Genomic DNA, 47075 nt, shown 5'->3' with positions numbered 1-47075 from the left:
GCCGCGCTGGCGGCGGCCCCCGCAGCCGCCCAGGACACGCCCACGGGCTTCGCGTCGCTGGAAATGGGCCCGGGAGCCCGCGCCCAGGCCATGGGCTCGGCCTTCACCTCGCTGGCCGACGACGCCACCGCCTCCTTCTGGAATCCCGCGGGGCTCTCGCGGCTGGACAAGCTGCAGATCTCGGCCACCCACCACCAGAGCTTCGAGGGCATCCGACAGGAATATGTGAGCGCGGTGAAGCGGTTCAAGGAAGGCACCTTCGGACTGAGCTTCGGCGCGGTCTACAACAGCGACCCGCTGCTGGGCACCGACGTGAGCGGTGATTCGGTGGGCACCTTCGGCTACTACGACCTGGTCACCACCGCGGCGTTCGGCTTCCGCGCCACGGACAAGCTGGACCTGGGCGTGGGGCTGGAGTACCTCGCCACCAAGATGGACGCCTACAACAGCACCGGATTCGCGCTCAACCTCGGCGCGCGGTACTTCCCCGGCATACCCAACCTGAGCGTGGGGGCGGCCGTGCGTCACCTGGGCCAGGGCATGACCCTCGACACGAAGCGGACCGCGCTGCCCACCACCGTGCAGGGCGGGGTCTCCTACATCCTGCCCGCCGGCGGGGGCGAGTTGACGCTGGCCGCCGACCTGGCCAGGACCCGCGGCGACGACCGCACGCATGCCCTCTTCGGCGCGGAGTTCACCCAGCGCGGGTTCCTCTCGGTCCAGGGTGGCTATCGCACCGGATACGACTCGGAAGGCTTCAGCTTCGGGCTGGGCGTGCGCGGCCGGGGCTTCCAGCTGCAATACGCCATGGTGCCCTACCGCAACGATTTCGGCTCCAGCTCCCGCATCGCGATCACCTACCTGGGGCGCTGACCCCGCCGGGCGGGCCTTCCGGTCCGCCCTGGAGGCACTGCGGGCCGTCCTCGGTCCAGCGCCACATCCGGAATACCCCGCCCTCCAGCGTCGCGTACGTGAAGTGCGTCATCCAGTCCCCCAGGACGACCATTTCGCGGCCCGGCTCGCGGTGGTGGTAGGGAAGATGGAAGTGGCCGAGGATCACCGCGTCGTGGCCGGCCGCCAGGCGGGGCGTGGCCACCTCGCGGTAGATCGCTTCGCCGGTGGGGGGCGGGTGGTGGTGGTGATTGCGGTAGGAGAGGCTGGATACGGCCTTGGCCAGCGGGATTCCCAGGTCCGGGTGCAGCCAGCGGTACAGGCCGATGTTGAACGGGTTGCGCAGGATGGCCCTGAGCGCGTGGTAGCCGCGGTCTCCGGGCATCATCCCGTCGCCGTGGGCCACGTACAGTTTCCGGCCCTGGATCTCCCGGGCGATGGGCTCGAGCGCCACCTCCATCCCCACCTCGCGGGCCAGGAAATCCCCCAGCCAGAAGTCGTGATTGCCTCCGACATAGGTGATGGCCGCCCCGGCGCGGCGGGTCTCGATCAGCGCCGACAGCACCTCGAAGTGGCCCCGCGGCACCGCGTGGCGGTATTCGAACCAGAAATCGAACAGGTCCCCGACCACGTAGACCGGCCCGGGGCGGGTCCGCACGTGGGCAAGGAACTGCTGCAGGTAGTGGCGCTTGCGGGCCTCTCCCGAGGCATCCCGCTGGCCCAGGTGGGCGTCAGAAAAGAAGTAGGCGCAACCGTCAACCATGGGCGGCAGTATAGCCCTGCGGGGCAGGCGGGACTATCCGGGAGTTATGCCGGGAGTCATGCCAGTGGTCTGCGGGCGGACCGGTGGATCGCCCGCGACGCAGGATCGGCTGTCGCGCTGCACCGCGGGGGATCCGGGGTCGCCTTGACCGGGCAGGCGCGAGTTTCCTACTGTCCTTTCGAGGGTTCCGCCCCGCGCGGGGGGCGCCCCGGGCGCATCGCCCGACGGGCGAGGTTCATCCAACCCACAAGATGGAATGCACCGGGCCGGGCCCGGGCGGGGGGCTTCCCCGCCCGCGCCGCTCCCCGGACGCAACAGTGCGGGCCCGGCCTGGCCGGGGTCGGCTTTCAAGGAGCCACCGATGTCACCGAATCGCATTCGAAACCTGGCCATTGGCGGGCTGCTGCTGGGAGGCGGCATCGCCGTGGGCCTGACGCTCTCGAGCAACCTCAACCTCCAATCGGTGTCCCGGGCCCAGGAGACGTCGCTGCGCGGCGGCTCGCTGGAGAGTCCGTTTGTGGGGGTGGCGAGCAAGGTCCAGCCCGCGGTGGTGAGCGTCGAAGTGAAACGCCGCGTCAACACCGGCGAGGCCACTCCCTATGGCGACCTGTTCCACCGCTTCTTCCCCGAGGACTCGCCGCGGCGGCGCAGCATCGAGCTGCCGTCCAGCGGCTCGGGCTTCATCATCGACAAGGAAGGCCACATCCTCACCAACAACCACGTGGTGCAGGGGGCCAACGACATCACCATTCGCCTCCTCGACCACCGCACCTTCAAGGCGAAGCTGCTCGGGCGCGACCCGTTCACCGACCTGGCCATGGTGAAGATCGAGGGCGCCAACCTCCCGGTGGCCGAGCTGGGCAACTCCGACGAAATGCGCGTGGGTGACTGGGCCATCGCCATCGGCAACCCCTTGGGCGAGCTCGAGGGCAGCCTCACCGTGGGCGTGGTCAGCGCCAAGGGCCGCGCCGGGCTGGTCATCGGCGACTCCCCCAACGAGGGGCCCGGCTACCAGGACTTCATCCAGACCGATGCCGCCATCAACCGCGGCAACAGCGGCGGCCCGCTGTGCAACATCAAGGGCCAGGTGATCGGCATCAACACCGCCATCAACCCCGCCGGCCAGGGAATCGGCTTCGCCATCCCGGTGAATATCGCGCTGAAGTTGCGGGACCAGCTGGCCTCCGGCAAGCCGGTCACCCACGGCTTCCTGGGCGTGGGCCCGCAGGAGTTGGACGAGACGCTGGCCGAGGGCCTGGGCCTCAAGGGTGGCAGTGGGGTCGTGATTTCGGCCGTCACCGAGGGCAGCCCCGCGCTCAAGGCCGGGCTGGAAAAGGGAGATGTGATCACCGAATTCGACCGTCAGAAGATCACCTCCGTCGGCCAGTTCCGGCGCATCGTGGCGGACACCCCGGTGGGCCACAGGGTCCCGGTGGTGGTGGTGCGCGACGGGCGGCAGCAGGAGATGCAGGTCACCCTGGCCTCCCGCAACGACGAGGAAGTGAAGGCCGCCCCGGAGGTCAGCCCCTCGAAGGACTGGCTGGGGCTCAAGGTGGAGGGCCAGCAGGGCGTCTCCCGCGCGCTGCGCGGCCGCGTCGCGGGTGGGGAGGAGCAGCCGGGGGTGATGGTGACCGCCGTGGACGACGGCAGCCCGGCGGACCAGGCCGGGATCCAGGAGGGCGACCTGATCCAGGAGGTCAACGGCGCGGCCATCCTGACGACGGCGGATTTCTCCACTGCAATGAAGAAGGCCCGCGGGGCCGGCAAGCCCATCGTGATGCTGCTCAACCGGCAGGGTGCGGCGCAGTACATCGCCGTCAAGCCGAAGCAGTGACCGGCGCCGCCCCAGGTCGCCGGTATCCGGGAGGGCAGGGCGTGGCAGGGATGCCGCGTGGAAGGACCGGGATGCGACGGGACCCCCGCGCATCCGGGATCGGCATGCTCGTGGCGGCGCTGGCGCTCCTGTGCGCGGCGCCGTCCGCGCACGCGGCCCGTCCCCTGCGGGTGACCGGGGTGCGCCACTGGACCGGCCCCGACGTCACCCGGCTGGTGCTCGATGTTTCCGACGCCGCCGACTTCTCCGTGGAACGCTCCGACGATTCCACCCAGGTCACCGTGCGCGTGGCCGGCGTCGCGCTGATCGCCAATCTCTCCGAGGTCTCGGTCCGCGACAGCGCCGTCGAGGATGTGACGTTGCGGTCCATGACCGGCGGGGGAGTGAAGGCCACCATCCGGCTCACGCGGCCCACGGCGGTGCGGGTGTTCGCGCTGTCGCAGGTGCCCGGGCGTCCGCACCGCGTGGTGGTGGACGTGACCCGCTACGTGGCGCCCGAGCAGGTGGTGGAGCGCGAGAAGGCCATCCAGACGGTGCTGGAATCCCGCGCCCGCGTGGTGGTGATCGACCCCGGGCACGGCGGCGACGCTCCGGGAGCCGTGGGCCCCGGCGGGCTTTGCGAGAAGGACGTCACGCTGCCCATCGGCAGGAAGGTCGCCGATCGCCTGAACGCCCGGCCCGGGATCCGCGCGGTGCTCACCCGCGACGGCGACTACGACCTGCCGCTCCGGCGCCGCTTCCTGATCGCGGAGCGCTACCAGGCCGACCTGTTCGTGAGCATCCACTGCAATTCCTCGCGCGACCGCGACGCCCGCGGCACCGAGGTGTATTTCCTCTCGCTCACCGGCGCCACCGACGAGGCCTCCCGTGAGCTGGCCGAGGCGGAGAACTCCGCCGACCAGCTGTATGGCCAGCTCCCCGCGGGCAACGACGACGTGAAGTCGATCCTGTTCGACCTGCGGCAGAACGACACGCTGAAGAAGAGCTCGGAGCTCGCGGACGTGGTGCTGCAGTCCCTCGCGGGACGGGAGGACCTGGTGTTCCGGGGGGTGAAGCAGGCGGGCTTCGCGGTGCTCAAGTCTCCGCAGGTGCCATCCATCCTGGTGGAGACGGCCTTCATCAGCAACCGCCGGGAGGCGGCGCGGCTGCGCTCCGAGTCCTTCCAGGACGACCTGGCGGATCTCATCGCCCGGGGCGTGGGGGAGTACCTGGAGCGTCACCCCAGCCAGAAGCGGGGCCCGGCCCGCCTGCTTCCGTAGCCTGCCGGGGCCGTTCTTCCCGCCGGCGCCCCGGGTTCCTCAGAAAACGGTAGAACCCCACCTCGGCGGGCGCGTAGAATCTCGCAGTCACCTTGCCCGTGCTCCCGTGGCCCGCCCTGCCGCATGGGTGGCCACCGGCGCCGGCGCCCGCGACGCGGGCGGGACCACCCCAGTCTCGAAGCCCATCCGGGGGCGAAGGACCATGATCGCACTGAAACGCGCCGCATCGCGAGTGAAGCGAACGGCTGCGCCGGTGAAACGGCCGGCGGGGAAGGGCCCTGCCGGCGCCGCGGGCTCGAAGGGGCTCTCCGTGGCGCGCCGCGAACGCATCGTGGGGCTTCTGCGCCGGGCCACCGAGATCGCGGGACTGCCGGGGCACGAGACCGATCTCACGCAGTGGTTCGAGAAGGAGGCCCGCGGCCTCGGGGCCCAGGTCCGCCACGATCGCGTCGGCAGTTGCGTGGCCCTGCTGCCCGGCCAGGGCAAGGTCCGCGGCGCCCGGCGCCGGCTGATGCTGGCGGCCCACGCCGACGCCATCGGCCTGGTGGTCACCGAGGTGCGCAAGGACGGCTTCCTGCGCGTGCACCCCATGGGCGGGGTGGAGCCGCGGCTGCTGCCGGCGCAGGACGTCTGGGTGCACGGACGCGAGCGCCTTCCCGGCGTGTTCGGGAGCGTCCCTCCGCACCTGCAGGCGCCCAACGACGCGAAGAAACCCTACACCTTCGACGAGCTGTTCGTGGACACCGGCCAGCCGGCTGCGGCCGTGCGCCGTGCCGTGCGCGTGGGCGACCTGGTGAGCTTCCGCGCGCCCCTGGTGGAATTGCTCGGCGGCCGCGTGGCGGGCCGGGCGTTCGACAACCGCGCCTGCGTGGTGGCGATGCTGCTGGCGCTGGAGGAACTCTCCCGGCGGCCGCACGCGCTGGACGTGTTTGGCGTGGCCACGGTGCAGGAGGAGGTGGGCCGCGTGTGCCTGGGGGCGATGACCAGCGCCTACGCGGTGCGCCCCGACGTGGCCGTGGCGCTGGACGTCACCCACGGCGAGGGGCCCGGAGCGGACGACTGGCGCACCTTCAAGCTGGGAGGCGGGCCGCCGATCGCGCTGGGGCCCAACGTCCACCCCGCGGTGTTCCGCGGCCTGGTGGAGGCGGCCGAGGCGGCGAAGATCCCCCACCAGGTGGAGCCCGCTCCGCGCGACACCGGCACCGACGCCCGGGACATCTACACGGTCGGCGAGGGCGTGCCCACCGGACTGGTGAGCGTGCCGCTGCGCTACATGCACAGCGCCGTGGAGACGCTCGACCTCGTGGACCTGGACCGCGTCGCGCGGCTGCTGGCGATCTACGCGGTCCGCCTCGAGAAGGGCCTCCCGGGGAGGAGCGACTGATGGTCGCGCGCAGGGGCTTCCCGTGGGAGCTGTTCGAAGCGCTCTCCAACGCGCGGGGCGTGACCGGCGACGAGGCGCCGGTGCGCCGCATCCTCAAGGACTACCTCAGGCCCCACGTGGACCGCCTGGAAGTGGACTCCATGGGCTCGCTGCTGGTCGAGAAGCGGGGCCGCCGGGACGGCGTCCGCCTGCTGCTGGGCGCGCACATGGACGAGGTCGGCTTCATGGTGGTGCGCATCGAGAAGTCCGGCATGCTGCGCCTGCAGAAGGTGGGCGGTCTCGACGACCGGTTGCTCTCCGGCAAGCGCGTGCGGGTGGGCGAGAAGGCCATCCAGGGCGTGCTGGGGGCCAAGCCGCCGCACCTCGCCAAGGGCGAGGAGGCCTCGCGCACCGTGATGCTCGACGACATGGTCGCCGACATCGGCGCCGCCGACGACAAGGAGGCGAAGAAGCACGTGAAGGTGGGCGACACCGTCACCTTCGACGCCACCTTCGAGTCCTGGGCCGGCGGGCTGGTCCGGGGCAAGGCGTTCGACGACCGCGCCGGCTGCGCGCTGCTGGCCGCACTGGTGGCCTCAGCCTCGCCGGTCAGCTTCGTGGCCGCGTTCACCACCCAGGAGGAAATCGGCATGCGCGGCGGTCGCGTGGCCGCCCAGCGCTTCCAGCCCGCCGTGGCCGTGGCGCTCGAAGGCACCGCCGCCGCCGACACCCCCAGCAAGCGGGGGGAGGCGCTGGGCGCCTACCCGCTCCTGGGCGGGGGGCCGGTGCTCACGCGCCGCGACGGGGCGACCATCAGCGACCGGACCGTGTTCGGAGTGTTCGAGAGAGCGGCCGTGGCCGCGGGCGTGAAGTGGCAGGAGAAGCGCCCGGGCATCGGCGGCACCGACGCGGGCGAATACCACCGCGCCGGGGGCGGGGCGCGTTCCATCAGCGTCTCGGTGCCGTGCCGCTACATCCATGCGCCCTCGGCCCTGGCGGCCCGGGCCGACATCGAAGCCACACTGGAACTGGTGCGCGCGGCCCTGCCTGGGCTGGCCGCCCTCAAGCGGCCCGCCGGGCCGCGCGGGGAGAAGTCATGATCGAACTGCTGAGCGAGCTTTCGCGCGCCTTCGGGCCCTCCGGCGAGGAGGAGCGGGTGGCCGCGCTGGTGCGACGTCGAGTCCGGGCGCACGTGGATTCGGTTGCCCCGGACATCATGGGCAACCTGGTGGCGCGCCGGCCGGGCAAGGGCGCCCGGGTGATGATCGCGGCCCACATGGACGAGATCGGGCTGGTGTTGAGCCACGTGGACGCCCGGGGCTTCGCGCGCTTCTCCAATATCGGGGGCCTGCGCGTGGACAACCTGGCCACCCAGCGTGTGCGGCTGGCCGACGGCCGCGTGGGCGTGGTGATGGAGGAGGAGCGCGGCAACAAGGACGACCGGAAGATCGACCGCATGTACGTGGATTTCGGCTTCGCCACCGCCGCCGAGGCGCGCAAGCACGTGAAGGTGGGCGACGTGGCCTGCTTCGACCGCGAACCGGTGGAACTGGGCGGTCGCTTCATCGGCAAGGCCATGGACGACCGTGTCTCGTGCGCGGTGCTGATCGAGGCCGCCCGGCGGCTCAAGAAGTCGCCCAACGACGTGGCCTTCGTGTTCACGGTGCAGGAGGAAGTCGGTTGCCGCGGGGCGCAGCCGGCGGCCTTCGCGCTGGACCCCGACGTGGCGCTCTCGGTGGATGTGACGCTGACCGGGGACCTGCCCGAGTGCCGTCCCATGTCGGTGGAGCTGGGCGGCGGTGCGGCCATCAAGGTGAAGGACGGCGGGCACATCGGCCACCCGAAGGTCCGCGACCTCATGGTGCGCCTCGCGCGGCGCGAGAAGATCCGCCACCAGATGGAGGTGCTGGCGCTGGAGGGGGCCTCCACCGATGCCTCCAGCATCCACCGGGTGCGCGAGGGCGTGCCTTCCGGCTGCCTCAGCATCCCGTGCCGCTACGTGCACACGGTCAACGAAATGGTGGACCTCAAGGACGTCGAGGCGGCGGTGAGGCTGCTGGTGGCGTTCCTCGAGACCGACCTGCGCAAGGAAGGGTTCTAGGGCCGGGGAGTCTTCCCCGGCCGGGCACGTCGCCGGCCGCCCCGCGTCGCGGAGCCTGCCGCGGACAGGAGCCCCGTGAAGTTCGCAGAGACGCTCGGGCTGCACGCCCCGCTCTTCGAGATCATCCTGCGCTGCGTCATCGTGTACGTGGTGATCCTGGCCGGCATGCGCCTCACCGGTCGCCGCCAGCTGGGCCAGATGACGCCCTTCGACCTGGTCCTGATCCTGCTCATTTCCAACGCCGTCCAGAACGCCATGGTGGGCCCCGAGACCTCCGTGCTCGCGGGCCTGGTGGCCGCCGGTACGCTCCTGGCGCTCAACTACGGGACCGGGATGCTGACCCGCAACCACCGCACCATCCGCAGGGTGCTGGAGGGTGAACCGGTGGTGCTGGTGATGAACGGGAAGTTCATCCCCGCGAACATGGCCGAAGCGGAACTGACCGAGGAGCTGGTGCTGCAGGCCATCCGCGAGCACGGCTTCGAGAGCATCGGGAAGGTGCACACCGCCATCCTGGAAATCGACGGCACCATCAGCGTGCTGCCCAGCGAGGATCACTACCTGCGCCGCACGCGCCGCCGCGTGCGCGCCATCCGCCCCGGAGGAAACTGATGCCCGAGAACGACCCGCGCTATCCCATCGGCCGCTATCAGCGCCCCGCGGAGATCCCGCCCGCGCTGCGAGCCGAATGGCTCCGGCAGGTGGCCGAAGCCCCGGCCGGGCTGCGCGCGGTGGTGACCGGCCTCACCGAGGCCCAACTGGACACGCCCTACCGGGACGGCGGCTGGACCGTGCGGCAGGTGGTGCACCACGTGCCCGACAGCCACCTCAACGCCTACACCCGCTTTCGCCTGGCGCTCACCGAGGAGGCGCCCACGGTCAAGACTTACGAGGAAGCCCGCTGGGCCGGGCTGCCCGACGCCCGGACCGCCCCGGTGGAGATGTCGCTGGCGCTCCTGGACGCCCTGCACGCCCGCTGGATGCTGCTGCTCGAGGCCATGGGCGACGCCGAGTTCCACCGCACCTTCCGTCACCCCGACCTGGGTTTGATGGCCCTGGATACGACCCTGGGCCTGTACGCCTGGCACGGCCGCCACCACGCCGCGCAGATCCGCTCGCTGCGCGAGCGGAAGGGCTGGTAGGCCGGCCCCGTTCGAGTTCCCGATCCCGGAGGTCCCCACCATGAGGGCCCTGCTGTTCTGCGCCGCGTTCGCGGCGGCACTCGTGCCGGGCGGCGCCGTGGGTGCCGCGGATCCTCTTCCGACGCTGTCGGGCGGCCCACCCCTGAGGTGCATTCCCGCGTGATCCTGAGCACCGCGAGGCTGGAACTCGTGCCCGCCACCGCGGCCACGATCCGCGCGGAGCTGCAGACCCCGTCCGCGCTCGCCGGCCTTCTCCACGCGCGCATTCCCGAAGGATGGCCCCCCGGAGGGATGGCCGACGCCCCTGGCCACCGAAATGGCCCGAGGCCTGGCCGGCTAGGCCCTGGCCCAGCCGGGTGTGGAGGTCGTGGTGGCGCACGTCGCCGAGGACAACGCCGCCTCGAGGGCGGTGCTGCGCAAGATGGGTTTCCACGAGACCGGAGAGCGGGACGACGAGGGTCACCCGAGGTACGAGCGCGCACGAACGTAGGTCAGGCGAAATCGAAGGATGAACCGGGCGGCGTCACCCGATCGCGCCGCCGTACTGCAGCTGGACCAGCCGGGCGTAGATCCCTTCGCGCGCGATGAGTTCCGAATGCGTCCCCGCCTCCCGCAGCTTCCCCCGGTGGAACACCAGGATCCGGTCCGCCGACTGGATCGTGGACAGCCGGTGCGCGATCACGATGGACGTGCGCCCGCGCAGCAGCCGCTCCAGCGCCTCCTGGATGCGGTGCTCCGTCTCCGGGTCCACGCTGGAGGTGGCCTCGTCCAGCACCAGCACCTCGGGGTCGTAGGCCAGCGCACGGGCGAACGCCAGCAGCTGCCGCTCGCCCGTGGAGAGCGAGGTGCCGCGCTCGTTCACCGCCGTGTCCATCCCCGCCGGCAGGCGGTCAATGAAGACGCCCGCCTGCACCTCGCGTGCCGCGTCCTCCACCCGCCCAGGCGAGATTTCCGCGTTGCGCAGACCGATGTTGTCGCGGATGTTCCCCGAGAACAGGAACACATCCTGCTGCACGAAGCCGATCCTCCGCCGCAGCTGGTCGGTGCTGAGCTCGCGGATGTCCACGCCGTCCCACGTGATCCGCCCGCGAGTCACTTCGTAGAAACGCGCCAGCAGGTGCACCAGGGTCGTCTTGCCCGAGCCCGTCGCACCCACCACCGCGATCTTCTCGCCCGGACGGATGGCCAGGTTCACGTCGCGCAGCACGAAGTCCTCGCCGTTGTAGGCGAACCACACGTCCTCGAAGCGGATCGCCTGCTTCAGCGGGCCGGCCGGCTTCGGGTCGGCGGCGGGCTTCAGCGCGGGCTCGGTGTCCAGCAGGTCGAATACCCGCTCGGCGGAGGCCATCGCCGACTGCAGGATGGTGTACTTTTCGGCCAGGTCGTTGATGGGCCGGAAGAAGCGCTGCGCGTACTGGAAGAAGGCCACCAGCGCCCCCAGCGTGAGCGCGCCGTCCAGTACCTGGCGCCCTCCGAACCACACCAGCAGCGCCAGCGCCAGGGCGCCCAGGAAGTCCATCACCGGGAAGAACACCGCGCAGTAGCAGACGTTCTCCACGTTGGCGTCGCGGTGCGCCTCGTTGATGGCGGCGAACTTGTGCCGGCGGTTCTCCTCGCGGCCCAGCATCTGGACCGTCACCATCCCGGAGATGTTCTCCTGCAGGAAGCTGTTGATGCGCGACATCAGCGTGCGGATCTTGCGGTACGAGTCACGCACCCTGGTGCGGAACACCACCGTGCACACGAAGATCAGGGGCAGCACCGAGAAGGTGAGCAGCGCCAGGCGGGCGTTCCAGCTGAACAGGACCCACAGGATCCCCAGCAGCATGAACACGTCCCCGATCACCGTGACCATGCCGGAGGTGAACAATTCGTTGAGCACGTCCACGTCGTTGATGACGCGCGTCATCAGCCTGCCGACCGGCTGGCGGTCGAAGAAGGAGAGGGGTTGAGTCTGGAGGTGCGTGAACAGCTGGCGGCGCAGGTCCCACATGATGCGCTGCCCGGTGCGCTGGAGCACCACCGTCTGGGCGTACTGCACCAGGAATCCGCCCAGCAGCAGCGCCACCAGCGTGATGCCGAAGCGGTCCACCAGCGGGCCGTTGTGGGCGCCGAGCGCCCGGTCGATGGTGGCCCGCCACAGGGCCGGCACCGCCAGCTGCACCGCCACGTCCAGCAGCATCAGCGCCAGCGCCGCGGCCACCCACCTCCGGTAGGGCACCAGGTAACGCACCAGGCGGCGCATCAGGCGGCCGTCATAGGCCTTGCCGAAGACTTCCTCTTCGCCGTGCAGCTCGCTCATGTCCGCGGTCCGTGTCCCGGGTACGCGCCGGCGCGGCGGGCCCCGGCGGTCACGCCTCGGTCTCCAGCTCTTCGAGCAGCCGCTGGCGGCGGGCCAGGCCGGCGTACAGTCCGTCCATCTGCAGCAGCTCGTCGTGATGGCCCTGCTCCACGATCCGGCCGCGGTCCAGCACCACGATGTGGTCCGCGTGGCGCACCGTGGACACGCGGTGCGAGACGATCAGCGTGGTGCGCCCGGCCATGAATGGCACCAGCTTGCGCAGGATGGCCTCCTCGGTGCTGGTGTCCACCGCCGAGAACGCGTCGTCCAATACCAGGATGGTCGGGCGCCGGGCCACCGCGCGGGCCAGCGCGGTGCGCTGCTTCTGCCCGCCGGAGAGGGTGATGCCGCGCTCGCCGATCACCGTTTCGAGACCCTTGGGGAAGGACTCGAGGTCCTGGCCCAGGTGCGCGCGGTCGGCGGCCTCCTCGGCGGTGTGGTCCTCTCCGCCCAGGCGGATGTTCTCGCGCAGCGTCTCGGAGAACAGGAACGTATCCTGCGGCACCCAGCCGAACGCGCCCCGCAGGCTCTTGAGCGGCAGGTCGCGCACGTCCACCCCGTCCAGCAGCACCCGGCCCTCGGTGGCCTCGCGGAGCCTGGGCAGCAGCGTCAGCAGCGTGCTCTTGCCCGAGCCGGTGGGCCCCACGATGGCCACGGTCCGGCCCGCGGGGATCTCGAGATCAACGTCGCGCAGCGCCCACGCGGCGTCGGGGGAATAGCGGAAGGAGAGCTTCTCCAGCCGGATGGCGCCGGTGAGCGGGTGCTCCGGGGCGCCCTCGCGGTCCACGAACTCGGGTTCCTGGTCCATCACCGCGGCCATGCGCCCCATGGAGGCGGTGCCCCGCTGGAACAGGTTCACCACCCAGCCCAGGGCCATCATGGGCCACACCAGCATCATGAGGTAGGAGTTGAAGGCCACGAACGAGCCGATGCTGAGCTTGCCCGCGATCACCTGGTGGCCGCCGAACCACAGCACCACCGCGCCCCCGGCGCCCGAGAGCAGTCCGAAGAGCGGGTAGAAGAAGCCGATCAGACGAATCAGGCCCATGTTGCGGCGCACGTAGTCCTCGTTGAGCTTCTCGAAGGAGGCGATCTCGTCGCTCTCGCGCACGTAGGCCTTCACCACGCGCACGCCGGCCAGGTTCTCCTGCACCCGCGTGCTCATGCGCCCCAGGTGCTCCTGGATCTCCTCGAACTTGTCGTGGATCACCCCGCCCACGCGGCTCATCACCAGCGAGAGCAGCGGCAGCGGGATCAGCGCCAGCAGCGTGAGCTTCCAGTCAATGCGCATCATCAGCGCCAGGGCGACCACGAACGTCACCACCGTCTGCAGGCCCTGCATCACGCCGGGGCCCCACAGCATGCGCACCGCGGACAGGTCGTTGGTGGCGCGGCTCATCAGGTCGCCCACGCGGGTCTTCTGGTAGTAGCCGGGAGAGAGGCGCAGCAGGTGCGCGAAGTAGTCGGCGCGCAGGTCGCGCTCGCACTCGCGGGAGACGGTGATCATGAGGTAGCGCATGGCGAAGCGGCACAGGCCGCCGGCCACGGCCAGGCCCAGGATCCAGCCCGCGTCGGCCAGCAGCGCGGCGCCGGCGCCCGCGGAGAGGTGCAGCTTCGGTCCGGCCCCCGGAGTCCAGCGGGCGACGCTGTCCACCGCGTGGCGCAGGACCCAGGGTTGCAGCAGGGACAGCAGGTTCGCGCCGGTCAGCGCCACGGCCCCCGCGAGCAGGCGGCCCCGGTAGGGGACGAGATAGGCGAAGGCGCGGCGGGCGGGCGAGGCGGGGCTTCCGGCCAAGGACTAGGCCGCTCCCTGGCGCGCGGCCCGCACCACGTCCACGATCTGCTCGTAGCGACCGAAGGAGGGCATGAGGTACACGCCGTCGAGGGCGCCGCGGGCCTCCAGCAGCAGGGATGTCGCCAGCCGCGCCCCCTCGGCCAGCCCGTCGGCGCCGGCGGCGCCCATGCGTGCGCGCACGGAATCCGGGACCGAGATGCCCGGCACCTCGTGGTGCAGGAACTCGGCATGCCGCGAGCTGTGCAGCGGCAGCACCCCCATCAGGATCGGGATCCGGACCTCGCCCAGGCGGTCCCGGAAGCGCAGCCAGTCGGAGAGCTGGTAGAGCGGCTGGGTCATGGCGAACTCGGCGCCGGCGTCCATCTTGCGGCGGAAGCGCACGATCTCGCCGTCCAGGTCCTCGCAGGCGGGATTCACCGCGCAGCCCAGCCGGAAACGCGCCTTCGAGCCGATGGAGGTGCCGTTGACGTCGAAGCCGTCGTTCATCCGGCGGATGATCCCGAGCAGGCCCACCGAGTCCACGTCGAAGACCGCGGTGGCCTGCGCGTAGTCGCCCACCGAGGGCGGGTCCCCGGTCAGGGCCAGGATGTTGCGGATGCCCGCGGCGTGCGCGCCGATCAGGTCGCTCTGCAACCCCATGAGGTTCCGGTCGCGGCAGGTGAAGTGCAGGATGGTCTCGATCCCGACGCGCGACTGGATCAGGTAGGCCAGCGCCAGCGCGCTCATGCGCACCCGCGCCATCGGGCTGTCGGCGATGTTCACCGCGTCCACGCCCTCCTCGCGCATCAGGTGGGCCGCCTGGATCAGCCGGGCGGGGTTGAGCCCGCGCGGGGGATCCAGTTCCACGCTGACCACGAAGTGCCGGCCCAGCTTGTCCGCGAAGCTCTCCCCGGCGGTGGGCTCGCCGGCCTCGGGCTCGGGCGCGGCCTCCACCACGGTCACCGCGGGGTGCCCGCGGCGTGCCTCGGGGTGCTTCTCGTCGAGAGTGCGGCGCATGGCCGCCACGTGCGCGGGGGTGGTGCCGCAACAGCCGCCGATCAGGCGCGCTCCGGCTTCCACGAAACGCACCGCGTACTCGGCGAAGTAGTCCGGGCTGGCGATGTAGACCACGCGTCCGTCCATGATGCGCGGCAGGCCGGCGTTGGGCTGGGCCGAGAGCGGCAGCTGCGTGACCGAGGCCATCCGCTCCAGCACTTCCAGGATGCCGTGCGGGCCCACCGAGCAGTTGGCGCCGATCACGTCCGCGCCGGCATCCTCCAGCAGGCGCGCCACGTCCTCGGGGGTCATGTCGCGCAGCGTGGTGAGTTCCTCGGTGAAGGTCATCTGCGCCACCAGCGGCAGCGAACACGCCGCGCGCGCGGCGCGGATGGCCGCCAGGGCCTGGTCCATGTCCCAGAAGGTCTCGATTACCAGCAGGTCGGCGCCGCCCTCCAGCAGGCCTTCGACCTGCTCGCGGAACAGACCCTCCATGCGCGCGGGGGTGAGCCCCGTGGGCCCGTCGGAGGCCTTCCCGAGGGGGCCCACCGAGCCGGCCACCCACACGTCGCGTCCGGAGATCTCGCGGGCCTCGCGCGCCAGCCTCACGGCCCGGCGGTTGAGGTCCACCACGCGCTCGCCCAGCCCGTGACGTTCCAGCTTGATCCGGTTGGCGCCAAAGGTGTTGGTCTCCAGCACCTCCGCGCCGGCCGCGATGTAGTCGCGGTGCACGGCCTGCACCAGCTCCGGGCGGGAAATGGTGAGCTCGTCGAGGCAGGCGTCGTAGGGCGCCCCGCGGAGAAAGAGCAGGGTGCCCATGGCCCCGTCGCCCAGCAGGGGACGGGCCCGGAGTTGTTCGAGGAACGTGGAAGCCAAAGTCCGCTCGCGGGTTCGGGTTTCAGGCAGGCCGTGTTGCCGCCGGGGGAACCCGGCGCAGGTTCGGATTGTACCAGACACGGGGGAGTTTGGGGGGCAACCCTCCCGGCTGGGGCCCGCGGAAGCGTCCGTGCCGGCCCCGCCGGGATTCCCCACGCCCGGGCCGGCCAGGCCCCGGCGGGATTTCCCATGCCCCGGGGCCCCACCGGCCTCCGGAACCCCTTGACCGGCATGCCACACAGGGCCAAGCTGGTGATGATGTGCAGCCCCTGGTGACCCTCCCGGGCTGCGGCGGCCGTTCCCCACAGGAGGGTTTGAGATGAAGTCGAACCACCCCGTAGTCTCCGCGCGCGGGCTTCGCGCCCGCATGTCTCTGTGCGCCCTGGTCGCCGTCCTGGCTTGGGCCGCATTCGCCATGCCCGCCGCCGCCCAGGTCACAGGGCCCGCTCCCGGCGACACCGGGATCATCGGGCCGCCCGCCCCGCCGCCGCCGCCGCTGCCCTATGTCCTCGGGATCTACATGGATCCGCCCCAGCCGTGCGCCGGCCGCCCCACGCGCCTGGTGCTCCTGGGCGAGTTCCCGGACCAGTGCGGCCGAGTGGTGTCCGCAAGTCCGCCGGGGGCCATGCCGCTGACCGTGACCGTCTCGGTGGCCCCGTTCGGGGATTCGGCGGGCTGCGCCACCATGATGAAGTCATGGCGCCAGGGGTTCGACCTTCCTACCATGAACGCCGGCACGTTCACTGTGAAGCTGGTCGAGGTGGTGCTCGACGGCCCGAGGCAGGGCACCTACGAGACGATGCACACCTTCTTCGTGTCCCCGGCCTGCGATTCCACCATCCCGCCGCCCCCGGTGCCCACGCCGGGCCCGCTGCCGTTCGTGGAGAACGTGCGGATCGGCTGGCCCAGCCCGGTGGATCCCACCGTGCCCACGGTATGCCCCGGGGATTCGTTCCCGGTGTACGTGGATGGTCACTTCAATGACGGCTGCTGGAGTCTCGAGCGGATCGAGCTGCAGACGGTCCTCTGCTTTGCCGCGCCTTGCTTGCCGATCGTGCGCGTGATCGTGCGCCGCGACCAGGGTGGCGCCTGCCCGCTGTGGCTCAAGCCCTTCGCCGGACAGGTGTTCTTCCCCGGCCTGCCACCCGGGCGCTACCAGCTGCCGATGCAGCTGGTCATGCGTTTCCCGTCCGCGGCGGGGGTGGTGGAGAGCGTGTTCACCGCCGGCTTCGCCTTCGCGGTGAGCAAGTCGTGCGATTCCACGGTGGTGCCAACGCCGCCGCCGTCCGGTCCGCTGCCCTACGTGGACCAGGTCGTGATCGGTCCGGAGTTCACGGACTACATGAACGCCGGCTGCGTCGCCGCCGGTGACAGCATCCCGGTGCTCATCCGGGGCACGTTCCCGCACAGTTGCATCTCGCTGCGGCGCGTGGATGTGATCCCGTCGGCGAGCATGGGCCCGCTGCCCTGGCCGCCGACGCTGCGGATCGTGATCAACGACGGGGACTGCACCCGGGTGCCCTGCCTCATGCAGGCCCGGCCATGGGAGGCGCGGGTGATGCTCCCGGCCCTCCCGGCGCTCCGCTATTCCCTGGAGGTCGTTGAACAGCAGCTCCGCTGCGGGGACCCTGACAACCTGCCCCCCCAGTACCGCGCGACGTTCCCATTCCAGGTGTCCAACGACTGCCCCGGATCCAAATGCCTGACCGGCGGATGGGTCCACACCTCCAGCAACGTGCTGTGCGACGCTCACGCCGCGCCCGGCCGCACCGTGGAGGCCGGCTTCACCGCCCGCTCCCCGGTGGCGCTCGCGGGCCTGCAGGGCACGCTGATGCTCTACCCGCCGGGCATGTTCGTGCAGAAGATCGAGGCCGTGGGGCCGGCCTCCGGGATGCACCTCAGCTGGAACCGCACGGCGGAGGGCGTGAAGTTCGTGATGTACGCGGAGCACGGTGCGCTCATCCCGGCCACCAGGACGGGCCAGGCCGCGCCGGAGATCCTGCGGGTGACGCTCTACCCGGACACCGATCTCGTGGGTGTGGCCTCCAACACGAAACGGATGTTCCTGACCGCGGGGCAGTTGCTGGGCGCCGATTCGATCGGCGGCGGGGTGACGGAGTGCATGCCCCCGCCCTACGAGCGCCTGGACATGTACTACAACGCGTTCACCATCTGCCTGGACGACCCCTGCGACCTCAACACCGACGGGGCCTCCGACGTGCGCGACCTGGTGCTGATGGTGCGCTGCATCAACGGGGAAGGGACGTGCCCGGACAGTGCCGTGGCCCGCGCCGGCTGCAGTCACTCCGCGACGCTCACGATCGACGACGTGGTGTGCTGCGCCACGGGCATGCTGCTGGACACCGGCGGGGGATGCCCCGAGTGCGTGCCGGACTCCGGCTGGCGCTCCGAGCCGGACGTGAAGCTCTCCTTCGACACCCCGGTGAAGAGTTCCACCGGCGCCGAGCTGACCATGCACCTGGCGGGAGGCTCGCGCGTGGGCGCGGCGAAGCTCGAGGTGAGCTACCCGTCCGATCGCTACGACGTCGCGAGCATGGACTTCCCGGGGGATGCGGCCAACTGGCTGCACCTCTACCAGGTGAAGGACGGCAAGGTGCGGATTGCCCTGATCACCGCGGGGGCGCTCGCGAAGGCGCGGGCCGCGGCCGGAGGGCCGCTCGACATGGTGCTGCGCCTCACGCTCAAGCCGGGCGCCTCGCATGGCGGCCAGCTGGCGGTGGCCGGCAGCCAGTTCAGCGGCCCCGACGGCGTGCCGCTCACGGTGAGCCTGGGCACGGAGCCGCAATGGATCGTGGCCCCGCCGCGGCTGTCGCTCTCCACCAACCGGCCCAACCCGTTCTCCACCGCCACCCGCTTCTCGCTGGAGCTGGACCAGGACTCCGACGTGGACGTGGGAGTGTTCGATGTCACGGGTCGTCGGGTGGCCACGCTCTTCCGCGGCCGCCTGGCGGCGGGCAGCCACCCGTTCGGCTGGGACGCGCGCGTGTCCGAAGGGGCGTACGCGTCCAACGGCATCTACTTCGCGCGGGCCACTTCGCTCGGCCGGGTGATTTCGCGCAAGATGCTGCTGGTGCGCGGGAGCTGAAGTCCCATTCCGCCATGAGTGCGCGGGGCGGCCTCCCGGCCGCCCCGCTGCCGTCTCCCATCGATCCCGGGAGGGAGAAGCATGAGGTCCTGGCCGCAGGTCCTTCTCGTTGTCCTCGTGGCAGTCCAGGTGAGTGCGGGCGCTGCTGCAGGTGCAACCGCCGCGCCGGATTCCGGTTGGCGTGGAAGTGTGGTCGGCTATGTCGAGTCGGTGTGGGTCGGCGGCCCCACGCTTCCGGATCCCAACCGGACGGTGGTGTGTCCGCACCTGCCCATTCCGGTCGCGTTCAGCGGCTGGTTTCCGGATCTGAACTGGCATTTTGACCACGCGGAGTTGATCGCGGGAGTCTATGGCTCCCAGGAACGGCCGGCATTGCCGACGCTGCGCATCGTGGCACACTTCGAGTTCAACTATGGTGGCGACGTGCTGACTCCATGGGGAGGAGGCGTGACGCTTCCGGCACTCACACCGGGCGACTACAGCCTCAATGTTGAATTCCAGGCCTACGACCATGCGGAGCCAATTACAGACCTGTGGGGGACCGGGGCCGTGTCCTTCCACGTCGAGGATCACTGTGATTCGACCCCTGGGTCTCCGATACCGTTCCTCGATCGCATAGCCATCGGGAATTCGGCGGCCTGGCCGGGACCCGCGATCGTGCGCCCGGATGAGCGCGTCACGATCTCACTGGCCGGGCATGTGCCCAGCACCTGCGGTTGGAGGTATCGGGGCGCCGGATGGGGAGGGTGGAACTTCTCCGACGGGACGCCGGTGCTCCCGACCCTTTTCGTGACGATCGCTGGAGGAGCCACGCAATGCGACACCACGTTCTCGAGATGGTCCTGCCTAGGCTCTTTCCGGCAACTCCCACCGGGTGACTATGTGTTGCCCCTGGAAGTGTGGTTGCCGAGCTGGCTGTCGCAGTCGGGTCGGGAGACGCTGCCCCTCGCAGCGGCAGTCCCTCCTGCGCCCGAAGTGTGGACCGCGCGCGTGCCGTTCCGGGTGGTGGCTGGCGACCCCCCCGTGACCCCCGGCCACCTGCCTTACGTGCTGGGCGCAGTCGTGGGGTCCTGGCCCACAGAGCGGGGGGACGGCCACTGCTACTCCTCGGGAGACAGCCTCCCTGTCTCGATACGCGGGGAGTTCCCTGATGATCGTCACTCCCTGCTGTGGACCGAGTTGCTCTCGCAGGGGCCCGGCAGGCCGCCAATCGTGCGCCTGGTGGTGGACGATGGCGCATGCCCCATCGGAGGATCGGCCCGCCGCTCGGCGTACTGGAACGCCTATGCGATGCTCCCACCGCAGCCAGCGGGGCCCACCGCGCTCACGGTCCAGGTGGCCCGAGTGTCCTGCGGGCTGAGCGTCCAGCCCGGAAACCTCTTTGCCGACAGCCTGAGTTTCGTGGTCTCCGATTCCTGCCGGAAAGGCGACTGCCTGCGCGGCACCTGGGTCCGCCCCGGGACCAGCCCGGGTCAGGACGTCCTCCTCGAGCGCGGTCAGAGCGTGACCGCGGACCTGGCCGTGCGGTCACCGATGGCTCTCGCGGAGCTCTGGGGGGAGTTCGACGTGGTGTCGGCAGGCACGTCGAGTCACAGCCCCAGTGGAATTCGACTCGTCCGAGTCGAGGCCATCGGGCCGGCCGCGGGAATGCGCCTGGAAACGAACGCCGAATGGGGGGGCATCTCATTCAAGCTCACTGCTCCCGGCGGCCGGTCCATCCCGGCAACACCTGCTGGCGAGCCCGCGTCCGCGATCCTGAGAGTCACCGTCGCGGCCGACTCCGACATCGCCCTGGAGTCGCTCACCTCGCTCTACCTGAACAGCCTGTCGGCCACGGACGGATCGAGCCGGTGGGCGGGCGAATGCCATCTTTCCCCCGGGGAGCCCATGTTCCCCGACGCATTCCTGATCCGCGCCTCCGAGCCGTGCGACTACAATTCGGACGGGATCCTCGACGTGCGCGACCTTACCCTCATGGCCCAGTGCGCCGCGGGCATCGCCACGTGTCCGGACTCCGCCGCGGGCCGCCTGGATTGCACCCGGGACAGCCTGTTCGATGTCGGCGACGTGCGCTGCTGTATTCGCCGGATCCTCACCGATCGGAGTTGCGGCGCATGCTTCGTGGACAGTGCCGCGCTGCGGCCCGCGCCTGGAGTCCGGCTGGAGCTCGATCCTCCGGTGATGACCGCCGCGGGCGAGAACGTGACCATGCGGCTCTCCGGCCTGGGGGAGTTGGGAGGTGCGCGCGTGGCGCTCCTCTATCCGCCCGAGACCTACGAGGTGAGCTCGGTCGATATCTCCGGGGAGGCCGGATCCTGGCTGTACGCCACGAGCGTGCGGTACAGCCGCGTGCTCGTGGGCCTCGCGCGGTCGGGGGCGGTGAGCCGGCTCTCAGCGGGCGAGCCCATCGAGGTCGTTGCGCACCTCCGGTTGAAGCCCGGTGTGGAACGCTCCGGGAGCGTGAGGATATCGGAGGCCCAGTTCGCCGGCCCGGACGCGGTGCTCCTGCGCGTGGGCCAGGTGGGCTCGGCACTGTCCCTCAGCGGACCGGGCGAGATGCGATTGCAGCCCAACCGGCCCAACCCGTTCACATTCTCCACGCGCATCTTCCTCTCGCTGGAGTTCTCCGCGGACGTGGATGCAGCCGTCTACGACGTCTCGGGCCGGTGCGTGGCCGAGCTCTTCCGCGGCCGTGCGCCGCGTGGCGGCATGGAGCTGCGCTGGGACGGGCGGACCCGTGAAGGCGTGCCTGCCGGAAGCGGCATCTACTTCGCGCGGGCCACCTCGCTGGGGCGGGTGATTTCGCGTAAGATGCTCCTGGTGCGCGGGAGCTGAGACTCCGTTTCGCGGGATGTTCGCGGGGCGGCCGCCCGGCCGCCCCGCATTTCTTTGCCGCCACGGCCCGTCGCCGGGCTTCGGTCCGAATGGTCAACCCGGGTATCCCCAAGGACTTCCATGCCTCCTCTCCACCGAATCCTGAAAGGCTCCGGGCCGGCGCCGCTGTTGTGGCTGGACGTGGACGACACCATCCTCGACTTCACCTCGGCTCACCCCGCCGGCCTGCGCGCGGTGGAACACTGGGCGCGCCGGCACGTGGGTGAGAATCGTGCATCGAAGTTCACGTCCACCTTCGATCGCGGCTTTCAGATCTCGTTCCTGGGCTGGCTCCGGCCGCCGACGGCCGCCGGGCAGGCATTCCAGGCGGAGGCGGAGAGGCGGCTGGCGCAGGTGGCGTCCGAGGGCCCGCGGCCCTCGCGCTGGTCCCGCGAGATCTGGCTGGAGATGGCCGCCGACGAGGCTGGAGCGCGGCTGCCGCGCGAAGCGCTGGCGGAGGCCGCCGGGGAATACTGGACCGCGCTGGGCGGCGCGCAGCGACTGTACGAGGACGTGCCGCCCACGTTGCACGAGCTGCACGCCGGCGGATACCGCGTGGCGCTGGTGACCAGTTCCGATTCGCGACTGCAGCCGGCGGAGACCGGCTGGCGCTACGACCCGCGCGCCTCGCGCGACGCCAAGCGCCGCCGCCTGGAGGGACTGCTCGCCCCCGTCCGGCCGTGGGTGGAGCGGCTGGTGATCGGCGACCCGTACGAGAAGACCGGCCCGGAGTTCTACGAGATGGTGCTGCGCGAGGTGCCGCTCGAGAGCGGCGGCTTCGTGATCGCCGTGGGCGACTCGCCCGAAGGCGACATCCGCCTGGCGCGGCGCGCCGCCACCGCCGTGCGGCACGGCGTGCTGATGGACCCGCATCGCCGCTGCCCCGAGGGCCCGCCCGAGGGCGTGGACCTTCGGATCGAATCGCTGCACGAGCTGCTGGTGCATTTCTTCTAGGGAAGGCCGTGTTTGCTGCTAGACTCGCCGCGCGAAAGGAAGCCTGCCCCATGAGCGAACGCCTGTTCACTCCCGGTCCCGTCGAGGTGCCGCCCGAAGCCCTGCTGGCCGAATCGCGGCCGCTGATCCACCATCGCACGCCCGAGTTCCGCGCCGAGCTGGCGCGCGCCCTCGAGGGCCTGCGCTACGTCTTCCAGACCGACGATCCGGTGCTGATGTTCGGTTGCTCCGGCACCGGCGCCATGGAAGCCGCGGTGGTGAACCTGGTGGGCCCCGGCGACACGGTGGCGGTGGCGCGCGGCGGCAAGTTCGGCGACCGCTGGCTGGCGCTGGCGAAGGTGTGCGGCGCGAAGGCGGTGGACATCCCGGTGGAGTGGGGTCGGCCCACCGACGTGGCCGCGGTGCGCGCGGCGCTGCAGGCCAACCCCGGGGTGAAGGTGCTGTTCGCCACGCACAGCGAGACCTCCACCGGGGTGCGCAACGACGTTCGCGAGCTGGCCGCGGCCGCGCGCGAGGCCGGCGCGCTGTTCGTCGTGGATGGCATCACCTCGCTGGGTGCGATGGAGCTCAAGGTGAAGGACTGGGGTGTGGACGTGGCCGTGGGCGGATCGCAGAAGGGCTTCATGATCGCGCCCGGGCTGGCGTTTCTCTCGGTGAGCGCGCGGGCCCGCGAGACCGCGGCGAAGTGCCCCACGCCGCGCTTCTACTTCGACTTCGCCCGCAATCTGAAGGCCTGCGAATCCGGCGACACCGCGTTCACGCCCCCGATTTCGCTGGTGCGTTCCCTGCTGGTTACGCTGGACCGCATGCGCGCCGAGGGAATCGAGAACATCTGGGCGCGGCACGCGCGCAACGCCGCCGCCACGCGCGCGGCCATGGTCGCGCTGGGGCTCGAGATCTATCCCCAGGTGCCCAGCGACGCGCTCACCACCGTGGTGGCGCCGGCGGGGATCACCTCGGACGCGCTGATCAAGGCGGTGCTGGGCCGCCACGGCATGCGCATGGCCAACGGCCAGGACCAGCTGAAGGGCAAGGTGTTCCGCATCGGCCACCTGGGCGTGTACTGCCCGGCGGACATCCTCGCCGTGGTGGGAGCCATCGAGGACTCGTTGCTCTCCCTGGGCCACGCCGCCCCGGGCGGCGCCGGGCTCAAGGCCGCGCAGAAGGTGCTGACCGCCGGCGGGACGGGGATCGCCTCGTGAGCATTCGCGTGCTGGTCAGCGACCCGGTCGCGCCCGCGAGCCTGGAAGTGCTGCGGGCCGCGGGCTTCGAGGTGGACTACCTGCCCCGGCCCACTCCCGCGGAACTGCGCGACAAGCTGCGCGAGGCCGAGGGTTGGATCGTGCGCAGCGGCACCAAGGCCACCGCCGATCTGATCGAGGCCGCGCCGAAGCTGCGCGCCATCGGCCGCGCCGGCGCGGGAGTGGACAATGTGGACGTGCCCGCCGCCACGCGCCGCGGCATCCCGGTGATGAACGTGCCCGGGGGCAGCACCGTGGCCGTGGCCGAACTGGCATTCGCGCTGATGCTGGCGCTGGTGCGCAAGGTGCCCCAGGCGCACGCCTCGCTGCGCGCGGGCCGCTGGGAGAAGTCGGCCTTCGCCGGTTCGGAACTCAACGGCAAGACCCTGGGCATCGTGGGATTCGGCAGGATCGGCGAGGCCGTGGCGGTGCGTGCGCGCGCCTTCGGCATGACGGTGCTGGCGCACGACCCGCCGCGCGCGGCGGGCCCGGCTCCGGAGAACGTGGCCTGGGCCGGGCTGGACGAGCTGCTGGAACGCGCCGACATCGTGACCGTGCACGCCCCGCTGCTTCCGGGCACGCGCGGGCTGCTGGGGGCGGCGCAGTTCGCGCGCATCAAGCCCGGCGCGCTGCTGGTGCACTGCGCCCGCGGCGGCGTGGTGGACGAGGCCGCGCTGCTGGAGGCGCTGCGGTCCGGCCGGCTGGCCGGGGCCGCCCTGGACGTGTTTGAGCAGGAGCCGCCCGCCGCGGACCATCCGCTGTTGGCGCTTCCGAACGTGGTGGTCACCCCGCACCTGGGCGCCTCCACCGCGGAGGCGCAGGACGGGGTGGGCGTGCGGATCGCGGAACAGGTGAGAGATGCGCTGCTGGGGCGCGGCGCGAGGGACGCCGTGAACCCGGAGGCCGTGAAGCGCCCGTCCTGAGAGGCGTGGCGCGGAGGAACGCAGTGGGCTGTCAGATCGTGGTGGGCGCCCAGTGGGGCGACGAAGGCAAGGGCAAGATCGTGGACCTGCTGTGCGAGCACGCCGACGTGGTGGCGCGCTACCAGGGCGGGGCCAACGCCGGGCACACGGTGGTGGTGGGCGACACTACGGTGATCCTGCACCTGCTGCCCTCGGGAGTGCTGCGCCCGGGGATCCGCTGCCTGCTGGGCAACGGCGTGGTGATCGACCCGCGGGCCTTCTTCGCCGAGGTGGAGCAGGTGGAGAGCGCCGGGTTCCCGCTGGAAGGCCGCCTGGGCGTGAGCCCCGCCGCGCACGTCACGATGCCCTACCACCGCTGGCTGGAGCAGGTGGAGGAGGCCGCGCTGGGGGAGAAGCGCATCGGCACCGCGGGGCGGGCCATCGGCCCCACATACCGCGACAAGAGCGGCCGCTCCGGGATCCGGATATCCGACCTGCTGCACCCGGTCCGCCTGCGCGACCGCCTGGAGGCCCGCTTCGCCTCGCTGCGCGGCCCCGCCAACGAGCGCCCGACGGAGTTCTCCGTGGATGCGCTGCTGGACGAGTTCACCGCGTACGGGAAGCGGCTGGCCCCGTTCGTCACCGACGTGAGCCTGGAGCTGCACACGGCACTCGCGCGCGGCAAGAACGTGCTGCTGGAGGGCGCCCAGGGCACCATGCTGGACCTGGACCACGGCACCTACCCATTCGTCACCGGCTCCAGCGCGGTGGCCGGCGGGGCGCTCGTGGGCGTGGGACTGGGCCCCACGAAGGTGGGCACGGTGATCGGCGTGGCCAAGGCCTATTGCACGCGCGTGGGCAACGGCCCGTTCCCCACCGAGCTGGCCCAGGGCCTGGGCGATCACCTGCGCGAGGTGGGCGCCGAGTACGGCGCCACCACCGGCCGCGCCCGGCGTTGCGGCTGGTACGACGCCCCCGCGATGCGCCACGCCGCGAGGGTGAACGGCCTGGAAGTCATGGCCGTCACCAAGCTGGACGTGCTCGACGGCATCTCGCCGCTGCGCATCTGCCGCGCATACAAAGTGGACGGCCGCGAGATGTGCGAGATGCCGGTGGACATGGAGGACTTCGAGTGCGCCGAGCCGGTGTATGAAGACTGGGAAGGCTGGGGCGAGTCCACCACCGCCGCCCGGCGCTGGGAGGACCTGCCGCTCAACGCGCAGCGCTACCTCGACCGGCTCGCCGGGATCACGGGCGTGCCGATCTGCCTGGTCTCCGTCGGCTCGGAGCGCGACAGCACCCTGTGGCTGCGCGACGTGAGGATGCCCGGGCGCTGAAGCGCTGCGGGCGCCTGCGGCTCTCCGCTCGTCTCTTCGCCAGCCCACTCCCGGGGTGCGGGTGCACCTCTCACGGCCCGCTCGGCAAGCCATCCTGGCTTGCCTTCGCTGCGGCTGCTCCTTCCTTCGGCATCCTGCCTTCGTCAGTCGCAGACGCACCGTGAGAGGTGCACCCGCACCCCGGGAGAGGGCTATGCCGTGCCGAGCGTTGCAGTGCCGGGGCGTGCCGCGTCGCTCGGCGCGGCCTGGCGCTCCAGTTTCACAGTCGCAGCGCCGTGGGTCAGGCACTCATGCCTGTCGCCGCCGAAGGTGTGCCGCCCCGGCCCGCACCGGGTGGGAGCTCCCGCCGTTGAGGTCCCCGACTCTGATCGGGGGGTGGCCGTGCGGCACAGCAACATCCTCTTCCGGCGCGAGGCCGCACGGCACAGCAAGATCCTCTTCCGGAGCGTGGTCGCGCGACACGGCAACATCCTCTTCCGGACGGAGGCCGCACGGCACAGCACAATCCTCTTCCCGGGCGCGGATGTACCCCTCACGGTGCGTCTGCGACCGACGTAGCCAGGAGGGCGAAGGAGGGAGCAGCCGCAGCGATGTCGCGCCAGGATGGCGCGACGAGCGGGCCGTGAGGGGTACATCCGCGCCCGGGAAGAGGTCTGCGAAGACGCAGGCCAGGCCCACTCCCGGGAAGAGGTCTGCGAAGACGCAGGGCAAGCCCACTCCCGGGAAGTGGTCTGCGAGGAAGCAGGGCAAACCCACACCCCGGAAGAGGTCTGCGAGGATGCCGTGCGGAGCGAGCAATGATGAGGGGGCGGCCTGGCGGCCGCCCCCTCGGCGCTGATGGCAGGCAGGAATGCCGGACCTACTTCAGGCCCTCCTGGATCTTGTACGGCGGCCGAGCGGGCCGCTTCACCGGATTGGCCTTCAACTGCTCCATGCAGTACTGGATGGCGCGCTCCAACTGCGGGTCGCGGCCCGCCACCATCTCGTGCGGCGCGTTCTCCACCTCGATGTCGGGGTCCACGCCGTGGTTCTCGACCACCCACTTGCCGTCCACGTCGTAGATCCCGAAGTCCGGCATGGTCACGCGGCCGCCGTCCACCAGGTCGTTGCCGTGGCTGATGCCCACCAGCCCGCCCCAGGTGCGCTTGCCTATGACCGGTCCGAGCTTGTGCAGTCGGAAGTAGTACGGGAAGGCGTCGCCGCCGGAGCCGGCATACTGGTTCACCAGGATGCACTTGGGCCCGTCAATGGCGGTGCCCGGGGTGCGGAAGCCCTCGCCGTCGCGGTTGGACCAGTAGCTCATGGTGGTGCGGCTCAGGCGCTCCACGAAGAAGTCGGGAATGAACCCGCCGCCGTTGAAGCGCTCGTCCACGATGATGCCGTCCTTGTCGATCTGCGGGTAGTACTGCTTGCTGAACTCCTGGATACCCTCGATGGCGGTGTTGGGCACGTGGATGTATGCGATCCGGCCGCCGGTGGCCTGCTCCACCTTGCGCCGGTTGCCGTTCACCCACGCGGTGTATCGCAGCGAGCTCTCATCGCCGATGGGCACCACCGTGTAGGTGCGCGGCGAGGCGTCGGTGGCGGAGCTGCCGACGGTGATGCGGGTCTGCTTGCCCACCGTGCCCACGAACGCCGCGTACACGTTCTGCGGGGCGCGCAGCGGGATGCCGTTGACCGAGAGCAGGTAATCGCCGTCGTTCACCCGGATCCCGGGCTCGGCCAGCGGCGCCGGGGTCTTCGAATTCCAGTCGCGCTCGCGCAGCACCTTCGAGAAGCGGTAGCAGCCGCTGCGGGCGTCGAGCTCGTAGTCCGCGCCCAGCAGCCCCGCCGGGGTGCGCCGCACCCGCGGCAGGTCGCCGCCGCCCACGTAGGAGTGCGAGGTGCTCAGTTCGCCGACCATCTCGCCCAGGATGTAGTTGAGGTCCGAGCGGTGCGCGGCGAAGGGGACCAGCTGACGGTATTGCTCGCCGATGGCCTTCCAGTCCAGGCCGCCCATGTTGGGGTCGTAGTAGTAATCGCGCTCCAGGCGCCAGGCCTCGTTGAACATCTGCATGAACTCGAGCTTCGGGTCCACGGTGGCCATCAGCGAGGCGGTCTCGACCTTCCCGTCTCCGACCTTCTTGTTCTCGGCCACGTCCACGATTCCGAACTTGTCGCCGGCCTTGTAGAAGAGCTTCGAGCCGTCCTTGTTGGTGGCGAAGCCGTCCACCGCGGCGAGGACGGTCTTGTCCTCTCGCTTGTCGAAGTCGAAGACATGGATGCTGTTGGCGCCGCCCGCGTCGGCGTCGCGGCTCACGCGGTCGGTCTTCAGGAACACGATCTTGTTCTTGAAGGCCTGCAGGCCCACGTACCGGCCGGCCGCGATCGGCAACGCGGCCACCCGACCCTGGATGCCGGCGAAGTCGATCGCCACCGGCTTGGGCGCGGCGGGCTTGGCGTCCTTGGTGTCCTTCGCATCCTTCGCATCCTTCGAGTCCTTGCCCTTGTCGCCGGCGGCCGCGTCGGCCTTGGAGTCACCGGACTCCTCGTCACTCTGGGGAGCCACCGGGGACGCCACCGAGTCGCGCAGCGCCCAGGCATAGATGCCGTCGGTGTCGCGGAACTGGAAGTTCAGCTCGAACGAACCGAACTGCGGCTGGAACGTGCGCCGCGACAGGAAGAACAGGTACTTGCCTTCGGGATCGAACGAGGGCGCGAAGTCCTCGGACATGCCGTCGCCCAGGGCGGTGCTCTTGCCGGTCTCCAGCGAGTGCACCCAGATGCGGCTCAGCTGGTTGGCGCCGTCCTTGCCGTAGGCGATCCAGCGCGAGTCCGGGGCCCAGCTGTAGTCCAGGAGCTCGCTGAACCCGCCCTGGTCCACCTTGTGGATCTCCCCGCTGGTCACGTCGCACCAGAACAGGGTGCGGGTCTTGTCGGAGAAGGCGAGCTTCTTGGAGTCCGGCGACCACGACAGGGAGTAGCGGAACGTGCCCCCGCCCCTGGTCACCTGGCGGTCGGGCGTCTTGCCGTCGCTGCCGCACACGTGGATCTCGTACTCGCCGCTCCGGTCCGAGAAATAGGCGATCCACTTGCCGTCCGGCGACCACTGCGGAGCGCGCTCGCGCGAGCCCGGGCTGCAGGTGAGGTTGCGGACGTCGCCTTTCTCGGCGGGCACGGTGAAGATCTCGCCGCGGGCCTCCACCACCGCGCGCTTGGCGGAGGGGGAGAGGTCGAAGTTGGAGAGACGGTCGGCCACGTTGCGGTACTCGGCACGCGTGGCGGGCTTGTCGTCCGGCACCAGCACCTGCACGCGGGTGATCTTCTCCGAGGGCAGCTCCATCACGAACAGGTAGCCGCCTTTCTCGAACGTGATCGCGTCGCTCCCGATGCTGGGCCAGCGCACGTCATAGTCGGTGTAGGTGGTCACCTGGCGGTGGGTCTTCTTCCCGGTGTCATAGGCCCACAGGTTGGCCTGGCGGCCGCCGCGATCGGAGCAGTAGTACACGGTCTTGCCGTGCCACATGGGCCACTCGTCGGGCCCGGCCCAGTCGCGGGTGACGTTCTCGGAGGTGTTCTTCGCGAAGTCGTACAGCCAGATGTCCGCCGCGTTGCCGCCGCGGTAGCGCTTCCAGGTGCGGTTGTCGTAGGCCGGCATCACGAAGGCCAGCTGGCCGCCGTCCTCGGAGAAGCCGGCGTAGCCGCCGCTGGGAAGCGGCAGTTGCTCCTCGAAGCCGCCCCCCACGGGCACCTTGAAGAACCGGTCGGTGCGCTCCGGCGAGCGGTGGGAGCGGATCAGGACGAACTTTCCGTCCGGGTACCACGCCATCACCTGGTTGGCCGCGGGGTACCACGTGAGGCGGCGCGGCTCGCCGCCGTCGGTGGGCACCGTGTAGGCGTCCACGTTGCCGTCGTACTCGCCGGTGAAGGCGATGCTGCGCCCGTCGGGGGCGAACTTGGGGAAGGTCTCCTGGCCGTCATGGCTGGTGATGCGCACCGCCAGGCCCCCGGCGCGCTGGACCACCCACAGGTCCCCGCCGTATACGAACACGATGCGATCGCCCTGGATGTCCGGCTGGCGCATCAGCCGGCAATCCTGGAGCGCGCCGGCGGGGGAGGCCATCGCGGAGGCGACGAGCGCCAGCGCCGCGAGGGCCGCGTGGAAGACTCGGGTTCGGACCATGGTTCCCTTCCCTCCTGGAGGTGGAGACGACTGGGTTGCCCCGGGGTAATGCCAATAGGTAAGGACGTATGGGGGGCGCCCCGGGTTGCGCGCCACCTTGGTTGGGGGGGCGGACCGGGGGCGCCGGGCGTGCCCGGCCCGGGCGGTTCGGTTGACAGGGGGCTCTGGCTGCGGGGAAAATGGCGCCTGGATCCCGAAGCCCAATCCCGCTTCCCATCCTCCCTTGTCGAAGACCCGTTAGCTCAGTTGGTAGAGCACCTGCCTTTTAAGCAGGGAGTCGCTGGTTCGATCCCAGCACGGGTCACCATCGTGACGCCCCCGTCCCGCCGCATCCGCCGCCGCGCCGCGCGGCTGGCGCGGGCCGCGCGGAATCTCCCTGCGCCGGGCCCCGCCTAGGGGCGGGGAACGACGTCCCGCACCAGCACCATCGGATCGTTGACCTTGAGCGGCGCCACCGACAGGAACGCCTGCGCATACCGGGCCCCGACCGCGAAGCCGTGCTGGCGCGCGAACACCTCGAACCAGTCGAGGAAGTTCGTGGGGATGCCGTGCAGCTGAGGCTTCTCGGGGTTGGCGAACTGCGTGCGGTGGCACTCCAGCGCGGCGCGCCACTTCTCGGCCCACTGGGTCACGTCCACCACGAACGTGGGCCGCACGCCGGGAGGAATGAAGTAGTAGAACAGCGCCCGCGCCTGGTACGGCTCGCCCTCGACCGGCATCTTGCGCAGGTGCGCGAAGTTGAACCCGTGCGAGACGGCCAGCCCGGTCTTCATGTGGTCGGTGTGCCCCAGGCCGCGGCCCGGGGGCAGCTCCCAGTAGGGGGCCATCACGATCTGCGGGCGGTACCTGCGGATCGCCTGCGCCACCTTGCAGCGTGTCTCGAAGTCATCCTCCACGCGGCAGTCGGGCAGCCCCAGGGTTTCGCGCACGTCCAGGCCCAGGATCCTGCCGGCCTCCTCGCATTCCTTGTCGCGCTCCTCGGGCGTGCCCCAGCCCATGTCGCCGCGGGTCATGTCGATGATCCCGGTGGTGCGGCCCTCGGCCTTCATGCGCAGCAGCAGGCCGCCGGCGCCGATCTCGGCGTCGTCGGGGTGGGGACCGAACACCAGGATATCGAGGTTCATTCGGGTCTCTCCGGTGGCATCAGGGGACCAGCCCCAACAGGCGGGCCTGGTCCGTGGGAAGGTACAGGGCGGTTCCGGCCAGCTTCGACAGGGCCTCGGTCTCCGACGCGCCGCGCGCGCGGAGAGCATCGAACGCGTCCCGGTAGGCGAGCGCGCGCAGCCCCACGGCGGCCTGGCGCCCCGGGTTCTCGAGAATCTCCTTCAGGTACCCGCGACACACCGAGGGGTCGATCCCGGTGGCCTTGCCCATCTCCGACACCGCGGTCTCGGTGTCGGTGATCCGCTGTCCCAGGCGCAGGTCCTGCTGGGCGCGGGCGAGGGCGGTGAGCCGGGTCCACGCCTCGAACAGGCGGGACTCGACGGACACGAAGGCCCCGCTGCGGGATGCCAGCTGCTGGGCGAACACGCCCCAGGCCTGGAACGTGTGCGGGCCGGCGGCCCATGTTCGCTCGCCCGGTCCCGCCGCGTGCACCCGCCCCAGCATCGTCTCGCCCGGGACGTCATGCCGCGCCGCAAGCACCGAGTCGAAATAGAAGCTCAGCTGCTTGAGGAATGTCTCCTGCACGTCGCTGGGCCAGGCCGGGTCCACCAGCGCCACGCCGAAAAGCGGCTCCTCGAAGGCGGCCCGCAGCGGCCGGGGGCGGGCGTAGGAGCTTACCTGGCCCTGCACCCGGCCGCCGAAGTCCATGGGGGCCACTTCCAGCGGTGCGGCGGGCAGTCCCGGCCAGCGCGAGCGCGCCCCTTCCTCGGCCCCGCGGAAGACCGCCGTCACCGCGGGCAGCACCTCGGCGGCGCCGGGGTGGGATCCCTTGAGGATCTCCACCAGCGCCGCCGCACCCAGGGAGCGGTCCAGGCAGGCGGCCAGGCTGTCGGTCTCGCGGCGGGCGGAAGCCACCGCCCGGGACAGCTGCGCCTCCAGCGTCGCGGGGTTCTCGGGGTAGCCATAGCCCTCGGCCAGCACGCGCCGGTAGAGCGACGGTTCGGGGCGCGCGTCCTCCGAGGCCCCGGGAAGCAGATCGTGCTCCAGGAAGTCGGAGTAGCGCTCCACCATGCCGCGGGATTGCTCGCAGCCGTTGCGGATTCCGGCCTGCACCTCGGGCGGGATCTCCAGCGTGTCGGCGTAGCGGCGGATGCGCTCCAGGGCCCGCAGCGTGGTGGCCGCGTCCAGGATCCCGTAGCGCACCATCTCGGGCGAGTACTTCCCGTGCGATTCCAGCGCCAGGGCCAGGCGCCGGGGCAGCTGCCCCAGGCGCGAGCCCAGCCATTCGAGGCGGGTGGGGAAGGGCACGGCCTGCACCGTGAGGGCGTCCAGGAGGCCCTCCAGGGGCAGCACCGCGCCGGGACGGCGCACGCGGAAGTCCAGTTCATTCCACGCGAACGACTCACGGGCCAGGCGGGAGCGCAGCAGTGCGGCGTCGGGCGAGGTGCCGCGCACCGCCGACCGGGCCCGGCGGATGGCCGCGCGCGCGGCGCGCACACCCGCCTCGGAGCAGTCGTTGAGGCGCGGCCCGCAGGCATCCAGGCCGGCTTCGAGCCCGGCTTCCGGCAGGCTGGCGCCCAGGGCGCGAAGCCACGCGGGGCCCGGGGCCGGCGTACGCGACACCGGGGGCTTGCGCGCGGTGCGCGGCGCCGCGGATGCCGGCAGCGCCGCGAGCAGCAGCGCGGCGGCGAGCACGACCCGGGTGCTTCGGTGCATTCGGGAACTCCTGTGGTTCGGGACGGGTGAGCGGCGCCATTGTAAGCGAGGCACGGCCCGCATCTCAAGACCCGCGGACGATTCCGCGTTGCGCGCCGCGGGGGGCGCCGCTACATTCAGCCGCATGCAATGGACGTTCTGGGGCGCGGCCCGCGAGGTGACCGGGTCCGCCCACCTCATCCAGTCGGACGGCCACCGCCTCCTGGTGGACTGCGGCCTGTTCCAGGGGCGCCGCGAGGAGGCATGGCAGAAGAACGCCCGTGCTCCCTACGACGCGCGAAACCTCGACGCCGTGGTCCTGGGGCACGCGCACACCGACCACTCCGGCAACCTCCCCACGCTCTTCCGCCGCGGTTACCGCGGTCCGGTCCACTGCACCCGCGCCACCGCGGACCTGTGCGACGTGATGCTGCAGGACAGCGCGCACCTGCAGGAGATGGACTCGAAGTTCCTGCGCAAGCGCGGGCATTTCGCTCCCTACGTGGAGCCGCTGTATACCACGGACGACGCCCTGGGCGTGCTGGAGGGCTTCGCGGGCCACCCCTACCACGAGCCTTTCGGCCCGGTCCCCGGAGTCACGGTCCGGTTCTTCGACGCCGGCCACATCCTAGGCTCGGCGCTGACGCGGCTGGAGCTCAGCGAAGCGGGGCGCTCGTGCTCCGTGGTCTACGCCTGCGACGTCGGCCGCAGCGGCCTCCCGATCCTCCGGGATCCCGAGCCGCCCGGCGAGGCCGAGGTGCTGGTGCTCGAGTCCACCTACGGGGACCGGCTGCACCACGAGCTGGCGCACGCCGAGGAGCAGCTGGGGGAGGCCCTGTGCCGCGCCGCCGCCCGCGGCGCCAAGGTGGTGATCCCCGCCTTCTCGCTGGGGCGCACGCAGGAGCTGCTGTACTGCATGCACCGGCTGGCCGACGCCGGCCGCATGCCGAAGATGCCCGTCTACGTGGACAGCCCGCTGAGCGCCAACGTGACCGAGATCGTGCGCGCCCACCCCGAGTGCTTCGACGAAGAGATGAACGCCCAGCTGAAATCGCACCACGACCCGCTGGGCATGTCCGGGCTGCGCACGGTGCGCACCGTGGAGGAGTCGAAACGGCTCAACGACGCGCCCGGCCCGATGGTGATCGTGTCCGCTTCGGGCATGTGCGAGGGCGGCCGGGTGCTGCACCACCTGCGTAACACCATCGAGGACCCCCGCAACATGGTGCTGGCGGTGGGCTTCATGGCCGAGAACACCCTGGGGCGGCGCATCGTGGAGCGCCGCCCCGAGGTGAAGATCTACGGCGAGACGGTGCCGCTGCGCGCCGAGGTGGTGGTGATGGACGCCTTCAGCGCCCACGGCGATCAGGCCGACCTGCTGCGGCTGGCTTCGCTGGTGAAGCCCCGGCGCATCTACCTGGTGCACGGGGAACCGCTGGCGCAGCAGGCGCTCGAAGGCAAGCTGCGCGAGACCGGCTTCCCCAGGGTGTTCACCCCCGCCCGCGGGGAGACCGTCCAGCTCTGATTCTCCGGCCGGCATCTGAGCCGCGGGGAGCGCATTCCCCGGGGCCATGGAGTCCCATCCCGCCACCTCAAGTTTCCCCCCTGCGCCTCCGATATCCCCCCCAGCGAACCCGACTGCCCCCGCGCGCGCTCCGCACCCTGCGAGGGCCGCGCCCGTTCATGTCGTACCCTCACTCCCGAGGCACGATGGACCACACTGCTTCCGAGCACCTGGAGCTGCAGCGGCGCATCCGCAAGCTGGAAGGCCTGCCCACGATGCCCACCGTCCTGCAGCAGATCTGGGACGCCCTGCGCGACCCGGACTGTTCCGCGAAGCGCCTGTCGCAGGCGATCGCCACCGACACCGGCCTCACCGCCCGCATTCTCAAGATGTCCAACAGCGCCTACTACGGGCGAAGCCGCCAGGTCTCCAACGTGACCGAGGCCACGGTGGTGCTGGGCGTGGAAGTGGTGAAGTCCCTGGCCGTCGGCGCCAGCGTGGTGGACAGCTTCCGCGAGTCCGTTCCGGGCTTCGACATGGACCGGTTCTGGCAGCACAGCGTGCACGTGGCGGTGGCCTCCGAGGCCGTGGCGCGCACCGTGGGCGGCGTCCCGCCGGAGGTGGCATTCTGCGGCGGCATCCTCCACGACATCGGCAAGCTGGCGGTGGCGGCCGCGTTGAAGGAGGAGTACGGGCAGGTGATGGAGGGCTTCGATCCCGACGCGTGCGAGGACTGGGTGGAATGGGAGCGCGAGACATTCGCCGCGGATCACGGTTCGGTGGGCCTGTGGCTGGCCGAGCGCTGGAAGTTCTCCGGCGAGCTGTCCGAGATCATCGCGTTCCACCACCGGCCGCACAAGGCGCTGGCGAACGCCCGCCTGGTGACGTCGGTGGCGGCGGCCGAGTCGCTGCTCGGGCGTGAGGAGCCGCCCACGCTCGAGGTGGACAACACCCGCTGGGACCCGGCCTGGGCCGGCATCCTGGGTGTGGACGAGGCGACGCTCGAAGTTCTCAAGGCGGACCTGCCCGCGCGCCTGATGGCGGCCCGCTCCATGATGGGGTCCTGACCATGGTGCGCGAGGATCGGGAAATGCTGGACGTGCTGGGCCGGCCCGACGCCGACCCGGCGGCACGCAGGGATGCCGCGAACAGCCTGGCGCGCCGCATGGAATCCGCGGAGGTCGAGCGCGCCAATCTGCTGAAGGGACTGGAGCGCGCGGCGCACGAGCTGGAGGCCCGGGTGCAGGAGCTCTCGCTGCTGCGCCGGCTCTCGGAGGTGCTGAGCCGCGTGGTGGACGGGCACGAGCTGGGCTTCGAGGTGCTGCACGCGCTGGTGGACGAGCAGGACCTGGAGGACGCGGCGCTGTGGATGGCCGAGGGCGAGGAACTGGTGTGGCGCTGCGGCACCGGTCGCGGCGAGCTGCGCACCGGCGGCCCGGACGAAGCGGCGCTGGAGGTGCTCCTCAACGAAGGGCCGGTGGGGCAGACCGCCTGCCGGCGCGAGCCGCTGGTGGTCCACGACGGCGCGCTGGAGGCCCGCTGCCGCGGAGCGGCCTCGTTCCTGCGCGAGGGCTCCTTCTGCCTGTTCCCGCTGGCCTCCTCGGGGCGCCTGGTGGGCGTGTTGTGGCTGGGCTCGACCGAGCGCTACGCGTTTCCCACGGAGCGGGTGCGGATCCTGGGCATGGCGGCCGACGCCATCGCCCAGGGCCTGGCGGCCTCCGAGTTGTTCGAGAAGCTCTCGAACTACAACGAGAACCTCTCCGAGGTGCTGGCCGATCGCAGCCAGGCCGTGGACGACCTCTCCGACGAACTGGTGCGCACCAAGGCCGCCATGGCGGACTTCTGGCGCCGCCTGCACCTGGGCGCGCCGCCCAACGGCATGCTGCACCTGCCCGGCGCGGAGCGGTTGACGGAGGCGCTGCGCGCCATCGAGGCGCTGGTCGCGGCCACCGGCGGGTCCTCGGGCACGCTGCACACCGCCGCGGCGCTGGTGGACTCCTTCGCCCGGGACTACGAGAACTACGTGGGATCCCTGGCCGGGGTCAGCTGGCCGGTGATGATCGAGCCGGCCGAGCCCGACGCGGGGCAAAAGGCGGCCTGAGCGTCTCGCGACGGCCGGGAAGTTCGAGCACCATCGGGGGCGGGCCCACGGGCGCCGCCCCCGAAGCGTCCGTCCCCTGCCGCACGTGTCCAGCGCCCCGCGGTGCTCCGCCCCGCCGTGCTCCGCTCCGCGTTGACACCCCCCCGCGGCGAGCCTAAGATTCGCGCGCGAACGCGGCCCGTCCGGGCCGCGTCCATTCCGTCCCAGCCACCGAAGGAAGCCCACCCGTGCGCCTCGGCCGCCAGCTCGGCACGGCCGACGTGCCCGACGGGCGCGTGGACGTGCTCTCGAGGATGTTCGAGCCGCACAAGACCATCCGCGCGCGCGTGGAGTACGCCGAGGCCGAGAGGCACGAGAAGAAGGGCGGGGGGACGGAAGTGCCGGAGGCGCTGCGCGCCGCCGACGCGCTGGTGGCCGTGGCCGGACTGTTCTCGATCGAGGACCCTTCGCAGCTGGAGAGCGCGGCACGGGCGGAGCTGGCCGACCTGATGGCCGAGACCATCCTGAGCGACCAGGTGGTGCTGGAGTCGCGCCACGAAAAGGTCCGCCGGGCCGACAGGGTGGGCAAGAAGCCCGAGGATCCGCGCGAGATGCCGCTGCTGGAGAAGTGCGTGGCGGCCCTGGCGCAGGAGGAGCCGCTTCGCGCGCTGGACTTCTCACCGGAGGACGAGCGCCTGCTGCGCGGCTACCAGCTGCTTTCGCGGAAGCCGCTGCTGGTGGTGCTGAACGTGGCCGAGGACCGGCTGGCCGAGGGCCACGCGCTGGAGGCGGGGCTGCACGCCGGTCCCCATTCCGCGGCGCTCACGCTGAGCGCGAAGGTGGAGTCCGAGATCGTGGCCCTGTCCCCCGAGGAGCGCCCCGCCTTCCTCGAGATGATCGGACTGAAGGAAGCGGCGCGAGACCGGTTGCTGCGCGCCTCCTACGACCTGCTGGGGCTGCACTCCTTTTTCACCGTGGGCAAGGACGAGGTGCGCGCCTGGACGGTGCGCAAGGGCGCGGCCGCGGTGGAGGCGGCGGGCGTGATCCACACCGACCTGGCCCGCGGGTTCATCCGCGCCGAGGTCATCTCCTACGCGCAGATGGTGGAGGCGAAGACCCTGGCGCACGCGCGCGAGAAGGGCTGGTTGCGGCTGGAAGGCAAGGAGTACGTGGTCCAGGACGGAGACATCCTCAACATCCGGTTCTCGGTGTGAGGCAGGGCGCGGTGATTCCCGCCCCGGGACCGCGGCAGCGAGGCTCACGCCAGGCCGGCGTGGGCTTCTGCGTTTTTGGCGCGCCGGCGCTGCTGGTGATGCTGGCCCTGGCCGCGGCGCCCCCGCCCGCCGCCCGCGCGCAGGACGCCACGGCCGACATCGCTCCCGCGATCCTCACCGCCGACCTGGACGGTCCGCGTGCCCTCTTCGGCAACCCCGCGCTCCTGGCCGCCCCGGATGGCGGGCGCTGGGACCTGCGCGGGGTCTTCTCCGGCGGCGGTCTGCGTCGCGGCGTGTTCGCCTCCGGCGGTGGCGGCGCGGCGCTGGGTTACGCCTACGACGGCGCGCCCCGCGTGCCGCGCAGCGAGCTCCGGCTGGGAGGCTCCCTGGGAGGGCCGGCGGCGGGCGCGGGGTACGTGTTCCGTTCCCTGCGCGAGAGCGTGCGGGGTCCGGGCATCGGCACCGGTTTCGACGTGGGCCTCTTCGCGCGGCCCGCGCCGCAGCTCTCTGTCTCCTGGGTGCTCCGCAACGCGGGCGCGGCGGAGGGCCTCGAGCGGCGGCATCAGCTCTTCGGGCTCTCGGCGCGCCCCGTGGGACCGCGGCTCACGCTGGGCGCGGAGCTGGCCTGGGACGAGGGCGGCTATCGCACCAACCGCTATCGGTTGGGCGCGCGCGCGGTCCCCGCTCCCTGGCTGGAGCTGGCGGCCGCCTACCAGCCGCGCCGCCAGGAGCGCGGCGCGCACGTGACATTGGGGGTCTCACTGCGGGGACCGCGCGGCGACCTGCACGCCGCCGTGCGGTCCGGATCGGGCGGCGTGGCCGCGGAGCAATCGGTGGGGGTGACGGGCCGGGAACGCCGGCTGGCGGGCGCGCCGGCGGCGCTGGCCCGAAGGGGACCGGTGGTGATTGACGTGAGCGGCCCGCTGGGGGAGGAGGAGGCCGGCTTCTCGCTGCTGGGTGGCGGCGGGCACGCGCTCCCCCGGGTCCTCCGGAGGCTGCGCGAGGCCGAGGAGGATCCCGGCGTGACCGGCGTGCTGCTCCGGGTGGGCCCGCTGGGGCGCGGATTCCTGGGCCCGCTGACCGCATCCGGCGACGAGTTGCGCGACGCGCTTCGCCGCGTGCGCGCCACGGGCAAGCCGGTGGTGGCCTACCTCGCCGTCGAGATGACCGGGCCGGCGGAGATGTGCGTGGCGGCGGCCTGCGACCGCGTGGTGGCGCCCAGGCTCTCCACCGTGGCCGGGCTGGGCGTGGCCATGGAGGTGCGACGACTGCGCGGCACCTACGAGAAACTGGGCATCCGCTGGGACGCGGCGGTGGCCGGGGACTACAAGTCCAGCTTCCACTCGGCCTACACCGACAGCGCCACACCCGCGCAGCGCGCCGGCATCGACTCCCTGGTGCGCACCGAGTACGCCCTCCTGGTGCGGGTGCTCGCGGAGGGTCGCCGCCTGCCCGCCGACAGCGTGCTGGCCTGGTGCGACGGCCGTGGTTTTACCTCCGCCGAGGCCCGCGCCCGCGGCCTGCTGGACCGGCTCGGTTGGGAGGAGGACGCGCGCGCCGAGCTCAACCGGTTGTGCGGGCGCGACAGCGCCGCCGCCATCCCCGGGATCCGGCCCCGGGAAGTCGAGGATTCGCGCTGGGGGCTGGTGCCCGCCGTGGCGGTGGTCCGAGCCGAGGGCGGGATCACCAGCGGCCGGGATGCGTCCGATCCGCTGTGGGGCGGCTCCACGCTGGGTGGGCTGAGCCTGGCCGCGCGCCTGGAGCGCGCCGCGGCCGTGCCCGGAGTGCGCGCCCTGGTGCTGCGGGTGAACTCCGGCGGCGGCTCCGCCATGGGATCCGACCGGGTGCGGGCCACGCTCGAGCGCATCCGGCGCGAGCGCCGGATCCCGGTGGTGGTGTCCATGGGTGATATGGCCGCCTCCGGGGGCTACCTGATGTCCGCCCCGGCGGACGAGATCGTGGCCCAGCCCATGACCGTGACCGGGAGCATCGGCGTGATCTGGACCGTCCCCAACTTCGCGGGCACCTACGACAAGCTGGACGCCCGGCGCGAGGTGTACAAGCAGGGCGAGCACGCGGACGCCGCGCTCTACGGCCGCCCGCTCACGCCCGGCGAGCGCGCGGATCTCCAGCACCTGGTGGACGACACCTACGAGGACTTCCTGGGGGTGGTGGCGGCGGGCCGCAGGATGGCGCCGGAAAGAGTTCGCGCGCTGGCAGGCGGGCGGGTATGGTGGGGCGTGGACGCGGTGCGCCTGGGGCTGGCGGATCGCCTGGGCGGGCTGCGCGAGGCGGTGGACGCCGCCGCCCGCCGGGCCGGGCTGGAGCCCGGCTACCGAGTGATCGAAGTGCCCCGGGCCGGTGGCGGTCTGCTGTCGCGGTTGCTGGGACGCGCGGCGCTGGAAATGACCGGCCGCGCCTCCGCGCGGGGCGGAGACGCGGCCGGGGACTAGCCGGTCGGCCCGTGGAGGCGCTACGGCCGCGGGCCGGTTGCCGGGCGTCCCGGCACGAAGAACGAGGCGATGATCAGGCACATGCCGACCGCGGCGGGGATCGTCATCCACACCCACGCCGTGTCGTGCTCGCTGTACGCCAGGCCGAAGCCGACCGCCATGGCCACCGCCATGGTGATCGCACCGCCCAGGCGCAGGCCGAATACCCGGTTCTGGTGATAGAGGTTCGGGTCCTGGATGCGGGGGGCGTCCTCGTCGGGGTCGAACCCGGCCGTGGCCAGCCCGGGGGCGATGGGTGGCGGCGTGATGCCGCGTTCGATGCACTTGATCCGTTCCTGGATGAGCTGCTCTTCGATCCGGGCGCGGGCCATGGTCTTGGCGATCTTGGTGGCGATGCCGCCGACGATCGCGACGATGGGGATGGCGAAAGCCACGATGGGAATGAATGCGCCGATGGTGCCTGCGTCAATTGTGAACATGGCGTGGGGCCTCCACGATGCAGGGCCGGCCGAGTCCGGCCCGCCGTTGTCCTGGCTGGCGGGCCCGGCGTCTCCGGACCCCGCGTTCAGAGCGTAGGTGGCGCCGGACATGCCAATGGTTACAGGAAAAGAAACGGAAGCGAATCTTGTAACCTCGCCCCCCGTCGGGGGCACATACCCGGCTGAGGGGGAACCATCCCCGCCGCAGGCGCCACCGGCGCGCGACGACGCCCAGGTGGACGCGTGGGCCCGGCAGGCCCAGGGCGGCGACGAGGCTTCGCTGGAGCGCCTGATCCTGCGCTTCGAGCGGCCCATCCGGGTGCTGGGAATGCGCATGCTGGGGCCGGACACGGCGGAGGACCTGGCGCAGGAGACGTTCTTCCGGATGATCCAGGGGCTCCCGAAATTCCGGTTCGAGTCCCGGTTCTCCACCTGGCTCTTCGGCATCGCCTACCGCACCGCCCAGGGCATGAGGCGCCAGTCGGCCCGGCCCGCGGACCGGGCGGTGGACCTGGACTCGGCGCCCGAGCCGGTCGCCCCGGGGGATCCCGCCGAGGCGCAGGCGCTGCGGGCGGCGGTGGAGTGGGCGCTGGCGCGCATTCGTCCGCAGCACCGCGACGCGGTGGCGCTGCACTATCTCAAGGAGTTGTCCCTGGCGGAGGTGGCGGGCGTGATGGGAGTGCCCGAGTCCACCGCCAAGGTGTACCTGTTCCGCGGCCGGCAGGAACTCTACCGGCTGCTCGACAAGGAAGGAGCCCGACCCTCGTGAGCCCGGAAATCCCCGCGCCGGACTTCGAATCCAAGGTGCGCTTCTCGCGCCTGGTGGAGGAGTGCCTCGGCGAGCCGGAGATGCCGCCCGCGCCGATGCTGATCGAACGCGTGCGCGCGAGGATCCGGCTCGAGGAGCTCCGCCGCTACCGTCGCTCCCAGGTGCGCCGCGCGGTGATCACGGGCGTCGCCGCGGTGGTGGCCCTGGCGGGTGTGGCCGTGGGATGGAAACTGATGGGCGACGCCCCGGCCCGCGCGCTGTCCACCGGGCCCGCTTCCGACGTGCTGCACGCCTACACCCTGGTGATGTCCGCGCCGGCCCAGAGCCTGGCGGCGGTGAGCTCCGTGGGGCAATGGACCCTGTTCGCGCTGGCCATGGCCATCCTGCTGTACCTGCTGCGCGACCTGTTCACCGATCCGCTGCGAGGCCTGGTATCCGCGCACCGTCGTCGCTGAGCCTCCGGCTGGCGCTGGGGGTGCTGGCGGTGTCCACCGCCGCGCCGCTGATCCGCTGGGCGGACGCGCCCGCCCCGTTCCTGGCCGCGGGCCGGCTCAGCCTGGCGGCCGCCGTGCTCCTGCCGCTCGCGCTGTTCGGCCCCGGCGCCCACTTCGAGACCTGGCGTTCCCGCCACTACGTCCGCACCGTCCTGGCGGGCCTGTTCCTCGGCGCGCACTTCCTCTTCTGGATCACTTCCCTGGGCCTGACTTCGGTGGCCAGCAGCGTGTTCCTGGTCACGCTCCACCCGGTGGTCACGGCGTTCCTGGGCTGGATCTTCAACCGCGACCGGGTGAGCGGCCGGCTGTGGATCGCGCTGGCGGTGGCCGTGGCGGCGGCGCTGGCGCTGGTGCTCCCCGACCTCGCCACCGGCGGGGCCGGCGGGGCAGCCGCCGGGCAGCGGCGGGCGCTGGGCGACGTGCTGGCGCTGCTGGGCGGGCTGGCGGCCTCGGGCTATTTCCTGATGGGCCGCTCGGTGCGGCGGGAGTGCTCCACCACGGCCTACGCCGGGCTGACCTACGCGGTGGCCGCCCTGACCGCGTGGGTGGCGGTGGCGCTGACCGGCGCCCAGGTGACCGGGCTGCCGGGGCGCAGTTACCTTGCAGTGCTGCTCATGGGGCTCGGCCCGCAATTGCTGGGGCACACCACCTTCAACTGGGCGCTCCGAAGACTGCCCGCGGCGCCGGTGGCGGTGGCCATCACCGGGGAGCCCGTGGGCGCCTCCATCTTCGCGTGGCTGGGCTTCGGCGAGCGCCCCCCGCTCTCGCTGCTCGTGGCCGGGCCCCTGATCGCGCTGGGCATCTACCTTTCGGCGTCCTCCAGCCGTCCCGAGGAAGATACGGTGGGATAGGGCGGCGGACGGCGCATTCCTTCCCGGGGTCCGCCTGCGCCGCCCCGCCACCCGCCGTGGTCCCATCGATCTAATGGTTCCGTTCCCGCCCTCCGATAACCTGTGTGGGTCGCCATGCGGCGGTCCCGCGCGCCACGGCCGGCGCGCCCGGTGGCAATGGAGGCGATGGATGGACCCCGATCTGGTCCCGGAGGAGGTTCCCGGGACGCTGCCCGAAGCCCCGGCCCGCGCGCCGGACCTCAAAGCCCCGCCGCTGGCCGGGCTGGAAGTGATCCGCCGCGCCCTCGACCCCAGGTCCTGCGCCGCGGACATCGAGGGCGTGGTGCGCTCCGATGTCGCGCTGTCGCAGCGCCTGCTGCGCATCGCCAACTCGGCGTTCTACCGGCGCGGCTACCCCATCCAGACGGTGCGTGAGGCGGTGGTGCACCTCGGATTCCACGAGCTGCGCCGCGTCGCCCTCACCACTTCCGTGCAGGACTTCATGCAGGGCGGCTTCGCCCCGGGCTTCGACCGTCACGGCTTCTTCGTCCACTGTCTCGCGGTCGCGTCGCTGTCGCAGGCCCTGTCCGAGACGCTGGGCCACGAGGACCCACCGGTCGCGTTCGCCGCGGGCCTGCTGCACGACATCGGCAAGAACTTCTTCGACCAGCACTACCCCGAGCCTTTCGGCAAGGCCCTGCGCTGGGCCGCCAGTGGCGGCACCTCCCTGGTGGAGGCCGAACGGCGCGTGTTCACCAGGGACGTGCACCCCCGGCTGCGCGACCACGCGGCCATGGGGCGCTGGGCACTGCAGGCGTGGGAGCTGCCCGCCACGTTCATCGAGGTGGCCGGGCGTCACCACGACGAGCCCGGCAGCGGGGCCGACTTCCTGGTGCAGGTGGTGCAGTGCGCCGACGTGCTGGCGCAGAACCTGGGGCTGGGCGCCAGCGGCAACGGTGCGGCCCCCGGATGGCACGACGAATTCTCCGCGCTGGGGCTATCGGCCCTGGATTTGGTGGACGCGATCGGCGAGGGCGTGAAGACCGCGCAGCGCATGGGCGAGGTGGCCGGCGAGACCCTGGACATCAGCGGCGTGGAGCTCTTCTGCGCCGGCGTGGTGGCCGAGCCGCCGGATGCGGACCAGGACGAGGACGACCTGCGCGTGGGTCACGGATAGGCAGGGAAGGGCGCGGAGTGCCGCGCCGGGACCAGGAGTGAGCGAAGCCCCCGTCGGGAGTCCCCGGCGGGGGCTTCGCCTGGCTGGTCCGGATCGTCGGTTCCCCGGGGCGGTTCGGCGGTCGCGGGATCTCCGCGCGCTCGAAACGCCGCCACCCCCGCCTCAGCGCCGGCGCGCGATCTCCCGGAGTTCCGCCAGCGCCGCCATCGCATGCACCGCGCCGCGGCCGCCGCCGATGGGGCGGGCGCTGTGGCGGAGGACCTGCGCCAGCATCGTCGGGGTGGCCTCCGGGACGGCCTCCAGCAGCAGGGCGCACACGCCGGCCACGTGGGCGGCGGCGGCGCTGGAGCCGGAGGCTTCCACGTACTGGTCGCCGGCCGGCTTTCCGGCCTGCGTGCCGTAGGCGCGGGAGGCCGTGACGGCGAGCCCCGGGGCGGCCAGGTGCCGCGTCTCGGTGCCGCCGGGCGAGGGCTCGGAGGCGGGCTGGTGCACGGGGTCCCAGGCGTGGACCGGCAGCGCGCCCGCGGCGCAGGCGGGGGAGGGCTCGCCGGCACCGGCGTCGGGCCCCGCGGCGGCGCATACGGTCACCCCCGCGGCGGTCAGCTGGTCCACCGCGGCGCCCAGGGCGTCGTCGGGCCGGCCCGCCCGTTCGGTGCCCAGCGCCAGGCACATCACGCGCGCCTCGCGCGTGAGGGCCCACAGCATCCCGGCCATCACGTCGCTCATGCGGCCCAGGGCCTCGGCGTCCAGCACCCGCGCCACCAGCAGCGGGGCCGCCGGGGCCGCACCCCGGAACCGGCCGCGCGATGCCTCGCCGCTGCCCGCGGCCACCGAGGCCACGAACGTGCCGTGCCCGGAATCATCGCGCACCCCGCGGCCGGTGAAGTCCTCGTGCCCGGTGATGCGCCCCTCGAAGTCGGGATGCCCGCGGTCAATGCCGGTGTCCAGGATGGCCAGGCGCACGTCCTTGCCGGTGAGGCCTTCCTCCCACAGCGGCGGCACCGCGGTGCGTTCCACGGTGTGGTCCAGGAACCCGCGCACGCGCTCGTCCGGCAGCAGCGCGACCACCTCGGAGCGCGCCTCGATCGCGCGAAGCGCCTCGGCGGGGCAACGCAGCGCCACGGACTGGAACCCGGGCAACGTGTGCCGCACCCGCGAGCGGGCGTCCAGGAACGAGGACGCCCAGGACTGTGCCGCATGGAGCTCCTGCGACAGCCGCGCGATCACGTGCACATGGTCCCCGAAGGGCCCGCGCGTGGTGTCGAAAGCTTGAGGATCGAAGGGCATGAACTCCTCTCCCGGGGCCGGGGCGACGCGAATGAGGCCAAGATACGGCAGCCCGGACACCCCCGCAACCTTCGCGCCGGATGACCCCCCATGCCCCGGACCCAGGCCCCCTCCGCCACGACGCCCGGCACCCCCGGCCGGGGCCGGCTTGACCGGTTGTCGGCCAGCCCCTATCCTCCGGTCTGAATCAATCACCTTCGGGGCGGGGTGCAATTCCCCACCGGCGGTACAGCCCGCGAGCGGTCCGCGGCCGTGGCTTTCTCAAGGGGAGCCGCAGGTCCCGGCGGAATCCGCAGACCCGGTGCGACTCCGGGGCCGACAGTCAAAGTCTGGATGGAAGAAGGTGGTCCCGGTGGCCCGCGCGGCGTCCCGTCGCGCGGGGTCGCCTTGGACTGTGCTCCCCGGGGGAAGATCGGCCTCCGGGTTTTTTGTTGCCCGGCCGCCCGGCGGCCCGGAGCGGCCCCGGACCGCACACGAGGAACCGCATGCCCGTCGCCCCACGATCCCCGAGGCTCGACATCAACGCCGCGATGGACCGGGCCCTGTCCCTGGCCCGCCGCGGGCTGGCCCGGGCGCGCCCCAACCCCATGGTCGGCTCGGTGGTGCTCCGGGACGGGCGAGTGGTGGGCCGCGGCTGGCACGCGTGCTTCGGCGGGCCGCACGCGGAGGTCGTCGCCCTGGAAGACGCCGGGCGCGCGGCGCGCGGCTCCACGCTGGTGGTCACACTCGAGCCGTGTGCCCATCACGGCAAGACGCCGCCCTGCACCGAGGCCATCCTGCGCGCCGGGGTGAAGCGCGTGGTGGCGGCCACGCTGGACCCCAACCCGGCCGTCGCGGGACGGGGGCTCGACTTCCTGCGCCGCCGCCGCGTGGTGGTGGAGGTGGGTGCGGGCGCGGACGGGGCCCTGCGCCTCAACGAGGGTTACTTCTCGAGCCACGTGCGCGGCCGCCCGTTCGTCACTCTGAAGGTGGCCTCCACGCTGGACGGCCGGCTGGGCGCGGCCGACGGCACCTCGCGCTACATCAGCGGGCCCCACACGCTGCGCTATGCCCACCGGCTGCGCACCGAGGTGCACGCCATCCTGGTGGGCCGCGCCACGGTGGAGGCCGACGACCCACAGTTGACCACCCGCCTGGTGCGCGGCCCCAGCCCGGTGCGGGTGGTCCTGGACACGCGCGGCGTGCTGCGCCCCGCCGCGCGCGTGTTCGCCGCGGGCGAGGCGCGCACGCTGTGGGTGACCGGGCCGCGCGTGCCGGTCTCGCGGCTGCGCCCGGTGCTGGCCCGCGGGGTGGAGCACGTGGAGGTGCGGCGCGCGCGAGACGGCGGCCTCGACCTGCGCCGGGTGTTGCGCGAGCTCGCGCGGCGGCAATTGCAGAGCGTGCTGGTGGAGGGCGGCTCGCGCGTGGCCACGGCCTTCGTGGCCGCGGGGCTGGTGGACCGCGTCATGGTGGCGGTGGCGCCGCGGCTGCTCGGTGCGGGCAACGTGGGCTGGCTGGGCGACCTGGGAATCCGCACCATGCGCGACCTGCGCCACCTGATGTTCCCGGAGGTCCGGGTGATGGGCACCGACGCGCTGTTCTCGGGCTATCTCACCGACCCTTCCGACCTGCTGGAAGGCTGGGTGCCCTGATGTTCACCGGGATCGTGGAGGCGCTGGGCACGGTCACCCGCGCCGAGCGCGAAGACAACGGGCTCCGGTTCGAGATCGAGACCCCGGGCTGGCCGGCCCTGGAGCCCGGCGCCAGCGTGAGCGTGATGGGCGTGTGCCACACCGTGACCGATTCCCGCCCGGGTTCCTTCCGGGTGCGTTCCATGGACGAAACGCTCCGGCGCTCGGTGCTGGGGGAGATCGGGCCCGGGTCCCGCGTGAACCTCGAGCGTTCGCTGCGGATCGGCGCCGAGCTCGGCGGGCACCTGGTGGTCGGCCACGTGGACGGCGTGGGGGTGCTGGAGGAGGTGCTGGCGTCGCCCACCGAGACGCGCCTCACGCTGAAGCTGCCCGCCGCCATCGCCCGGTTCGTGGCGGAGAAAGGCTCCATCTGCGTGGACGGCGTGAGCCTGACGGTGGGCGA

The 47075-nt window shown here is 71.7% G+C and carries 33 protein-coding genes, 1 tRNA gene, 1 pseudogene and 1 riboswitch (1 of these 36 running past the window's edge); of the genes and pseudogenes, 26 read left to right on the top strand and 9 right to left on the bottom strand.

The window, feature by feature from the left end; all coding sequences use genetic code 11:
• Positions 1 to 873, top strand: an 873-nt coding sequence (locus tag HZB25_09475) for a PorV/PorQ family protein (protein MBI5837462.1), incomplete at its 5' end; no start/stop codon positions are given.
• On the opposite strand, the gene HZB25_09470 is transcribed toward HZB25_09475, so the two are convergent.
• A complete protein-coding gene (locus HZB25_09470) occupies positions 854 to 1654 on the bottom strand; it encodes a UDP-2,3-diacylglucosamine diphosphatase (protein ID MBI5837461.1) in 801 nt (266 codons plus the stop codon). The two genes, HZB25_09475 and HZB25_09470, sit on opposite strands and share 20 nt — an antisense overlap.
• 361 nt (positions 1655 to 2015) lie before the next feature.
• Here HZB25_09470 and HZB25_09465 point away from each other — a divergent pair, with 361 nt between their 5' ends.
• The 7 genes from HZB25_09465 (at position 2016) to bstA (ending at position 9353) form a co-directional block, all read left to right on the top strand.
• Complete coding sequence (locus HZB25_09465; protein MBI5837460.1) at positions 2016 to 3488, top strand: Do family serine endopeptidase; 1473 nt, start codon at positions 2016 to 2018, stop codon at positions 3486 to 3488.
• A gap of 71 nt (positions 3489 to 3559) precedes the next feature.
• The gene (locus tag HZB25_09460) at positions 3560 to 4747 is read left to right on the top strand and encodes an N-acetylmuramoyl-L-alanine amidase (protein MBI5837459.1); all 1188 of its coding nucleotides are present in this window, start codon (positions 3560 to 3562) and stop codon (positions 4745 to 4747) included.
• A 202-nt stretch (positions 4748 to 4949) separates the two neighbouring features.
• On the top strand, positions 4950 to 6131 hold the full coding sequence (locus HZB25_09455) for a M20/M25/M40 family metallo-hydrolase (GenBank protein MBI5837458.1): 1182 nt from the start codon (positions 4950 to 4952) through the stop codon (positions 6129 to 6131).
• Positions 6131 to 7210: a M42 family peptidase gene (locus HZB25_09450; protein MBI5837457.1), complete on the top strand. Its 1080-nt coding sequence runs from the start codon at positions 6131 to 6133 to the stop codon at positions 7208 to 7210. Before HZB25_09455 ends, HZB25_09450 begins: the two co-directional genes overlap by 1 nt.
• The gene (locus HZB25_09445) at positions 7207 to 8211 is read left to right on the top strand and encodes a M20/M25/M40 family metallo-hydrolase (protein MBI5837456.1); all 1005 of its coding nucleotides are present in this window, start codon (positions 7207 to 7209) and stop codon (positions 8209 to 8211) included. The genes HZB25_09450 and HZB25_09445 overlap by 4 nt, the downstream gene beginning before the upstream one ends.
• 165 nt (positions 8212 to 8376) lie before the next feature.
• On the top strand, positions 8377 to 8823 hold the full coding sequence (locus HZB25_09440; GenBank protein MBI5837455.1) for a DUF421 domain-containing protein: 447 nt from the start codon (positions 8377 to 8379) through the stop codon (positions 8821 to 8823).
• On the top strand, positions 8823 to 9353 hold the full coding sequence (gene bstA / locus HZB25_09435; GenBank protein MBI5837454.1) for a bacillithiol transferase BstA: 531 nt from the start codon (positions 8823 to 8825) through the stop codon (positions 9351 to 9353). Before HZB25_09440 ends, bstA begins: the two co-directional genes overlap by 1 nt.
• Before the next feature lie 523 nt (positions 9354 to 9876).
• Here bstA and HZB25_09430 read toward each other — a convergent pair.
• Genes HZB25_09430 through HZB25_09420 form a run of 3 tightly spaced genes read right to left on the bottom strand, consistent with a single transcriptional unit; the run spans position 9877 to position 15340 of the window.
• A complete protein-coding gene (locus HZB25_09430; protein MBI5837453.1) occupies positions 9877 to 11655 on the bottom strand; it encodes an ABC transporter ATP-binding protein in 1779 nt (592 codons plus the stop codon).
• A 49-nt stretch (positions 11656 to 11704) separates the two neighbouring features.
• The gene (locus HZB25_09425) at positions 11705 to 13489 is read right to left on the bottom strand and encodes an ABC transporter ATP-binding protein (GenBank protein MBI5837452.1); all 1785 of its coding nucleotides are present in this window, start codon (positions 13487 to 13489) and stop codon (positions 11705 to 11707) included.
• 3 nt (positions 13490 to 13492) lie between these two features.
• Complete coding sequence (locus tag HZB25_09420; protein ID MBI5837451.1) at positions 13493 to 15340, bottom strand: bifunctional homocysteine S-methyltransferase/methylenetetrahydrofolate reductase; 1848 nt, start codon at positions 15338 to 15340, stop codon at positions 13493 to 13495.
• Between the two features lie 319 nt (positions 15341 to 15659).
• On the opposite strand from HZB25_09420, the gene HZB25_09415 reads away from it, so the two are divergent.
• The 6 genes from HZB25_09415 (at position 15660) to HZB25_09390 (ending at position 25754) form a co-directional block, all read left to right on the top strand.
• Positions 15660 to 18446: a hypothetical protein gene (locus HZB25_09415; protein MBI5837450.1), complete on the top strand. Its 2787-nt coding sequence runs from the start codon at positions 15660 to 15662 to the stop codon at positions 18444 to 18446.
• A 903-nt stretch (positions 18447 to 19349) separates the two neighbouring features.
• Positions 19350 to 21281, top strand: a complete 1932-nt coding sequence (locus HZB25_09410) for a hypothetical protein (GenBank protein MBI5837449.1) — start codon at positions 19350 to 19352, stop codon at positions 21279 to 21281.
• A gap of 120 nt (positions 21282 to 21401) precedes the next feature.
• Positions 21402 to 22274 carry an HAD family hydrolase gene (locus HZB25_09405; protein ID MBI5837448.1) on the top strand — a complete coding sequence of 291 codons (873 nt, stop codon included), beginning with the start codon at positions 21402 to 21404 and terminating at the stop codon, positions 22272 to 22274.
• Between the two features lie 50 nt (positions 22275 to 22324).
• Positions 22325 to 23476: an alanine--glyoxylate aminotransferase family protein gene (locus HZB25_09400; protein ID MBI5837447.1), complete on the top strand. Its 1152-nt coding sequence runs from the start codon at positions 22325 to 22327 to the stop codon at positions 23474 to 23476.
• On the top strand, positions 23473 to 24438 hold the full coding sequence (locus HZB25_09395) for a hydroxyacid dehydrogenase (protein ID MBI5837446.1): 966 nt from the start codon (positions 23473 to 23475) through the stop codon (positions 24436 to 24438). Before HZB25_09400 ends, HZB25_09395 begins: the two co-directional genes overlap by 4 nt.
• 23 nt (positions 24439 to 24461) lie before the next feature.
• Complete coding sequence (locus HZB25_09390; GenBank protein ID MBI5837445.1) at positions 24462 to 25754, top strand: adenylosuccinate synthase; 1293 nt, start codon at positions 24462 to 24464, stop codon at positions 25752 to 25754.
• 859 nt (positions 25755 to 26613) lie between these two features.
• Here the strand turns inward: HZB25_09390 and HZB25_09385 are convergent.
• On the bottom strand, positions 26614 to 29916 hold the full coding sequence (locus tag HZB25_09385) for a PD40 domain-containing protein (protein MBI5837444.1): 3303 nt from the start codon (positions 29914 to 29916) through the stop codon (positions 26614 to 26616).
• 231 nt (positions 29917 to 30147) lie between these two features.
• On the opposite strand from HZB25_09385, the gene HZB25_09380 reads away from it, so the two are divergent.
• Positions 30148 to 30223: transfer RNA gene (locus HZB25_09380), tRNA-Lys, on the top strand.
• Between the two features lie 85 nt (positions 30224 to 30308).
• Here HZB25_09380 and bshB1 read toward each other — a convergent pair.
• Both bshB1 and HZB25_09370 read right to left on the bottom strand, forming a co-directional pair.
• On the bottom strand, positions 30309 to 31040 hold the full coding sequence (gene bshB1, locus HZB25_09375; GenBank protein ID MBI5837443.1) for a bacillithiol biosynthesis deacetylase BshB1: 732 nt from the start codon (positions 31038 to 31040) through the stop codon (positions 30309 to 30311).
• Between the two features lie 19 nt (positions 31041 to 31059).
• The gene (locus HZB25_09370; protein MBI5837442.1) at positions 31060 to 32736 is read right to left on the bottom strand and encodes a DUF885 family protein; all 1677 of its coding nucleotides are present in this window, start codon (positions 32734 to 32736) and stop codon (positions 31060 to 31062) included.
• Positions 32737 to 32860: 124 nt separating this feature from the next.
• On the opposite strand from HZB25_09370, the gene HZB25_09365 reads away from it, so the two are divergent.
• The 5 genes from HZB25_09365 to sppA all read left to right on the top strand — a co-directional run bounded on the left by HZB25_09365 (position 32861) and on the right by sppA (position 39966).
• The gene (locus HZB25_09365; GenBank protein ID MBI5837441.1) at positions 32861 to 34240 is read left to right on the top strand and encodes an MBL fold metallo-hydrolase; all 1380 of its coding nucleotides are present in this window, start codon (positions 32861 to 32863) and stop codon (positions 34238 to 34240) included.
• Between the two features lie 185 nt (positions 34241 to 34425).
• Positions 34426 to 35286: an HDOD domain-containing protein gene (locus HZB25_09360; protein MBI5837440.1), complete on the top strand. Its 861-nt coding sequence runs from the start codon at positions 34426 to 34428 to the stop codon at positions 35284 to 35286.
• A 23-nt stretch (positions 35287 to 35309) separates the two neighbouring features.
• Entirely contained in the window at positions 35310 to 36320 is a 1011-nt protein-coding gene (locus tag HZB25_09355; GenBank protein MBI5837439.1) for a GAF domain-containing protein, read from the top strand.
• A 227-nt stretch (positions 36321 to 36547) separates the two neighbouring features.
• Positions 36548 to 37513, top strand: coding sequence for a redox-regulated ATPase YchF (gene ychF, locus HZB25_09350; protein ID MBI5837438.1), 966 nt, complete (start codon positions 36548 to 36550; stop codon positions 37511 to 37513).
• 59 nt (positions 37514 to 37572) lie between these two features.
• Positions 37573 to 39966 (top strand): signal peptide peptidase SppA, encoded by a 2394-nt coding sequence (sppA, locus tag HZB25_09345; protein MBI5837437.1) that lies wholly within the window; start codon positions 37573 to 37575, stop codon positions 39964 to 39966.
• A gap of 20 nt (positions 39967 to 39986) precedes the next feature.
• Here sppA and HZB25_09340 read toward each other — a convergent pair whose 3' ends face one another.
• On the bottom strand, positions 39987 to 40445 hold the full coding sequence (locus tag HZB25_09340) for a hypothetical protein (protein MBI5837436.1): 459 nt from the start codon (positions 40443 to 40445) through the stop codon (positions 39987 to 39989).
• Between the two features lie 235 nt (positions 40446 to 40680).
• On the opposite strand from HZB25_09340, the gene HZB25_09335 reads away from it, so the two are divergent.
• The 4 genes from HZB25_09335 to HZB25_09320 all read left to right on the top strand — a co-directional run bounded on the left by HZB25_09335 (position 40681) and on the right by HZB25_09320 (position 43715).
• Entirely contained in the window at positions 40681 to 41214 is a 534-nt protein-coding gene (locus tag HZB25_09335; GenBank protein ID MBI5837435.1) for an RNA polymerase sigma factor, read from the top strand.
• Positions 41211 to 41669, top strand: coding sequence for a hypothetical protein (locus HZB25_09330; GenBank protein ID MBI5837434.1), 459 nt, complete (start codon positions 41211 to 41213; stop codon positions 41667 to 41669). The genes HZB25_09335 and HZB25_09330 overlap by 4 nt, the downstream gene beginning before the upstream one ends.
• Positions 41670 to 41698: 29 nt before the next feature.
• Entirely contained in the window at positions 41699 to 42559 is an 861-nt protein-coding gene (locus HZB25_09325; GenBank protein MBI5837433.1) for a DMT family transporter, read from the top strand.
• Between the two features lie 169 nt (positions 42560 to 42728).
• Positions 42729 to 43715, top strand: a complete 987-nt coding sequence (locus tag HZB25_09320) for an HDOD domain-containing protein (GenBank protein ID MBI5837432.1) — start codon at positions 42729 to 42731, stop codon at positions 43713 to 43715.
• Between the two features lie 162 nt (positions 43716 to 43877).
• On the opposite strand, the gene HZB25_09315 is transcribed toward HZB25_09320, so the two are convergent.
• Positions 43878 to 45002, bottom strand: coding sequence for a S8 family serine peptidase (locus HZB25_09315; GenBank protein MBI5837431.1), 1125 nt, complete (start codon positions 45000 to 45002; stop codon positions 43878 to 43880).
• A 189-nt stretch (positions 45003 to 45191) separates the two neighbouring features.
• Positions 45192 to 45351: riboswitch (FMN riboswitch) on the top strand.
• A gap of 136 nt (positions 45352 to 45487) precedes the next feature.
• Between HZB25_09315 and ribD the strand changes: the two genes are divergently transcribed.
• Both ribD and HZB25_09305 read left to right on the top strand, forming a co-directional pair.
• Positions 45488 to 46633 carry a bifunctional diaminohydroxyphosphoribosylaminopyrimidine deaminase/5-amino-6-(5-phosphoribosylamino)uracil reductase RibD gene (gene ribD / locus HZB25_09310; protein ID MBI5837430.1) on the top strand — a complete coding sequence of 382 codons (1146 nt, stop codon included), beginning with the start codon at positions 45488 to 45490 and terminating at the stop codon, positions 46631 to 46633.
• Positions 46633 to 47075: pseudogene (locus HZB25_09305) on the top strand (riboflavin synthase); it runs 140 nt beyond the window's last position. The gene ribD and the pseudogene HZB25_09305 overlap by 1 nt, the downstream one beginning before the upstream one ends.

The sequence above is a fragment of the Candidatus Eisenbacteria bacterium genome (assembly GCA_016235265.1).
In the GTDB taxonomy this organism is placed as follows: Bacteria; Eisenbacteria; RBG-16-71-46; order RBG-16-71-46; family JACRLI01; genus JACRLI01.
This window is presented reverse-complemented; position numbering and strand designations above follow the sequence as displayed.

What these genes read in the sequence shown, in the direction of transcription:
- HZB25_09365 (MBI5837441.1), top strand. Translation starts at nt 32,861, where the DNA reads ATGCAATGGACGTTCTGGGGCGCGGCCCGCGAGGTGACCGGGTCCGCC.
- HZB25_09385 (MBI5837444.1), bottom strand. Translation starts at nt 29,916, where the DNA reads ATGGTCCGAACCCGAGTCTTCCACGCGGCCCTCGCGGCGCTGGCGCTC.
- HZB25_09340 (MBI5837436.1), bottom strand. Translation starts at nt 40,445, where the DNA reads ATGTTCACAATTGACGCAGGCACCATCGGCGCATTCATTCCCATCGTG.
- HZB25_09440 (MBI5837455.1), top strand. Translation starts at nt 8,377, where the DNA reads ATGCGCCTCACCGGTCGCCGCCAGCTGGGCCAGATGACGCCCTTCGAC.
- HZB25_09450 (MBI5837457.1), top strand. Translation starts at nt 6,131, where the DNA reads ATGGTCGCGCGCAGGGGCTTCCCGTGGGAGCTGTTCGAAGCGCTCTCC.
- HZB25_09360 (MBI5837440.1), top strand. Translation starts at nt 34,426, where the DNA reads ATGGACCACACTGCTTCCGAGCACCTGGAGCTGCAGCGGCGCATCCGC.
- HZB25_09315 (MBI5837431.1), bottom strand. Translation starts at nt 45,002, where the DNA reads ATGCCCTTCGATCCTCAAGCTTTCGACACCACGCGCGGGCCCTTCGGG.
- HZB25_09405 (MBI5837448.1), top strand. Translation starts at nt 21,402, where the DNA reads ATGCCTCCTCTCCACCGAATCCTGAAAGGCTCCGGGCCGGCGCCGCTG.
- HZB25_09445 (MBI5837456.1), top strand. Translation starts at nt 7,207, where the DNA reads ATGATCGAACTGCTGAGCGAGCTTTCGCGCGCCTTCGGGCCCTCCGGC.
- HZB25_09465 (MBI5837460.1), top strand. Translation starts at nt 2,016, where the DNA reads ATGTCACCGAATCGCATTCGAAACCTGGCCATTGGCGGGCTGCTGCTG.
- bstA (MBI5837454.1), top strand. Translation starts at nt 8,823, where the DNA reads ATGCCCGAGAACGACCCGCGCTATCCCATCGGCCGCTATCAGCGCCCC.
- HZB25_09320 (MBI5837432.1), top strand. Translation starts at nt 42,729, where the DNA reads ATGGACCCCGATCTGGTCCCGGAGGAGGTTCCCGGGACGCTGCCCGAA.
- HZB25_09415 (MBI5837450.1), top strand. Translation starts at nt 15,660, where the DNA reads ATGAAGTCGAACCACCCCGTAGTCTCCGCGCGCGGGCTTCGCGCCCGC.
- ribD (MBI5837430.1), top strand. Translation starts at nt 45,488, where the DNA reads ATGCCCGTCGCCCCACGATCCCCGAGGCTCGACATCAACGCCGCGATG.
- HZB25_09355 (MBI5837439.1), top strand. Translation starts at nt 35,310, where the DNA reads ATGCTGGACGTGCTGGGCCGGCCCGACGCCGACCCGGCGGCACGCAGG.
- HZB25_09370 (MBI5837442.1), bottom strand. Translation starts at nt 32,736, where the DNA reads ATGCACCGAAGCACCCGGGTCGTGCTCGCCGCCGCGCTGCTGCTCGCG.
- HZB25_09430 (MBI5837453.1), bottom strand. Translation starts at nt 11,655, where the DNA reads ATGAGCGAGCTGCACGGCGAAGAGGAAGTCTTCGGCAAGGCCTATGAC.
- HZB25_09470 (MBI5837461.1), bottom strand. Translation starts at nt 1,654, where the DNA reads ATGGTTGACGGTTGCGCCTACTTCTTTTCTGACGCCCACCTGGGCCAG.
- HZB25_09455 (MBI5837458.1), top strand. Translation starts at nt 4,950, where the DNA reads ATGATCGCACTGAAACGCGCCGCATCGCGAGTGAAGCGAACGGCTGCG.
- bshB1 (MBI5837443.1), bottom strand. Translation starts at nt 31,040, where the DNA reads ATGAACCTCGATATCCTGGTGTTCGGTCCCCACCCCGACGACGCCGAG.
- HZB25_09460 (MBI5837459.1), top strand. Translation starts at nt 3,560, where the DNA reads ATGCGACGGGACCCCCGCGCATCCGGGATCGGCATGCTCGTGGCGGCG.
- HZB25_09400 (MBI5837447.1), top strand. Translation starts at nt 22,325, where the DNA reads ATGAGCGAACGCCTGTTCACTCCCGGTCCCGTCGAGGTGCCGCCCGAA.